The organism is Micromonospora sp. NPDC053740, from assembly GCF_040677775.1.
GTDB classification, from domain to species: domain Bacteria; phylum Actinomycetota; class Actinomycetes; order Mycobacteriales; family Micromonosporaceae; genus Micromonospora; species Micromonospora alfalfae.
The window spans coordinates 1-40,875 of sequence record NZ_JBFASO010000019.1 but is presented as its reverse complement, the minus strand read 5'-3'; the positions used below and the strand labels follow the sequence as shown (position 1 = coordinate 40,875).

At 70.6% G+C, this 40,875-nt stretch carries 35 protein-coding genes; 25 read left to right on the top strand and 10 right to left on the bottom strand.

Annotated elements, in window-relative coordinates:
- Positions 1–191: 191 nt before the first annotated feature.
- Both AB0K35_RS33805 and AB0K35_RS33800 read right to left on the bottom strand, forming a co-directional pair.
- The gene (locus AB0K35_RS33805; RefSeq protein WP_238672203.1) at positions 192–845 is read right to left on the bottom strand and encodes an MBL fold metallo-hydrolase; all 654 of its coding nucleotides are present in this window, start codon (positions 843–845) and stop codon (positions 192–194) included.
- 7 nt (positions 846–852) lie between these two features.
- Positions 853–1,569 (bottom strand): maleylpyruvate isomerase family mycothiol-dependent enzyme, encoded by a 717-nt coding sequence (locus tag AB0K35_RS33800; protein WP_363890634.1) that lies wholly within the window; start codon positions 1,567–1,569, stop codon positions 853–855.
- A gap of 178 nt (positions 1,570–1,747) precedes the next feature.
- Here AB0K35_RS33800 and rsgA point away from each other — a divergent pair, with 178 nt between their 5' ends.
- From rsgA to AB0K35_RS33775, 5 genes are all read left to right on the top strand, one after another.
- A complete protein-coding gene (gene rsgA / locus AB0K35_RS33795; protein ID WP_363890632.1) occupies positions 1,748–2,818 on the top strand; it encodes a ribosome small subunit-dependent GTPase A in 1,071 nt (356 codons plus the stop codon).
- A gap of 253 nt (positions 2,819–3,071) precedes the next feature.
- Entirely contained in the window at positions 3,072–6,017 is a 2,946-nt protein-coding gene (gene uvrA / locus AB0K35_RS33790; RefSeq protein ID WP_363890629.1) for an excinuclease ABC subunit UvrA, read from the top strand.
- Between the two features lie 161 nt (positions 6,018–6,178).
- A complete protein-coding gene (locus AB0K35_RS33785) occupies positions 6,179–6,664 on the top strand; it encodes a Rieske (2Fe-2S) protein (RefSeq protein ID WP_238672200.1) in 486 nt (161 codons plus the stop codon).
- 183 nt (positions 6,665–6,847) lie between these two features.
- Entirely contained in the window at positions 6,848–8,836 is a 1,989-nt protein-coding gene (uvrC, locus tag AB0K35_RS33780) for an excinuclease ABC subunit UvrC (protein WP_238672199.1), read from the top strand.
- A gap of 1,072 nt (positions 8,837–9,908) precedes the next feature.
- Positions 9,909–10,571, top strand: a complete 663-nt coding sequence (locus tag AB0K35_RS33775) for a C39 family peptidase (protein ID WP_363890625.1) — start codon at positions 9,909–9,911, stop codon at positions 10,569–10,571.
- A 72-nt stretch (positions 10,572–10,643) separates the two neighbouring features.
- Here the strand turns inward: AB0K35_RS33775 and recQ are convergent, their stop codons facing one another.
- Positions 10,644–12,488, bottom strand: a complete 1,845-nt coding sequence (recQ, locus tag AB0K35_RS33770) for a DNA helicase RecQ (RefSeq protein ID WP_238668357.1) — start codon at positions 12,486–12,488, stop codon at positions 10,644–10,646.
- A 364-nt stretch (positions 12,489–12,852) separates the two neighbouring features.
- On the opposite strand from recQ, the gene rapZ reads away from it, so the two are divergent.
- The 8 genes from rapZ to AB0K35_RS33730 all read left to right on the top strand — a co-directional run bounded on the left by rapZ (position 12,853) and on the right by AB0K35_RS33730 (position 19,950).
- Positions 12,853–13,755: an RNase adapter RapZ gene (gene rapZ / locus AB0K35_RS33765; RefSeq protein ID WP_363890638.1), complete on the top strand. Its 903-nt coding sequence runs from the start codon at positions 12,853–12,855 to the stop codon at positions 13,753–13,755.
- The gene (locus AB0K35_RS33760) at positions 13,752–14,816 is read left to right on the top strand and encodes a 2-phospho-L-lactate transferase CofD family protein (RefSeq protein ID WP_238668358.1); all 1,065 of its coding nucleotides are present in this window, start codon (positions 13,752–13,754) and stop codon (positions 14,814–14,816) included. Before rapZ ends, AB0K35_RS33760 begins: the two co-directional genes overlap by 4 nt.
- A 54-nt stretch (positions 14,817–14,870) precedes the next feature.
- Positions 14,871–15,851, top strand: coding sequence for a DNA-binding protein WhiA (gene whiA, locus AB0K35_RS33755; RefSeq protein WP_030491583.1), 981 nt, complete (start codon positions 14,871–14,873; stop codon positions 15,849–15,851).
- Between the two features lie 267 nt (positions 15,852–16,118).
- Positions 16,119–17,123, top strand: coding sequence for a type I glyceraldehyde-3-phosphate dehydrogenase (gap, locus tag AB0K35_RS33750; RefSeq protein WP_088988543.1), 1,005 nt, complete (start codon positions 16,119–16,121; stop codon positions 17,121–17,123).
- Positions 17,120–18,319, top strand: a complete 1,200-nt coding sequence (locus AB0K35_RS33745) for a phosphoglycerate kinase (RefSeq protein WP_238668359.1) — start codon at positions 17,120–17,122, stop codon at positions 18,317–18,319. Before gap ends, AB0K35_RS33745 begins: the two co-directional genes overlap by 4 nt.
- On the top strand, positions 18,320–19,111 hold the full coding sequence (gene tpiA, locus AB0K35_RS33740; RefSeq protein WP_238668360.1) for a triose-phosphate isomerase: 792 nt from the start codon (positions 18,320–18,322) through the stop codon (positions 19,109–19,111).
- A 96-nt stretch (positions 19,112–19,207) separates the two neighbouring features.
- Complete coding sequence (gene secG / locus AB0K35_RS33735) at positions 19,208–19,468, top strand: preprotein translocase subunit SecG (protein WP_238668369.1); 261 nt, start codon at positions 19,208–19,210, stop codon at positions 19,466–19,468.
- 140 nt (positions 19,469–19,608) lie between these two features.
- Positions 19,609–19,950: an RNA polymerase-binding protein RbpA gene (locus AB0K35_RS33730; protein WP_124853953.1), complete on the top strand. Its 342-nt coding sequence runs from the start codon at positions 19,609–19,611 to the stop codon at positions 19,948–19,950.
- Positions 19,951–19,967: 17 nt separating this feature from the next.
- Here AB0K35_RS33730 and pgl read toward each other — a convergent pair whose 3' ends face one another.
- The 6 genes from pgl to tkt form a co-directional block, all read right to left on the bottom strand.
- On the bottom strand, positions 19,968–20,738 hold the full coding sequence (gene pgl / locus AB0K35_RS33725; protein ID WP_363890620.1) for a 6-phosphogluconolactonase: 771 nt from the start codon (positions 20,736–20,738) through the stop codon (positions 19,968–19,970).
- Between the two features lie 144 nt (positions 20,739–20,882).
- Positions 20,883–21,899: a glucose-6-phosphate dehydrogenase assembly protein OpcA gene (locus tag AB0K35_RS33720; protein WP_238668362.1), complete on the bottom strand. Its 1,017-nt coding sequence runs from the start codon at positions 21,897–21,899 to the stop codon at positions 20,883–20,885.
- A complete protein-coding gene (gene zwf / locus AB0K35_RS33715; RefSeq protein ID WP_238668363.1) occupies positions 21,896–23,449 on the bottom strand; it encodes a glucose-6-phosphate dehydrogenase in 1,554 nt (517 codons plus the stop codon). The genes AB0K35_RS33720 and zwf overlap by 4 nt, the downstream gene beginning before the upstream one ends.
- A 2-nt stretch (positions 23,450–23,451) precedes the next feature.
- On the bottom strand, positions 23,452–25,101 hold the full coding sequence (locus AB0K35_RS33710; RefSeq protein ID WP_363890618.1) for a glucose-6-phosphate isomerase: 1,650 nt from the start codon (positions 25,099–25,101) through the stop codon (positions 23,452–23,454).
- A gap of 67 nt (positions 25,102–25,168) precedes the next feature.
- Positions 25,169–26,344, bottom strand: a complete 1,176-nt coding sequence (gene tal, locus AB0K35_RS33705) for a transaldolase (protein ID WP_238668365.1) — start codon at positions 26,342–26,344, stop codon at positions 25,169–25,171.
- A gap of 15 nt (positions 26,345–26,359) precedes the next feature.
- Entirely contained in the window at positions 26,360–28,498 is a 2,139-nt protein-coding gene (tkt, locus tag AB0K35_RS33700) for a transketolase (RefSeq protein ID WP_363890616.1), read from the bottom strand.
- 266 nt (positions 28,499–28,764) lie between these two features.
- Here tkt and AB0K35_RS33695 point away from each other — a divergent pair, with 266 nt between their 5' ends.
- The 3 genes from AB0K35_RS33695 to AB0K35_RS33685 all read left to right on the top strand — a co-directional run bounded on the left by AB0K35_RS33695 (position 28,765) and on the right by AB0K35_RS33685 (position 31,395).
- Positions 28,765–29,718, top strand: a complete 954-nt coding sequence (locus AB0K35_RS33695; protein ID WP_238668367.1) for a heme o synthase — start codon at positions 28,765–28,767, stop codon at positions 29,716–29,718.
- Between the two features lie 407 nt (positions 29,719–30,125).
- Positions 30,126–30,461, top strand: coding sequence for a hypothetical protein (locus AB0K35_RS33690; RefSeq protein ID WP_210784996.1), 336 nt, complete (start codon positions 30,126–30,128; stop codon positions 30,459–30,461).
- A 13-nt stretch (positions 30,462–30,474) separates the two neighbouring features.
- Complete coding sequence (locus AB0K35_RS33685; protein WP_238668368.1) at positions 30,475–31,395, top strand: hypothetical protein; 921 nt, start codon at positions 30,475–30,477, stop codon at positions 31,393–31,395.
- A gap of 568 nt (positions 31,396–31,963) precedes the next feature.
- Here the strand turns inward: AB0K35_RS33685 and AB0K35_RS33680 are convergent.
- Positions 31,964–32,929 carry a COX15/CtaA family protein gene (locus AB0K35_RS33680; RefSeq protein WP_363890612.1) on the bottom strand — a complete coding sequence of 322 codons (966 nt, stop codon included), beginning with the start codon at positions 32,927–32,929 and terminating at the stop codon, positions 31,964–31,966.
- A 176-nt stretch (positions 32,930–33,105) separates the two neighbouring features.
- On the opposite strand from AB0K35_RS33680, the gene AB0K35_RS33675 reads away from it, so the two are divergent.
- The 9 genes from AB0K35_RS33675 to AB0K35_RS33635 all read left to right on the top strand — a co-directional run bounded on the left by AB0K35_RS33675 (position 33,106) and on the right by AB0K35_RS33635 (position 40,753).
- Positions 33,106–33,828 (top strand): HTH domain-containing protein, encoded by a 723-nt coding sequence (locus AB0K35_RS33675; RefSeq protein WP_238672059.1) that lies wholly within the window; start codon positions 33,106–33,108, stop codon positions 33,826–33,828.
- The gene (gene sufB, locus AB0K35_RS33670; protein WP_091403689.1) at positions 33,825–35,255 is read left to right on the top strand and encodes a Fe-S cluster assembly protein SufB; all 1,431 of its coding nucleotides are present in this window, start codon (positions 33,825–33,827) and stop codon (positions 35,253–35,255) included. The genes AB0K35_RS33675 and sufB overlap by 4 nt, the downstream gene beginning before the upstream one ends.
- Before the next feature lie 87 nt (positions 35,256–35,342).
- A complete protein-coding gene (gene sufD / locus AB0K35_RS33665) occupies positions 35,343–36,488 on the top strand; it encodes a Fe-S cluster assembly protein SufD (RefSeq protein WP_238672057.1) in 1,146 nt (381 codons plus the stop codon).
- The gene (locus AB0K35_RS33660) at positions 36,488–36,814 is read left to right on the top strand and encodes a non-heme iron oxygenase ferredoxin subunit (protein ID WP_091403693.1); all 327 of its coding nucleotides are present in this window, start codon (positions 36,488–36,490) and stop codon (positions 36,812–36,814) included. The genes sufD and AB0K35_RS33660 overlap by 1 nt, the downstream gene beginning before the upstream one ends.
- On the top strand, positions 36,814–37,587 hold the full coding sequence (gene sufC, locus AB0K35_RS33655; protein ID WP_112677399.1) for a Fe-S cluster assembly ATPase SufC: 774 nt from the start codon (positions 36,814–36,816) through the stop codon (positions 37,585–37,587). The genes AB0K35_RS33660 and sufC overlap by 1 nt, the downstream gene beginning before the upstream one ends.
- A gap of 20 nt (positions 37,588–37,607) precedes the next feature.
- Positions 37,608–38,912: a cysteine desulfurase gene (locus AB0K35_RS33650; protein WP_238672056.1), complete on the top strand. Its 1,305-nt coding sequence runs from the start codon at positions 37,608–37,610 to the stop codon at positions 38,910–38,912.
- Positions 38,912–39,385, top strand: coding sequence for a Fe-S cluster assembly sulfur transfer protein SufU (gene sufU, locus AB0K35_RS33645; RefSeq protein ID WP_091403700.1), 474 nt, complete (start codon positions 38,912–38,914; stop codon positions 39,383–39,385). Before AB0K35_RS33650 ends, sufU begins: the two co-directional genes overlap by 1 nt.
- Positions 39,386–39,461: 76 nt before the next feature.
- Positions 39,462–39,956: a metal-sulfur cluster assembly factor gene (locus tag AB0K35_RS33640; protein WP_238672055.1), complete on the top strand. Its 495-nt coding sequence runs from the start codon at positions 39,462–39,464 to the stop codon at positions 39,954–39,956.
- A gap of 197 nt (positions 39,957–40,153) precedes the next feature.
- A complete protein-coding gene (locus AB0K35_RS33635) occupies positions 40,154–40,753 on the top strand; it encodes a TIGR03086 family metal-binding protein (protein WP_238672054.1) in 600 nt (199 codons plus the stop codon).
- Positions 40,754–40,875 lie beyond the last annotated feature (122 nt).

Sequence of the window (40,875 nt, the reverse complement as noted above, 5' to 3'; positions counted from 1 at the left end):
GGGGGGGGGGGGGGGGCGGCCCGCCGCCCCCCCCCCCCGCCCCCCGGGGCCCCCCGCTCCCCCCCCCCCCCGGGGGGCCCGCCCCCCCCGCCCCCGTCGTGGTTCCGATCCGTGCGGGGGTGCCGCCTACGCCGCCGGGTTTTGATCTTGGTGGTTCCTGGTCGACGTTGGGTCCTCTGTTTGGGGTGGGGTTACCAGCCTCTGGCTTTCCACTGGGGGAGGGCGGGGCGCTCGGCGCCCAGGGTGCTGTCCTTGCCGTGGCCCGGGTAGAACCAGGTGTCGTCCGGGAGTTGGTCGAACAGCTTGTGCTCGACGTCGGCGATCAGCGCCGCGAAGCGCTCCGGGTCCTTGTCGGTGTTGCCCACCCCACCCGGGAAGAGGCTGTCGCCGGTGAAGAGGTGCGGGGTTCCGGACGGGTCGCGGTAGAGCAGCGCGATCGAACCCGGGGTGTGCCCCTTGATGTGGATGACCTCCAGCGCGCAGTCGCCGATCGCCACCGTGTCGCCGTCGGCCAGCCGCTCCGCCTCGATCGGCAACCCCGACGCGTCATCGGCGTGCACCAACGCCCGGGCGCCGGTCTTGGCGACGACCTCCTCCAGCGCGACCCAGTGATCCATGTGCTGGTGGGTCGTCACCACAGCGGTGAGCCCACCGTCACCGATCAGTTCGAGCAGCCGCGGCGCCTCGTTGGCGGCGTCGATCAGCACCTGATCACCGGTGCCCGTGCAGCGCAGCAGGTAGGCGTTGTTGTCCATCGGACCCACCGACAGCTTGCTGATGGTCAGCCCGTCCAGCTCCCGGACCGCCGGTGCGCCGCCGTGCGTGACGTCTCCGCTGTATGTCATGACGTTTCTATATCCATTCCGGTGGAGTAGGCAGGGGACCGTCAGGGGTGACGGAGAGCGGGGAGCCGTCGGCGCGGCCGATCAGCCAGGCGGCGAGGTCGGGGGCGGGGCCGGCGACGATCGGGGCGTCCACGCGCTCCCCGATCACCACCTCATGCTCGCTGCCGTCGAGGCGCAGCACCATCGAGGGCGGTGTCGGCCCCATGGCGTGATGACTGGCCGCCTCCCGCAGCAGACGGTGGGCGAACGTCTCCGACCAGTCCGCGGCCCGGTAGTCGGCGGCCAGATCGAGGTGGTGCACCTCGATCTCCCGCAGCCGACCCCAAACCAGCAGCGCCGCCGGCCAGGGGCCCTTACGCGCCTGCACAGTCGCCGCCCAGGCATCGGCCGGCATCGCCGCGACCGCCTCGGAGAACAGGTCCGCCGTGCGTCGCAGGTCGTCCAGGTGCGCGGCCGGTTCCCGACTCGAACCGGCTTCGATGTCCGCGTTGCGGGCGTCCAGCGAGGCGTACATCGGCAGCGCCGCCCCCGTGCGGGCCGCGGTGAGCAGGTTGACGAAGCCGTCGGCGTTGCGCGCCACATGCGCCAGCACGTGGCCACGCGTCCAGCCCGGCAGCAGCGACGCGCCGGCCAGGTCCGCGGCGTCGAAAGAAGCGGCGGTACGCAGTAGTCGGCTGGTGGCCGCGTCCACCTCGCCCATCAGCAACAGCGGATCCGTTGTCACCCGTCGACCCTAGCGGTCCGCCGTCGCGCCGTCGCCGGGGAAATCGCTTTCGGCGCGTCGACGCGCGACCTACCGTCAGCGGCAGACGCGGCACCGGGACATCGGACGGAGGTGGTGATCATGCCGGACGTGGCACGCGTGTTCCGCCATCACCAGCTTCGACACCGATGAGGATGCCATGACGATCGATCTGACCGCCCTCGGCTGGGACGCCGAGCGGACGGCGTACGCCGCGCGCCGCGGTGAGCACCAGCCGGGTCGGGTGGCCCGGGTGGACCGGGGGGTCTGCACAGTGCTCACCGCAGTCGGCCCGGTCCGGGCCAGCCTGGGTGGGGCGGTGCTGACCGTCGCCGCACGGGACCCGTCCGCGCTGCCCTGCGCAGGGGACTGGGTGCTGCTCACCCACTGGCCGGACCGCCGCGTGACCGTGGAGGCGGTGCTGCCGCGACGGGGCGCGCTGATCCGGCGTACCGCCGGCAAGGACGCCAGCGGTCAGGTGCTGGCCGCCAACCTCGACGCCGCCGCCGTGGTGGAGCCGGTGCACCCCGAGCCGGACGTGGGCCGGATCGAGCGGCTGCTCTCCCTGGCCCACGAGTCCGGCGCCCGGCCGCTTGTCGTACTGACCAAGGCGGATCTCGCGGCCGACCCGGCCGCGCTGGCCCGCCAGTTGGCCGCGGTCGCCCCCGGGGTGCCGGTGCTGCCGGTCAGCGCCGAACGAGGCCTCGGGCTGGAACCGCTGCGCGCCGAGGTGACGCCCGGCTGCACGCTCGGCCTGCTCGGTCCGTCCGGTGCGGGCAAGTCGAGCCTGGTCAACGCCCTCGTCGGGGCGGTGATGATGCCCACCCAGTCGATCCGGCGGGTGGACGGCAAGGGTCGGCACACCACCACCTGGCGGGCCCTCGTACCCATCCCGGGTGGCGGTGCGGTGATCGACACGCCCGGTGTCCGGGCGGTCGGCCTGCTGGACGGCGCGGCCGGCCTCGACCGGGCGTTCGCCGACATCGCCGGGCTGGCCGAAGGCTGCCGGTACGCCGACTGCGGCCACGACGGCGAGCCGTCCTGCGCGGTCCGGGAGGCGCTGCACACCGGCGAGCTCTCCACCCGTCGGTGGGAGAGCTGGCGGCGGCTGCAGGGTGAGGTGGCCCACGAGAGCCGACGACGGGAGGCCCGGGTGGCGGCGGAGCGACGCGGAGGGTGGCGTTCGGCCCGGCGTCGGGCCGCGCGTCCGCCGGCGCCCGGCGGCTACTGACCGGGCGCCCGCCGGCGCACGGCCGACGTGGCTTGCGGGCGCACTGTCGACATGGCCCGCCGGCGCACGGCAGACAGGGCTTGCGGGCGGGGCGGCCGACCGGGCTGAGCTGGGGGAATGTGCGGGCGGGGGAAACTGTCATACCTCGGGGCTAGAGTTGCCGAGGCGTGTTTTCCGCGCCCGCACGACCGCTCAAGACCACCCAGAGCGGGACGAATCCTTCGCTTCATCTTCTCCCGGGAGTACACGCACTGTGGCCGACCGACTGATCATCCGTGGCGCGCGCGAGCACAACCTGCGTGACGTCAGTCTCGACCTGCCCCGGGACGCACTCATCGTGTTCACCGGGCTGTCCGGGTCGGGCAAGTCGAGCCTGGCCTTCGACACGATCTTCGCCGAGGGGCAGCGCCGCTACGTCGAGTCGCTCTCGTCGTACGCCCGGCAGTTCCTCGGCCAGATGGACAAGCCAGACGTCGACTTCATCGAGGGCCTGAGCCCGGCCGTCTCGATCGACCAGAAATCCACCTCGCGCAACCCGCGCTCGACCGTCGGCACCATCACCGAGGTCTACGACTACCTGCGTCTGCTCTACGCCCGCATCGGTGAGCCGCACTGCCCGGTCTGTGGTGAGCGCATCTCCCGGCAGAGCCCGCAGCAGATCGTCGACCGGGTCCTGGCCATGGTCGAGGGCACCAAGTTCATGGTGCTCGCCCCAGTGATCCGTGGCCGCAAGGGCGAATATGTGGACCTCTTCGCCGAGCTCCAGGCCAAGGGCTACGCCCGGGCCCGGGTCGACGGCGTGGTGCACCCGCTGACCGAGCCGCCGAAGCTCAAGAAGCAGGAGAAGCACACCATCGAGGTGGTGATCGACCGGCTCACCGTCAAGCCGAGCGCCAAGCAGCGGCTCACCGACTCGGTCGAGGCCGCCCTGGGCCTGTCCAGCGGCCTGGTTCTGCTCGACTTCGTCGACCTTCCCGAGGACGACCCGGACCGCGAGCGCCGCTACTCCGAACACCTGGCCTGCCCCAACGACCACCCACTGGCCATCGAGGATCTCGAGCCTCGGGTCTTCTCCTTCAACGCCCCCTACGGCGCCTGCCCGGAGTGCACCGGCCTGGGCACCAAGAAGGAGGTCGACCCGGAGCTGCTGGTCCCCGACCCGGAGCGCAGCCTGCGTGAGGGCGCCATCCAACCCTGGTCCACCGGGCACAACCTGGAATACTTCCTGCGCCTGCTGGAGGCGCTCGGCGAGGCCCAGCACTTCGACATCGACACCCCGTGGCGGGCGTTGCCGGCGCGGGCGCAGAAGACGATCCTGCACGGCTCCGACGACCAGGTGCACGTGCGCTACCGCAACAAGTACGGCCGTGAGCGCTCCTACTACACCGGCTTCGAGGGCGTGGTGCAGTGGATCGAGCGCCGGCACTCCGACACCGAGTCCGAGTGGTCCCGCGACAAGTACGAGGGCTACATGCGCGACGTGCCGTGCGCGGCGTGCGGCGGTGCTCGGCTCAAGCCCGAGGTGCTCGCGGTCACGCTGGCCGGCAAGAGCATCGCCGAGGTCTGCAACCTGTCCGTGGGGGAGTGCGCCGACCTGCTCGCCGGCATCGAGCTGACCGACCGGCAGAAAATGATCGCCGAGCGCGTCCTCAAGGAGATCAACGCCCGGCTGCGGTTCCTGCTCGACGTCGGCCTGGACTACCTCTCCCTGGACCGCCCGGCCGGCACGCTCTCCGGCGGTGAGGCACAGCGCATCCGGCTGGCCACCCAGATCGGCTCCGGCCTGGTGGGCGTGCTCTACGTGCTCGACGAGCCGTCGATCGGGCTGCACCAGCGCGACAACCACCGGCTGATCGAGACCTTGATCCGGCTGCGCGGGCTCGGCAACACGCTGATCGTGGTGGAGCACGACGAGGACACCATCCGCACCGCCGACTGGATCGTCGACATCGGGCCCGGCGCGGGTGAGCACGGCGGCAAGATCGTGCACAGCGGCTCGGTGCCGGCGCTGCTGAAGAACAAGGAGTCGATCACCGGGGCGTACCTGTCCGGTCGGCGGTCGATCCCCACGCCGACGGGCCGCCGCCCGCAGGACCCGGCCCGCGAGCTGGTGGTGCACGGCGCGCGCGAGCACAACCTGCGCAACCTGACCGTCTCGTTCCCGCTGGGCCAGCTGATCGCTGTCACCGGGGTCAGCGGCTCGGGCAAGTCGACGCTGGTCAACGACATCCTGTACGCGGTGCTGGCCAACCAGATCAACGGCGCCCGCCTGGTGCCCGGCCGGCACACCCGGGTCTCCGGGCTGGAGCACGTGGACAAGGTCGTCGGCGTGGACCAGTCGCCGATCGGCCGGACACCGCGCTCCAACCCGGCCACCTACACCGGCGTCTGGGACCACGTCCGCAAGCTCTTCGCCGAGACCACCGAGGCGAAGGTGCGCGGATACGGCCCGGGGCGGTTCTCCTTCAACGTCAAGGGCGGGCGCTGCGAGGCGTGCTCGGGTGACGGCACCATCAAGATCGAGATGAACTTCCTCCCCGACGTGTACGTCCCATGCGAGGTCTGCAAGGGCGCCCGGTACAACCGGGAGACCCTTGAGGTGCACTACAAGGGCAAGACCGTCTCGGACGTGCTGGAGATGCCGATCGAGGAGGCCGCCGAGTTCTTCTCCGCCATCCCGGCCATCCACCGGCACCTGAAGACCCTGGTCGACGTCGGCCTGGGCTACGTCCGCCTCGGTCAGCCCGCGCCGACCCTCTCCGGCGGTGAGGCGCAGCGGGTCAAGCTCGCCTCCGAGCTGCAGAAGCGCTCCACCGGGCGGACGGTCTACGTGCTCGACGAGCCGACCACCGGTCTGCACTTCGAGGACATCCGCAAGCTGCTGATGGTGCTGGAAGGGCTGGTCGACAAGGGCAACACGGTGATCACGATCGAGCACAACCTCGACGTGATCAAGACCGCGGACTGGCTGATCGACATGGGTCCCGAGGGTGGCCACCGGGGCGGCACCGTGCTCGCCACCGGCACCCCCGAGGAGGTCGCCGAGGTGGCCGAGAGCCACACCGGCGAGTTCCTGCGCCAGGTGCTCAAGCTCGACGGCAAGGCCAAGGGTGCGGCTGCCGCCACCACCCGGGCCGCCAAGGCCAACGGCGTGACCAAGGCGCGGGCCAGCCGTAAGGTGCCGGCCGCCGCACGCTGATCCTTCTGTGCGTGTTCGCGGGGCGGGGCGGGTCGGTTGACGACCCGCCCCGCCCCATTTGCCGGGTCGGACGAGTACCGAGATGAACCATCCGGCACAGTTGCCCGTGTGGAGAAGTGTGGCCGGCTATCGACCGGCAGCGGGCTAGAGAGAGGCGAGGCATGAGTGACGATCAGGCGCTGACCGGTCCGGGTACGCAGACACGTCGTACCCTGCTCACCGGCGTCGGGGCGGTCGGCGCGGCCGTCGTCCTGGCTGCCTGCGGCAGCGACGACGGCGGCAGCGGCAGCGGCGCACCCACCAGTGGTGGCCCCGCAGTGCCCAGCACCGGTGACGCCGGCGGCGGCGACCGGCAGAACGCCCAGTCGTTGGCCACCACCGCCGACATCCCGGTCGGAGGGGGCAAGGTCCTCGCCGCCGAAGGTGTGGTCATCACCCAGCCCACGGCCGGTCAGTTCAAGGGCTTCAGCCCGATCTGTACGCACCAGAACTGCCCGGTGACCAACGTCGACGGCGGCACCATCAACTGCACCTGCCACGGCAGCAAGTTCTCGATCGAGGACGGCTCGGTGAAGGCCGGCCCGGCCACCAAGCCGCTGCCACCCAAGGACATCAAGGTCACCGGCGACCAGATCTCGCTGGCCTGATCCGAAGCGGAGCCGGCGGGCTGGCCCGGCCGCACGCTGAGCGGCCGGTCGGCCCGACGTCGCAGGATCGACTCACGTCTCGGAAGTCGGTGTGTCAGCGGTGTGCCGACACCCCGGCTTCCGGGGCGCCGAGTGGATCACGCCTGCGGTGGGCTGTCGGTGCTGCGGACTAGGCTTGTCGGCGTGGCTGACCCCTCGACCTACCGCCCCGCACCCGGCACCATCCCGGAGCTACCGGGGGTCTACCGCTTTCGCGACGGCACCGGCCGAGTGATCTACGTCGGCAAGGCGCGCAATCTGCGCAGCCGACTCAACTCCTACTTCGGCGACGTCTGGAACCTGCACGAGCGCACCCGGCAGATGGTCACTACCGCCGAGTCGGTGGACTGGATCACCGTCGGCACCGAGGTCGAGGCGCTCCAGCAGGAGTTCACCTGGATCAAGCAGTACGACCCCCGGTTCAACGTCCGCTACCGCGACGACAAGTCGTACCCCTATCTCGCCGTCACCCTCGACGAGGAGTACCCCCGGCTCCAGGTGATGCGCGGCGCCAAGCGCAAGGGCGTGCGTTACTTCGGTCCCTATTCGCATGCCTGGGCCATCCGGGAGACCCTCGACCTGCTGCTGCGGGTCTTCCCCGCGCGGACGTGCTCCGCCGGGGTGTTCAAGCGGGCCGGCCAGGTCGGTCGTCCCTGCCTGCTGGGCTACATCGGCAAGTGCTCGGCGCCGTGCGTCGGCACCGTCTCCGCCGACGAACACCGGGCCATCGTCGACGGGTTCTGCGACTTCATGGCCGGGCGCACCGACACCATGGTCCGCAAGATCGAACGTGAGATGACCGAGGCGAGCGAGCAGCTGGAGTTCGAGCGGGCCGCCCGGCTGCGCGACGACGTGGCCGCGCTGCGCCGGGCCATGGAGAAGCAGACAGTGGTGCTCGGCGACGGCACCGACGCGGACGTCGTCGCGTTCGCCGACGACCCGCTCGAGGCGGCTGTGCAGGTCTTCCACGTCCGCGACGGCAGGGTCCGTGGCCAGCGCGGTTGGGTGGTGGAGAAGACCGAGGACCTGACCACCGGGGACCTGGTGCACCACTTCTGCACCCAGGTGTACGGCGGCGAGCACGGCGAAGCCGACGTGCCTCGGGAACTGCTGGTCCCCGAGCTGCCCGCGGACGCCGACGCGCTGGCCGAGTGGCTCTCCAACCACCGGGGCAGTCGGGTGTCGCTGCGGGTGCCGCAGCGTGGCGACAAACGCTCACTGATGGAGACGGTGGAGCGCAACGCCAAGGACGCGCTGGCCCGGCACAAGCTCAAGCGCTCCGGCGACCTGACCACCCGGGGCAAGGCACTGGACGAGATCAGCGAGGCGCTGGGCATGGGCACCTCGCCGCTGCGCATCGAGTGTTTCGACATCTCCCAGATCCAGGGCACCGACGTGGTCGCCAGCATGGTGGTCTTCGAGGACGGGTTGCCCCGCAAGAGCGAGTACCGGCGGTTCATCGTCCGGGGCGCCACCGACGACCTCTCCGCGATGTCAGAGGTGCTCCGCCGCCGCTTCGCCCGCTACCTCGACGCGAGAGCCGAGACGGGCGAGGTGGGCGTGGAGTCGGCCGACGACACGGCCGCCCCACAGGACGCGGCCGAGCCCCAGGTCGGCGTCCTGATCGATCCGACCACCGGCCGGCCACGAAAATTCGCGTACCCGCCGCAACTGGTGGTCGTCGACGGCGGCGCCCCACAGGTCGCGGCCGCCGCGCAGGCCCTCGCCGACCTGGGCATCGACGACGTGGCCCTGTGCGGGCTGGCCAAGCGGCTGGAGGAGGTGTGGCTTCCGGACGACGAGTTCCCGGTCATCCTTCCGCGCACCTCGGAAGGGCTCTACCTGCTGCAACGGGTGCGTGACGAGGCCCACCGGTTCGCCATCACCTTCCACCGGCAGCGCCGCTCCAAGCGGATGACCGAGTCGGCGCTGGACCACGTACCCGGCCTGGGCGAGGTGCGTCGCAAGGCGCTGCTGCGGCACTTCGGCTCGCTCAAGCGACTGTCGGCCGCAACGGTTGAAGAGATCACCGAGGTGCCTGGTGTGGGTCGGCGCACCGCCGAGGCGATCCTGGCCGCCCTGGACACGGACACGAAGGCCGGCGACGGCGCCGAGGCGAAGCCGAGCACCTGAGCACTGTCGCCGGCTGCCTGCCCGGCTGCCTGCCTGCCCGGCTGCCTGCCTGCCCGGCCGCCCGGCCGGCAGGAGGCGGCCCTCAGCTCACGTTGGCTGTCCTCGCTCGCCCCTTGATGGGCGGTCGCGCCCCGCATGATCGTGCTCGTTCCTGGATGTAGTGGCCTCATTGCGTGGGGAGGGGCCTGTTTCCTGGATCGAGCACGATCTAGCGGGCCGCCGGGTTCCGTAGGATGCGCTTCCCCCTGGTCGGTCAGTCCGCCCGACGCTCCGCCCCGCGCCTCCGCCCGGGCAGTGTCTCGTCTGGCGGCGTTTTGGTCGGGCGGCGTTTGGTCGGGCGGCGTCTCGTCTGGCCGCGTCTCGTCTAGCCCCGTCTGGTTTGGCGGCGTTTGGTTTGGCCGCGTTTCGTCCGGCCCCGTCGTCCGGCGCTGTCCCGCCGCGTCGGGCCGGTTAGGGCGGGCGTACGGCACAGAACGGCTTGATCCACTCGCGTTTCATGAAGTCGGGGCATCCCCGGCAGCCGGACACCGCGTTTTCCGTGAACCCGAGTGGATCACGTCGTGTGGCCGCCGTGTCGGGGTTCGCCGGGCCGACAGGGTCGGTGGTTTGTCGGGTTTGACCGTTGGTGTCGGGTGGTCGGGGGCACCCCCGTGGCGGAATCGTGGGCCGGGCCGGGTCGTTATACCTGGCAGACCACCGCAACAGTCCGGGTCATGGTGCGCCGACCCCGCCGGGCCCTCCCGTCGGAGACAGCCTGCCGGGAACACTCCGCAGGCCGGCCCGGTTACATCCCCCGCACAGCCGAGCACCACAACCGCCGGGCATGGCAGCCGCCGGGAACACCCGCCAGGCCGCCCCGGTTGCATCCCCGCACGGCCGAGCACCACAACGGCCGCCCCCCGCAGGTAGGCCAACCCCCGCGGGAAGCGGAATGACCCGCCACCGCGAACGGTTACACCCTGTCCCGACGCCGACCCCTCGTTGCGGGTCGCCGGGCAAGAACTTTCCCCGCACCACCACCCACCCCCCGAGGTGGTGCGGGCACACCCCCGATGCAGAGGAGCACGCCATCATGCGTACCGATCTGATCCGTAAGACCACTCTGACCGCCGCCGGCCTCGCCTTCACCGCAGGCACCATCGCCGGCCCCGTCACCACCGCCTTCGCCGCACCCACCACCAAGCCGGCCACCCAAACCCAGACCGACCGCAAGGCCGGCCACGGCGAGCGGGAGTTGGGCGTGCGCTACGAAGCCCAGCCGAACTTCTACTACTGCGGCCCCGCCGCCACCCGTAACGCCCTGAGTGTGCAGGGTAAGAACATCAACGTCGACGACATGGCCAAGGAAATGGGCACCACCGAGGCCGGCACCAACTCCATCAACGACATCACCCCCGTCCTGAACAAGGAAACCGGTAAGAACGACGCCTACCGGTCGGTGGAGATCAGCACCCCCGACGCCGACGCCAAGCAGACCGACACCCTGCGCGCCGACATCGTCCGCACCGTCGACGACGGTAGGGCCGTGGTCGCCAACATCGCCGGCACCAGCACCGACACCAACGGCGTGAGCCACTCCTACGAGGGCGGGCACTACATCAGCGTCGTCGGCTACCACGACAACGGCACCACCGTCACCATCGCCGACTCCGCCGACCCCAACCAAGCCGCCTACCAGATCAGCGTCGAACACCTCGCCGACTGGATCGCCACCCGCGGCTACGCCACCAGCTGACACCCACACACCCACACACCCACACACGCCGAAGGGCCGGACCCCCACAGGGTCCGGCCCTTCGGCATGACCTCAGTCGGTGGCGAGGACGGCCAGGATGTGCTCGCCGTACTTGGCGAGTTTGTTCTCGCCGACCCCGCTGACCCGGGCCAGGTCAGCCAGCGTGCTGGGCGCGTCGCTGGCGATCTGTCGCAGCGTGGCGTCGTGGAAGATGACGTACGCCGGGACGCCCTGCTCCTTGGCGGTGGTCGCGCGCCAGGCCCGCAAGCGCTCGAACAGCGACGCGGCGGCCGGGGTCAGCTCGGCCACGACTGTGGACGCGCCGCGCGGCTTCGATGAGCGGCTCGATGCCGGTTTCTCCGGCTCGCGGCGCATGGTGACCGTACGGCGGCGAGCGAGGACGTCGGCGCTCGCCTCGGTCAGCGCCAGCGTGCCGTAGTCGCCCTCCACGGCGAGGAGCCCTTCGGCGAGCAGTTGCCGGACGACGCCCCGCCACTCGGCCTCGCTGTGCTCGGAGCCGATGCCGAAGACGGTCAGCGAGTCGTGACCGTACTGGCTGATCTTGTCGGTCTGCTTGCCGAGCAGGATGTCGATGCAGTGCCCGGCGCCGAAGCGCTGGTTGCGTTCGCGGTCGAGGCGGAAGACGGCGGAGAGCAACTTCTGGGCGGCGACGGTGCCGTCCCAGGACTCCGGTGGGGTGAGGCAGGTGTCGCAGTTGCCGCAGGCGGCCGTCGTCGTTTCGCCGAAGTATTCGAGCAGTTGGACCCGCCGGCAGCGCACCGTCTCGCAGAGGGCGAGCATCGCGTCCAGGTGCGCGGCCAGGTTGCGGCGGTGGGCGAGGTCCCCGTCGGATGTTTCGATCATCTTGCGTTGCTGGACCACGTCCTGAAGGCCGTACGCCAGCCAGGCGGTGGACGGCAGGCCGTCCCGGCCGGCGCGGCCGGTCTCCTGGTAGTAGCCCTCGACGGACTTGGGCAGGTCGAGGTGGGCGACGAACCGCACGTCGGGCTTGTCGATGCCCATGCCGAAGGCGATGGTGGCCACCATGACCAGGCCGTCTTCCCGCAGGAAGCGCTGCTGGTTGCGAGCGCGGGTGCCGGCGTCCAGCCCCGCGTGGTACGGCAGCGCGGCGACCCCGTTGGCGGTGAGGAACTCCGCCGTCTTGTCGACGGAGGCACGGGACAGGCAGTAGACGATGCCGGCGTCGCCGGGGTGCTCGTCGCGCAGCAGGGTCAGCAACTGTTTGCGGGGTTCGCGCTTGGGCACGATCCGGTACTGGATGTTGGGCCTGTCGAAACTGGCAACGAAGTGCCGGGCGTCGTCGAGTTTGAGCCGGGTCGCGATCTCGGTGCGGGTGGCGCTGGTCGCGGTGGCGGTCAGGGCGATGCGGGGTACCTGCGGCCAGCGTTCGTGCAGCATCGACAGGGCGAGGTAGTCGGGGCGGAAGTCGTGCCCCCACTGGGACACGCAGTGCGCCTCGTCGATCGCGAACAGGGAGATGCGGCCCCGGTCGAGCAGGGCGAGGGTGGATCGGACGCCGAGCGCCTCCGGGGCCAGGTAGAGCAGGTCCAGTTCGCCGGCGACGAAGGCGGCCTCGACCCGTCGCCGGGCGTCGAGGGTCTGGGTGGAGTTGAGGAACCCGGCGCGTACGCCGACCGCGGTGAGGGCGTCCACCTGGTCCTGCATGAGCGCGATCAGTGGGGACACGACGACGGCGACCCCGTCGCGGACCAGGGCCGGGATCTGGTAGCACAGGGACTTGCCGCCACCGGTGGGCATCAACACCAGCGCGTCGCCGCCGGCGACCACATGGTCGATCACGTCCTGCTGGAAGCCACGGAACGCGTCGTAGCCGAAGACCCGGCCCAGCACGTCCAGGGCGTCGGAGGCGGTACGCAGGTCGGTGGGAGAAGCCATCCGGGGAGTCTACGAGCCGACGCCGACAGCGCCCGTCCGGCGCACCCGGGTCGGGTGGGCCGGACGGGCGAGCGGTCAGCCGGGCTGGCTGGACCTGTGGGCCAGGCCGCGCGGCGGGGCCTTCATCCCGACCACGATGTCGACGATCTCGGCGTAGCGGGCCTTGTTGCCCATGCGGAAGGCGGTGGCCGCCGCGTCGGGAGGGCGACAGTCGAAATGGTCAGCGGCCGCCGTCCGGCCACGGGTGCCGGGCCGCGACCGGGTGGCGGGATAGAGTCGCTGATTGACCAATCGCGGCCGAGGGCGGCCGCGGCGCCACGGCTTGGGGGTACGGGTGAGCGAGGCGCGCGCAGCCGGTGACCGGATCGACGGCCCGGATGCTGATGACGAGCAGGTGGCGGCTGAGTCGGAGACCACCCTGGTGGTGGTCACCGGCCTTTCCGGGGGTGGCCGCAGCACTGTGGCCCGGGCGTTGGAGAACGTCGGCTACTACGTCGTGGACAACCTGCCGCAGGCCCTGATGTTGGACATGGCCGAGTTGGCGTTCAAGGCGGGCGGCGCCGCCCGTCGTACCGCCATGGTGCTGGACGTGCGTTCACGGGCCTTCTCCACGGACCTGGCCGGGGCGATCCGGGAGCTCAAGGAGCGCGGATTCTCGCCCCGGGTGGTCTTCGTCGACGCCGACGACGAGGTGCTGATCAGGCGGTTCGAGAGCGTTCGGCGTTCGCATCCGTTGCAGGGTGACGGGCGGCTGGCCGACGGCATCGCCGTGGAGCGCGGCCTGCTGGAGGAGGCCCGTGACCAGGCCGACGTGATCATCGACACCAGCCACCTGAACGTCAACCAGCTCCGGCGCCGCATCGAGGAGCTGTTCGGCGGCGAGGACGCCCGCCGGCTGCGGGTGACTGTGTTGTCGTTCGGCTTCAAGTACGGCCTGCCACCGGACGCTGATTTCGTGTTGGACGCCCGCTTCCTGCCCAATCCGTACTGGGTGCCGGACCTGCGTGAGCACACCGGGCGGGAGGAGGCGGTGAGCGCGTACGTGCTGGGTCAGGAGGGCGCGGACGCCTTCGTCGCCTCGTACGCCGACCTGGTCAACGCCACCACGACCGGCTTCGAGCGGGAGGGCAAGCGGTACCTCACGGTCGCCGTGGGCTGCACCGGCGGCAAGCACCGCAGCGTGGCCATCGCCGAGGAGTTGGCCAGCCGACTGCGTCACTCCGGGTTGGCGGCGAACGCCCAGCACCGCGACCTGGGGCGGGAATGACGGCCCGGCGGGTGGTGGCGTTCGGCGGCGGGCACGGCCTGTCCGCCTCGTTGCGTGCGCTGCGCCACTGCGCTCCCGAACTCGACCTCGACATCACAGCGGTGGTCACGGTGGGTGACGACGGTGGCTCCAGTGGTCGGCTGCGGGCCGAGCGGGGTGGCCTACCGCCGGGAGACCTGCGTCAGGCGCTGGTGGCGTTGGCCGGGGACCACCCGGCGACCCGGCGCAGCGCCGGGCTGTTCCAGCACCGCTTCGCCGCCGTACCGGTGGGCGTACCCGGAACTGGCGGGACCGGCCCGGGGCCGGCGGCGAGCGGCCCGGACCGGGACGGCACAGCCCCGCGTGGCACCGACGGGGCGTCGGCCGGCACCGACGGTCTGACCGGGCACGCGGTGGGCAATTTGATGCTCTGCGGCCTCATGGAGCTGCTCGGCGACCCGGTGGCCGCGCTGGAGCACGCCGGGGCGATGCTCGGCGCGGTGGGCCGGGTGTTGCCGATGTCCCGCCAACCGGTCGGCATCGAGGCGCGGGTACGCGGTGCCGACCCGGCCGACCCGGACGAGGTGCGCACTGTCAGTGGCCAGCACCAGGTGGCCGTAACCACCGGGCGGGTCGAGTCGTTGCGTCTCACGCCGAGCGCCCCACCGGCGTGCGCCGAGGCCATCGAGGCGATCCGGGCCGCCGATTGGTTGATCTTCGGACCGGGCAGTTGGTACACGAGTGTGCTTCCGCACCTGCTGGTGCCGCAGTTGGCCGACGCTATCGTGTCCACCTCGGCCCGGCGGCTGGTGACGCTGAACCTCGCCGCGGAGAAGGAGACCCTCGGGCTCTCCGTCGCCGATCATCTCGCGGCGCTGCACTGGTACCTGCCCGAACTCAAGGTGGATCTTGTGCTCGCCGATGCCAAGGCGGTGGGTGACCCCGAACCGGTCGAACGTGCGGCAGAATCGCTGGGTGCCCGCCTGGTCCTCGCCCCCGTCGCCGTTGTCGACGGGACTCCCCGCCATGATCCGGCTGCCCTGGGCGCCGCGCTGGTGCCTGTCCTGGGTGCCGATCGTTAGACACGTACGTAATCTCCGGCGACACGCCGGAACAGGTCCGTGAGGGGACGCACAATGGCGATGACGGCCGCGGTCAAGGACGAGCTGAGTCGGGTCGACGTGCCCAAACCCTGCTGTCGGCGGGCGGAGATGGCCGCGCTGCTGCGCTTCGCTGGCGGGCTGCACATCGTCTCCGGCCGCGTTGTGGTGGAGGCTGAACTGGACACCGGGGCGGTGGCCCGGCGGCTGCGGCGGGAGATCGCCGAGGTCTACGGCTACCCCAGCGAGATCCACGTGCTGGCCTCCGGTGGGCTGCGCAAGGGCAGCCACTTCATCGTGCGGGTGGTCAAGGACGGCGAGGCCCTGGCGCGGCAGACCGGCCTGCTCGACGTGCGGGGTCGCCCGGTGCGTGGGCTGCCCCCGCACGTGGTGGCGGCCAACGTCTGCTGCGCGGTCTCCGCGTGGCGGGGCGCGTTCATGGCGCACGGCTCGCTCACCGAGCCGGGCCGCTCCAGCGCGTTGGAGATCACCTGCCCGGGGCCGGAGTCGGCGTTGGCGCTGGTCGGCGCAGCCCGCCGCATCGGCATCACCGCGAAGAACCGCGAGGTACGCGGGGTGGACCGGGTGGTCGTCAAGGACGGTGACGCGATCGCCGCGCTGCTCACCCGGATCGGCGCGCACTCCAGCGTGCTGGCCTGGGAGGAGCGCCGGGTACGCCGCGAGGTGCGGGCCACCGCCAACCGGCTCGCCAACTTCGACGACGCCAACCTGCGCCGCTCGGCGCGGGCCGCGGTCGCCGCCGCCGCCCGGGTCACCCGTGCGCTGGAGATCCTCGCCGAAGAGGCGCCCAACCACCTGACCGACGCCGGTCGGCTGCGTCTGGAGCACCGGCAGGCGTCGCTGGAGGAGTTGGGGGCCCTTGCCGACCCCCCGCTGACCAAGGACGCCATCGCGGGGCGGATCCGCCGGCTCCTGGCGCTGGCCGACAAGCGAGCCCGCGACCTTGGCATCCCGGATACCGAAGCGGCAGTCACGCCCGACATGCTCGTGGTCTGATAGGACGGTGGGGCCGCACGGTGCGCCCGGGAGCACGACCCGGCGCAGCGTGGTCTCGCACGCTCGGATAAGGTCGCTGAGTACGGCAAGGGGGCCGACACCCGGCACTTCTCGTCGTGCCCACCGCCTCGGGCGGTCAGGTCCTCAGACCGCGCGGCGGGGTGGCCGAGATGAACCGTCGACGGCCGGCTCCAACGGTCGGCGCACACCATTCCCGCCGGCCCGTTGTCTGAAGCCGGCGGACCAGAACGCGAGGAGATGGGACCTGTGACCATCCGGGTTGGCATCAACGGCTTTGGCCGAATCGGCCGTAACTTCTTCCGGGCAGTGCTGGCGTCCGACGCCGACATCGAGGTCGTGGCGGTGAACGACCTGACCGACAACGGCACGCTCGCCCACCTGCTCAAGTACGACAGCATCCTCGGTCGCCTGCCGTACGAGGTCAAGGCCACCGCCGACGAGATCACCGTCGGTGGCAAGACCATCAAGGCGTACGCCGAGAAGGACCCGTCGAAGCTGCCGTGGGGCGAGGTCGGCGCCGACGTCGTCATCGAGTCGACCGGCTTCTTCACCGACGCCACCAAGGCCAAGGCGCACGTCGACGGCGGGGCCAAGAAGGTCATCATCTCCGCCCCGGCGAAGAACGAGGACGTCACCGTCGTCATGGGTGTCAACCACGACACCTACGACCCGGCGAAGCACACCATCATCTCCAACGCCTCGTGCACCACCAACTGCCTCGCCCCGATGGCGAAGGTCCTGCACGACACGTTCGGCATCCAGCACGGTCTGATGACGACGATCCACGCGTACACCCAGGACCAGAACCTCCAGGACGCGCCGCACTCGGACCTGCGTCGTGCCCGGGCCGCCGCGCTGAACATCGTGCCGACCTCGACCGGTGCCGCCAAGGCGATCGGCCTGGTCCTGCCGGACCTCAAGGGCAAGCTCGACGGGTACGCCCTGCGGGTGCCGATCCCGACCGGCTCGGTCACCGACCTCACCGTCAACGTGGGTCGCGAGACCACCGTGGACGAGGTCAACGCCGCGCTGAAGGCCGCCGCGGACGGCCCGCTCAAGGGCATCCTGGTCTACAACGAGGACCCGATCGTCTCCACCGACATCGTGACCGACCCGGCGTCGTGCATCTTCGACGCGCCGCTGACCAAGGTCGTCGGCAACCAGGTCAAGGTCGTCGGCTGGTACGACAACGAGTGGGGCTACTCCAACCGGCTGGTCGACCTCGTCAAGCTGGTCGGTTCGTCGCTGTGAGCATCCGGACCCTCGACGACCTGCTCGCCGAGGGGGTGTCGGGTCGGCGCGTGCTGGTGCGCGCCGACCTGAACGTCCCGCTCGACAAGCAGACCGGTGCCATCACTGATGACGGCCGGATCCGCGCGGTGCTGCCGACTCTCGGCGCGCTGGTCGAGGCCGGCGCGAAGGTGGTCGTCTGTTCGCACCTGGGCCGCCCGAAGGGCGCTCCGGACCCGCAGTTCAGCCTGGGCCCGGTCGCCGGGCGGCTCGGTGAGCTGCTCGGCGCGCCGGTGCACTTCGCCACCGACACCGTGGGTGAGTCGGCCCGCTCCACCGTCGCGGACCTGGCCGACGGCCAGGTCGCCCTTCTGGAGAACCTGCGTTTCAACGCCGGTGAGACCAGCAAGGACGAAGCGGAGCGGGGCGCCTTCGCCGATCAGCTCGCCGCGTTCGGCGATGCGTACGTGGACGACGCGTTCGGCGCCGTGCACCGCAAGCACGCCAGCGTCTTCGACGTGCCGGCCCGGTTGCCGCACGTCGCGGGCCGGCTGGTGCTGCGTGAGGTCGAGGTGCTCTCCAAGCTCACCGCTGACCCTGAGCGCCCGTACGTGGTGGTGCTCGGTGGGTCGAAGGTGTCCGACAAGCTCGCCGTGATCGAGGCTCTGCTGCCCACTGTCGACCGGCTGCTCATCGGTGGCGGGATGTGCTTCACCTTCCTCAAGGCCCAGGGCCTGGAGGTGGGCACCTCGCTGCTGGAGAAGGACATGGTCGACACCTGCCGCAACCTGCTGGAGCGGTCCGGCGGCAAGATCATGCTGCCGGTCGACGTGGTGGTCGCGGACGCGTTCGCTCCGGACGCGGCGCACGACACGGTGCGGGTCGACGGCATCCCGAGCCACCGGCTCGGCCTGGACGTCGGCCCGGAGACGGTGGCGGGCTTCAGCGCCGCGCTGTCCCAGGCGAAGACGATCTTCTGGAACGGCCCGATGGGCGTGTTCGAGATGCCGGCCTTCGCGGCGGGCACCCGGGGGATCGCCGAGGCGATCACCAAGGCCGACGCGTTCAGCGTCGTCGGCGGCGGTGACTCCGCTGCGGCCGTCCGTGCCCTGGGGCTGGACGAGTCGTCCTTCGGGCACATCTCCACCGGTGGTGGCGCCTCCCTGGAATACCTCGAGGGCAAGACCCTCCCCGGCATCGCGGCCCTGGAGAACTGAATGTCGAGCACCACCCGCCGGCCGCTGATGGCCGGCAACTGGAAGATGAACCTCAACCACCTCGAGGCCAACCTGCTGGTGCAGAAGCTGGCGGCGAGCCTCACCGAAAAGCAGCTCACCGCCGTCGAGACGGTCGTGCTGCCACCCTTCACCGACCTGCGCACCGTGCAGACCGCGGTGGACGGGGACAAGCTGCTGATCGGCTACGGCGGGCAGGACCTCTCCCCGCACGCGTCCGGCGCGTACACCGGGGACATCTCCGGGCCGATGCTGGCCAAGCTCGGCTGCACCTACGTGGTGGTCGGGCACTCCGAGCGGCGGGCCTACCACAACGAGGACGACGCGCTGGTCAACGCCAAGGTCAAGGCGGCGTTGACGCACGGCCTGACGCCGATCCTCTGCGTGGGGGAGGGGCTGGACATTCGCGAGCAGGGCACCCACGTTGCGCACTGCTCCGACCAGCTCGACGGGGGCCTCGCCGGGCTCACCCCCGAGCAGGTGCGGCAGGTCGTGATCGCGTACGAGCCGGTCTGGGCGATCGGCACGGGCAAGACCGCGACCCCGGACGACGCCCAGGAGGTCTGCGGGGCGGTCCGTCAGCGGCTGGCGGAACGCTTCGACCAGGAGACCGCCGACCAGGTTCGGGTCCTCTACGGCGGCTCGGTCAAGGCGTCCAACGTCGCCTCGATCATGGCCCAAACGGACGTGGACGGGGGCCTGGTAGGGGGCGCCAGCCTGGACGCCGAGGAATTCGCTCAGATCTGCCGGTTCCCGGAGCACCTCGCCCGCTGATCGCTCGGTATCCTTGACACCGCCCGTCCGCCGGTCGGTGCCGCCGTGCCCGATCAGACCGGGCGAGGATCGCTACGAGAGGAACTGACCCCAGCCATGCCGATCTGGTTCGCATACACGTTGATCGTGTTGCTGGTCATCACGAGCATTCTGCTCACCCTGCTGATCCTGCTGCACCGTGGCAAGGGTGGCGGTCTGTCGAGCATGTTCGGCGGTGGCGTCAGCTCCAGCCTCGCTGGCTCTTCGGTCGCGGAGAAAAACCTGGACCGCTACACCGTTCTGGTGAGCGTCGTCTGGTTCGCCGCCATCGTCGGCCTCGGGCTCTGGCTGCGCCTCCAAATGAACAGCGGCACCTGAGCAGGCTCAGCAAGTCGTACAATCTGCGCGCGGTTCGTCACTCGACGGGCCGCGCGCAGGCTTTTCTCCGCTGCACCGCGTCGCCCGCCGCTCCACCCCCGAAGACGGCGGGTCCCCTCCGACGACAGGAGCGAGCAGCCGTGCCGAATGGCAACGTTATCCGGGGAGCCCGGGTCGGGTCCGCACCGATGCGCCCGGACGAGCGGCACCAACCCGCCCCCCGACAGGACGTCACCTACTGGTGCCGTAACGACCACCGGGTCGACATCAGGATCGCCGCGGACGTCGAACCGCCACCCCTGTGGGACTGCCCCCGCTGTGGCCTACCCGCCGGCCGAGACGCCCAGAACCCCCCGGGTCGGGTCCGCGCCGAACCGTACAAAAGCCACCTGGCGTACGTGAAGGAGCGGCGCACCGCCGAGGAGGGGGAGGCCCTGCTCGCCGAGGCGCTCGCCGCACTACGCCGTCGACGCGGCGAGTAGCGGGCTCCTCCCCGCGCTCAGCGCAGACTGCGCAGGCGGACGGGCACGTCGGCAGCGGCAGCCCGGTCCAGCAGCCAGCGGGTGCGGTTCACGCCGTGCACGCCGGCCGCCGGCAACTGCACCGGCCCGGCGCCGGCCAACGCCATACCCACAGCGCGAGCCTTGTCGGCGCCGGCGGCCACCAGCCAGACCTCCTCGGCGGTGTTGATCGCCGACAGGGTGAGGGTGGTCCGCGTCGGCGGCGGCTTGGGGCTGCCCCGCACCGCGCTGACCGGGCGGGTCTCGTAGCCCACCGGGTGCTCGGGGAAGACCGAGGCCACGTGGCCGTCCTCGCCGACGCCCAGCATCAGCACGTCGAAGTGCGGCACTGTGGCGTGCCCGGGCCGGGCGGCGCGGGCCAGTTCCTCCGCGTACGCCGCAGCGGCCGCCTCGGGGTCGTTGCCGGCCGGGCCGTCCGAGGCCGGCATCGCGTGCACCCGGGCCGGATCCAGCGGCACCACGTCCAGCAGGACGGCGCGGGCCTGCGTCTCGTTGCGGTCCGGATCACCGGCGGGCAGGAACCGTTCGTCACCCCACCACACGTCGACCCGGGACCAGTCGACAGCGTCGCGGGCCGGCAGCGTCGCCACCGCCCGGTACACGGCCGCGGCGACCCGACCTCCGGTGAGCACCACCGAGGCTTCGCCCCGGTCGGCCTGGGCGTCGAGCAGCTTCACCAGCAACCGGGCCGCCACTGCCTGCGCCAGCAGGTCGGCGTCGGCGTGCACGGCGACACTCGCCTCACTCATGGTTGCGCCTTCGTTTCCCGACCGCGAGGCGGTCGCTGTCGTCCCCGGGCCGGTGTGCCCGAGGTGGTAGGGGCAGGAACCCCTGACATTGCGGGGCAGGGCCGGTGCGTACCGGCCCTGCCCGACGTTGTGCCCCGGCTGGGCTCAGCCCTCGCCGCTCGTGCCGGCGTGCGCGGTGACCCCGGCCTCGGCGCGCTGCGCGGTGGCCGGATCCTTCCAGACGTGGACCCGCTGCGGGGGGCGCTGCTCCAGCCCTCGCAGCCCGACCGTCGCGCCCAGCGCCTCCGCGTACACCTGGTCGGCGTCCAGCCGGCGCAGCTCCTCGGCCAGCTCGTCGCCGAGCGGGCGGCGCACCAGCGGCAGGGCCCTGTCGTCCTGGCCCGTCCGCCGGAACACGGCCATGCTGTCCTCGCGGGTCAACGTCAGCTGGTCGCCGTTGGCGCAGCTGAGCTGCACCTCCCGCATCCGAGGGAACTCGTTGCTGTCCACCCGGCGTGGGGTGATGCCGAGCCGGCTGGACAGCCAACCGGCCATCAGCGCCGCCGTCGGGTCGGTGGGAGGCGCGACGATGGTCGCCTCGGTGACCTGGGCGTTGGTGGTGTCGAACGCCCCGGCGACCAGGGTGCGCCACGGGGTGATCCGGGTCCACGCCAGGTCGGTGTCGCCCGGGGCGTAGTCCCGGGCACGCTGCCGCAGCGCCTCCACCGGGTCGGCGGCCTGCGCGGAGTCGGTGATCCTCCGGTCGGCCACCACCCCGAGGAAGTCGGTGGCGATCTCCGCCGGTGGCTCGCCGTGCCACCAGGTCACCACCGGCACGTCGGGAACGAGCAGCGGCATCACCACCGACTCGGCGTGCAGGGACAACCGGCCGTACATCCGGGTGACCACGGCCTCGCAGGGGCCGAGCCGGCCACCGACCACGATCTCCGCGTCCAGTCGGTTGCGGTCCCGCTCGATCTCCGAGCGGACCACCACCACGAGGCGACACGGGTGCGCGGCGGCCGCGATCGTCGCCGCAGCCTCCGCCTCCCGGACCCGCTTCTCGTCCACGACCACGATGAGGGTGAGCGCCATGCCGCTGGCCACCCCGCCGGCGCTGCGCCGCTCGGCGGCGAGCGCCTTGACCACCTCGTTGCCGGTGGTGTCCCACAACCCGATCATGCTCTCCTCCAGGCGCGGCCCTCGCGGGCCAGCATCTCGTCGGAGGCCCTGGGGCCCCACTCGCCGGCCCGGTACGGCTCCGGTGTGGTGCCCTCCCAGGCGTGCTCCAGGGGGTCGATCACCTGCCAGCTCTGCTCGACCTCGGCCGCGTCCGGGAACAGGGTGCGGTCGCCGATCAGCACGTCCAGCACCAGACGCTCGTACGCCTCGGGGCTGGACTCGGTGAACGCCTCGCCGTACTGGAAGTCCATCGCGATGTCGCGGACCTCCATCGTCGTGCCCGGCACCTTCGAGCCGAACTTGAGCACCACGCCCTCGTCCGGCTGCACCCGGATGACCAACTGGTTGTTGCCCAGCGACTCCATGTCGGCGTCGTTGAACGGCAGGTGCGGCGCCTTCTTGAACATGATGGCGACCTCGGTGACCCGTCGGGGCAGCCGCTTGCCGGCCCGGATGTAGAACGGCACCTCCGCCCAGCGGCGGTTCTGGATGCCCAACCGCACCGCCACGTACGTCTCAGTGGTGGAGTCGGCGGGGACGTCCCGCTCGTCCAGGTAACCGACAGCGCGCTCGCCGCCGACCCAGCCCGGCAGGTACTGACCGCGCACGGTGTCCCGTGCGACGTCCTTGGGCAGGGTGATGGCCTTGAGCACCTTCAGCTTCTCGGCCCGGATCTCGTCGGCGTCGAAGCTTGTCGGCTCCTCCATCGCCACCAGGGCGAGGAGTTGGAGTAGGTGGTTCTGGAGCACGTCGCGGGCGGTGCCGACGGTGTCGTAGAAGCCGGCGCGGGTGCCGATGCCGACGTCCTCCGCCATGGTGATCTGCACCGAGTCGACGTACTTGGAGTTCCACAGCGGCTCGAACAGGTTGTTGGCGAACCGCAGGGCGAGGATGTTCTGAACGGTCTCCTTGCCCAGGTAGTGGTCGATCCGGAAGACGTCCTGCCTGGTGAACACGTCGTCGACGAGGTCGTTGAGCGCCTTCGCCGAGGGCAGGTCGTTGCCGAACGGCTTCTCCACCACGACCCGGCGCCAACCGCCGGACTTGTCGTTGTCGGCCATTCCGGTTCGAGCCAGCTGCTTGAGCACGACGGGGAACGCCGCCGGCGGGATGGAGAAGTAGAACGCCGCGTTGCCGGTGATGCCGTGGGTCTGACGCAGATCGTCAAGCGTCGAGGCGAGGGTGTCGAAGGCGTCGTCGTCGTCGAACGACCCGCCGACGAACTTGATGTTGCCGGCCAGCCGCGCCCACACCTCGTCCCGCCACGGGGTACGGGCGTGCTTGCGGGCAGCCTCGCAGGCCAACGTCTCGAAGTCGCCGTCACCCCAGTCGCGGCGCGCGAAACCGAGCACCACGAAGCCCGGCGGCAACAGCCCCCGGTTGGCCAGGTCGTAGACCGCGGGGAGCAGCTTCTTGCGGGCCAGGTCGCCGGTCACCCCGAAGATCACCAGAGCGCAGGGCTCCGGGATCCGGGGCAACCGGCGGTCCTGCGGGTCGCGCAGCGGGTTCACCGAACCGCCTCCTCGCTCCGCTTCAGTCACGTCGTCCATCCTCACGCCCGCAGATCACCGGCCGCGTCCAGTAGTTGGGCGACACCGGTGGCACGGTCGGTCAGGTGCAGTCGCAGCACCGGCCGCTCCCGACCAGCGAGAGCCTGCCGGTCACCGGCGGCCTGCGCCGCCTGCAACTCACCGAAGGTGTACGGCTTGCCCGGCACCGCCAGGTCCTCGGCGACCGCGCCGGTCACCTGGAGGTAGCTGCCCACCTGCGGGCCGCCCTTGTGGTACTGGCCCGTCGAGTGCAGGAATCGCGGACCCCAGCCGAAGGTCACCGGCCGGCCGCCCGCCTGCGCCAGCAGCGACCGCAGCCGGGCCGCGTCGGCGTCGGCGAACCGGTCCAGGTACGCCATCACCGCGAGGTAACCGTCGTCGCCCAGCCCGTCGAGCAGCCAGCGCAGCACACCCGCCAGGTCTCCGGGGGCGCCCTGCGGGGCGTACACCTCGATCGCGCCCTCGGTGAACGACGGCGTCTCCGCCGGCAGGCCCGAGGCCAGGATCTTGTTGGTGTTCTCCTTGGACTCGGTGACGTTCGGCTGGTTGAACGGGTCGATGCCGAGCACGACACCGGCAACCGCTGTGGCGTACTCCCAGGCCAGGAACTGCGCGCCCAGCGGGCCGTTGACGGCCACGTCCGGGTTCGCCCCGCCGCCCGGCATGTCACCGGGGGCCAGCGCGCCGCCGTAGCTGACGGTCAGCACGTCCGCACCGGTGGCGCCGGGGCTCTGCGGAGACTCGACGACCACCGGGAGGATGCCCACCCCGGCCTTGCCTGTCGACTCGGCGATCAGCTGCTCGGCCCAGTCGCCGAGCCCGTCGATGCCGGTGCCGTCGGAGACCAGGGCGACCTTGTCCCGGGCGAGGGTGGCCGCGGCGCCCAGGGCGGCGCCCAGCGCCAGCGCCGGGTTGTTCTGGTCCGCGCCGAGCGACGTGGCCAGCGCGTCGGCCTGGTCGAGCAGTTCAGCGACCTCGACCCCGGCCAACGCCGATGGCACCAGACCGAACGCGGTGAGCGCCGAGTACCGGCCGCCGACGTTCGGGTCGGCGAGCACCGTGAACGCACCCATCTCGGCCGCGGTGGCCTCCAGCGGCGAACCCGGGTCGGTGACGATGACGAAGTGCCGGCCGGCCTCCGCCTCGGTCATCCCGGCGTCCAGGAACGCCTGCCAGTACGCGCGCCGGTGGCTGTCGGTCTCCACAGTCGACCCGGACTTGCTGGCCACCACCACGACCGTGCGCTCCAGCCGGTCACCGAGCGCCGCCCGGACCTGGCCCGGGTCGGTGGTGTCCAGCACTGTCAACGGGCGGCCCAGCGTCCGGGTGATCACCTCGGGCGCCAGCGACGAGCCGCCCATGCCGGCGAGCACCACGTGATCCAGGTCGGCCAGTTCCGCGGTCAGCTCGGCCAACTGGACGAGCAGCTCGCGGCTGCGCCGGTGGGTGTCCACCCAGCCCAGCCGGACCTTCGCCTCGGCCTCGGCGTCCGGACCCCACAGGCTCGCGTCCTTGCCCGCCAGCTTGCCCGGGACGCCGGCCTTGACCAGCGCGTCCCGGGTCGAGGCGGGCGCGGCCTTGTCGACCGCGTCCGCGCCGTAGACGGAAAGCCCGGCGGCTGCCTCCACCGGCCCACTAAGCAGGTCGCTCATGCCGTCACTCCGCTTCGCTGCGTGCCGTCATGAGGCACCTTCGCGCTGGGCTTGATGATTCGCTCGCTCATGCGCCACCGGCCTTCTCGGCGGACTTGGCGTTGCCCTTGGCTGCCTTGTTCGGCGCGCCCTTGCCCTTGGCAGCCGCCTCCAGGGACTTGCGGACCCCGTCGAGCAGCTCCTGCCAGCTCGCCTCGAACTTCTCCACACCCTCGCGCTCCAGGGTGGCGATCACGTCGGCCATGTCCACCCCGACCGACTCCAGGTCGGCGAAGACCTTCCGGGCCGCGTCGTAGGCGCCGGTGACGGTGTCGCCGCGGGTCTCGCCATGATCGGCGTACGCGTGGATGACCGACTCCGGCATGGTGTTGACGGTGCCGGGGGCGATCAGCTCCTCGACGTAGATGACGTCCCGGTAGTCCGGGTTCTTCGTCGAGGTGGACGCCCACAGCGGCCGCTGCGGGTGCGCGCCGGCGGCGGCGAGCGCCTTCCAGCGGTCGGAGGAGAACACCTCGCTGTAGCGCTCGTACGCCAGCTGCGCGTTGGCGACGGCGGCCTTGCCCTTGAGGGCCTTCGCCTGGTCGGAGCCGACCTTCTCCAGCCGCTTGTCGACCTCGGAGTCGACCCGGGAGACGAAGAACGACGCCACCGAGCCGATCTTGGACAGGTCGTGGCCGTTCGCCTTGGCCCGCTCCAGGCCGGCGAGGAACGCCTCCATGACCGCCGAGTAGCGGTCCAGACCGAAGATCAGCGTCACGTTGACGCTGATCCCCTCGGCGAGGGTGTCGGTGATCGCCGACAGGCCCTCCTCGGTGGCCGGGATCTTGATGAAGAGGTTGGGCCGGTCGACCAGCCACCACAGCGCCTTGGCCTCGGCGACGGTCTTGTCCGCGTCGTGCGCGCTGCGCGGGTCCACCTCGATCGAGACCCGGCCGTCGACACCGTCGCTGCCGTCGTACGAGGGGCGCATCACGTCGCACGCCCACCGCACGTCGTACGTGGTGAGCATGCGCACCGACTCCTCGACCTCGACGCCACGGGTGGCGAGGTCGTGCAGCTGCCAGTTGTACTCGTCGGCGTCGCTCAGCGCCTTTGCGAAGATCGTCGGGTTGGTGGTGACGCCCGCCACGTGCTTCTCGCGGCGGAGCTGGTCCAGCCCGCCGGAGCTCAAACGCACCCGGGAAAGATCGTCGAGCCAGACCGCCACGCCCGCGGCGGTGAGCTCATTCAGCTTGTCCGTCATGCCGTCCACGCTCCCTCAGTTGCCGGTCGTGAAACCGGTGATGTCGCCCACCCGGGCCAGCGAGGCGTGTGCTGCCGCCACGATCCGGTCGGGGGTGAACCCGAACTGCTCGAAGAGCACGGTGTGCGGGGCGCTCGCTCCGTAGTGCTCCAGGCTCACGCTCTCGCCCAGGTCACCGACGATGCCGCGCCAGGACATCGCGATGCCCGCCTCCACGCTCACCCTTGCCTTTACCCCGCGCGGGAGCACCGACTCCCGGTACGCCTCGTCCTGCTCGTAGAACCACTCCTGGCAGGGCATCGAGACGACCCGGGTCGGGGTGCCGTCGGCCTCCAGCCGCTCCCGGGCGGTCAGGCAGAGCTGCACCTCGGAACCGGTGCCGACGATGATCACCTGAGGCTTGCCGTTGGACGCCTCGGCCAGCACGTAGCCGCCCTTGGCCACACCCTCCGCGCCGCCCAGGACGTCGCGGTCCATGGTCGGCAGCGGCTGACGGCTCAGCGCCAGCGCGGTGGGCCGGTCGGTGTGCTCCAGCGCCTGCCGCCAGGCCCAGGCGGTCTCGTTGGCGTCCGCCGGACGGACCACGTCCAGGCCCGGGATGGCGCGCAGCGCGGTCAGGTGCTCCACCGGCTGGTGGGTCGGGCCGTCCTCGCCGAGGCCGATCGAGTCGTGCGTCCAGACGTAGGTCACCGGCAGCTTCATCAGCGCGGCCAGCCGCACCGACGGACGCATGTAGTCGCTGAAGACCAGGAACGTGCCGCCGTACGGGCGGGTGCCACCGTGCAGGGCGATGCCGTTGAGGATCGCGCCCATGGCGTGCTCACGGATGCCGAAGTGCAGCGTGCGGCCGTACTCGTGACCGGGGAAGTCCTTGGTGGCGTGCGCGGCCGGGATGAACGACGGCTCGCCCTTCATCGTGGTGTTGTTGCTCTCGGCCAGGTCGGCCGAGCCGCCCCACAGCTCCGGGAGCACCGGCGCGAGCGCCTCCAGCACCTTGCCGGAGGCGGCCCGGGTGGCCACCCCCTTGGCGTCCGCGGGGAAGACCGGCAACGCGTCGGTCCAGCCGTCCGGCAGTACGTGACCAGCCAACCGCTCGTAGAGCGCGGTGCGCTCCGGGTTGGCCTTCTTCCAGGCGTCGAACGCGGTGGTCCACTCCTGCTGGGCGTCGGAGCCGCGGCCCATCACCGTGCGGGCGTGGCTGAGCACCTCCTCGTCGACCTGGAAGGTCTGCTCCGGGTCGAAGTCGAGGATCCGCTTGGTGGCCTTCACCTCGTCGGCGCCGAGCGCCGAACCGTGGATCTTGCCGGTGTTCTGCTTGTTGGGCGCGGGCCAGCCGATGATGGTGCGCAGCGCGATGAAGGAGGGGCGGGCGGTCTCCGCCCGGGCAGCCACCAGCGCCGCGTACAGCGCCTCGGCGTCCTCGTGGTAGTCACCCTGGTCGGCGTCGCCGCTGCGCCAGTCGACGGTCTGCACGTGCCAGCCGTACGCCTCGTAGCGGGCTGCCACGTCCTCGCTCTTGGCGATCCGGGTGTCGTCCTCGATGGAGATCTCGTTGTCGTCGTAGATCACCGTGAGGTTGCCGAGCTGCTGGTGCCCGGCGAGGGCGCTGGCCTCGTGGCTGATGCCCTCCTCGATGTCACCGTCGGAGACGATGCACCAGATGTCGTGGTCGAAGACGGACGCGCCCAGCTCGGCCTCGGGGTCGAACAGGCCGCGCTCGCGGCGGGCCGCCATGGCCATGCCGACCGCGTTGCCCAGACCCTGCCCGAGCGGGCCGGTGGTGGTCTCCACGCCCGGCGTGTGCCCGTGCTCGGGGTGCCCCGGCGTCTGCGAGCCCCACTGCCGCAGCGACTTGAGGTCGTCCAGGCTCAGCGGGTAACCGGAGAGGAACAGCTGGATGTAGAGCGTCAGGCTGGAGTGCCCGGCGGAGAGCACGAAGCGGTCGCGGCCCGGCCAGTTCGGGTCGGCCGGGTTGTGCCGCATGACGCGGTTGAAGAGGAGGTACGCCGCGGGCGCGAGGCTCATCGCGGTGCCCGGGTGACCGTTGCCGGATTTCTCTACGGCGTCCATGGCCAGCACGCGGACGGTGTCTACGGCCCGGCGATCGAGGTCGGACCAGTTCAGTGCGGGGTGCTCGGGTCGTTTAACAGCCACGATGGTTGTGCTCCTCGGCAGATGGGCGGAACCCTCACCGATGACCTTATCGAGCGTCCCTAAACGTGCGCCCGGGGATCTGCGCATGGTGTGCGCTACGTGACCATCCGGATGCTCGGTTCAACCCGGTGGTGTGACGGCCCGCACCGTTGTCGGGTCGGCCGGGCAGCCAAAACGACGACGCGTAGTGTGTGGGGCGGTATGCGGACCCGACTGGTCCCGACCGATCCGATCTCCCCGTGCCCGATGCCGGAAGGTGGCAATCCGTGAGCATGATCACCGAGCGCCCCGCGAGCAACCCGGCCGGGCCCCACCCGGCGCGGGCGGCCGAGGGCCCGGTGGCCCGGCGGGACGTACGCGCGGTCCTCTCGGCGTACGTGACGCTCACCAAGCCGCGGATCGTCGAGTTGCTGCTGGTCACCACCATCCCGGCGATGATGCTCGCCGAGGGCGGGCTGCCGTCGCTGTGGCTGATGGCCATCGTGCTGATCGGTGGCTCGCTCGCCGCTGGCGCGGCCAGCGTCCTGAACTGCTACATCGACCGCGACATCGACCAGCTGATGCGGCGTACCAAGCGTCGGCCGCTGCCGGCGCACACCGTGTCACCGCGAAGCGCGCTGATCTTCGGTCTGGTGCTGGCGGCGGTGTCGGTGGCCCTGATGGCCGCGTTCACCAACCTGCTGGCCGCCGGGCTGACCCTCGCCGCGATCGCCTACTACGACCTCGTCTACACCCTGTGGCTCAAGCGTTCCACCCCGACGAACACCTTCTGGGGCGGCGCGTGCGGGGCGGCGCCGGTGCTGATCGGGTGGGCTGCCGTGACCGGCTCGCTGGCGCCGGCCGCCTGGGGGCTCTTCGCGGTGGTCTTCTTCTGGCAGATGCCGCACTTCTACCCGCTCGCCATGAAGTACAAGGACGACTACGCCCGGGCCGGCATCCCGATGCTGCCGGTGGTGGCCTCGATCCGCCGGGTGAACGCCGAAATCCTGATCTTCGCGTGGCTCACGGTGCTCACCTCCCTGGCCGTCTGGCCGCTGGGGCTCAGCGCGATCTACGGTGTTCCGACCCTGGTGGTGGGTGCCATCTTCGTGGTCGAGGCACACCGGCTCTGCCGGCGCGCCACGCGCGGGGAGGCGGTCAAGCCGATGCGACTGTTCCACTGGTCGACGACGTACCTGACGATCGTCTTCGTGGCTGTCGCGCTCGACGCGCTGATCTGACCCGTCCCGTACGGCCCGGCTCTGCCCTTCGCGTCCACGGCAATGGCTTTCGCCTGTTGGCGTCCTTGCGCGCTGCGGCTCGGCTCGGCTCCTCGACCCTCGCGCCGTCCGACAGTTGTCGCGCCGCGGCTTGGCCGACGGCGAATGTCGCCGATGATCTGCTGACTAATCATGGACGTGGATGAGTTGTCCAGGTTTAACGTCACATCAGAGTAACTTTCAGCATGAGTCGGATCGGCTCAACCTGGGGCGGTTCGGGCCCGATTTCTCGACGTGCTTTGAGCGCAAAAGTCGGTAAATAATCGGACAGCAAACCTGTGCTCATCCTTAAACCTGTAGGTAATTGGCATCACAAAAGGTTCATGGTTCTCGCGCGACGGGGTGGAACTCTGCTTAGGCTTCGCGTCATGGCAGATGGTTCCGATACGACGCTGACGGCCGAGCAGACCGCCGACGAGCAGGCGCCCCAAGGCCTGGTCGCGGGCCTCAAGGCGTTCGCGGCCGGACACGGCGGCGCGAAGGCGGTTATCGAGTACGTCGGCAAGCGTGGCGCGCGGATCGTCCTGGTGGGTTCCGACGGCGAGTGGGGCGACCAGTTCGCCGACGACACCGTCACCGCCCGGGAGGCGTGCGCCAAGGCGGGAGTCACCGTCGAGAACGCCTGGGAGCGTGAACTGATGGACCAGATGCGTCCGAGCAACGACCTCTGGCGGTCGATGGCCCGGCGCACGATGGCCCGCTGAAGAGACAGCTGAATTGACCACATATCACCAGTCGACCCGGGGGGAACCCCGGGTCGCTCTCGTTACCTGCTCGGACCTGGCCGACCTCGACCCGGACGACCGGCTGGTCCTGGCCCCGCTCGCCGCCCGTGGCGTCGCCGTCCAGACCGCCATCTGGGACGACCCCGACGTCGACTGGTCGTCCTACGACCTGGTCGTGCTCCGCTCACCCTGGGACTACGCGCTACGCCGCGACGAGTTCGTGTCCTGGGCGGCCACCGTGCCGACGCTGGTAAACCCGGCAGACGTGGTCCGCTGGAACACCGACAAGCGTTACCTCGCCGAGCTGAGCGCCGCCGGGGTGCCAACCGTGCCGACGTCGTGGATCGAGCCGGGGGAGAGCTGGCAGCTGCCCGCCGAGACCGGCGAATACGTACTCAAGCCCGCGGTCAGCGCCGGCAGCCAGGACACCGGCCGGTACGACCTGGCCGACCCGCAACACCGGGACCTGGCCGCCGCACATGTTCGCCGACTCTCCGAGGCCGGCCGGGTCACCATGGTCCAGCCGTACCTGCGGGCCGTCGACACCGAGGGCGAGACGGCCCTGCTCTTCCTGGCCGGCCCCGAAGGGCTCGCGTTCAGCCACGCGATCCGCAAGGGGCCGATGCTGTCCGGGCCGGACCTTGGGCCGGACGGGCTGTACAAGGCCGAAGAGATCACCGCCCGCACCGCTCGCCCCGAGCAGTTGGCGGTGGCCGAGCAGACCCTCGCGACGGTGCCCGGCGGCACCCGACAGCTACTCTACGCCCGGGTCGACCTGATCCCCGGCCCGGACGGCGAGCCGGTCCTGGTCGAGTTGGAGCTGACCGAGCCGTCGCTCTTCATCGGGTACGCCGACGGCGCCCCCGACCGCCTCGCCAACGCGATCAGCACCCACCTGGCCCGCAACGCCTAACCACTCACACAACAAGCAATCCCCGAACGGCCGCTCGTGCCGCTCGTGTCGCCGCCGGCAAGATCGCGCAATATCTTGGTTCTAGTGGCTTCCCGGCGCTCCGTGGCCACTACATCCTGGTTCGAGTGCGATCTTGGTGGCCGTTGGCCGTTGGCCGCTAAACGCGGCTTCCGGTCTCCCCAGTCGGCGGGGTTCGTCCTCAAGATCCGCGCAATATCAGGGATATTGCTGTCTCCCGCGTGTCGGAGGCAGCGGCATCCGGGAAGTTGCGTAGATCTTGGCGCGCGGCGCGCGGCGCGCGGCGCGGGGCGCGCGGCGCGCGGCGCGGGGCGCGGGCCCGACGGCGCCGGGCCCGGGGACCCGACGGCGCCCGACGGTGCGGGGTCCGCCCGACGGTGCGGGGCGTGGGACCCGACGGCGCCCGACGGTGCGGGGTGCGCCCGACGGCGCGGGGCACCCGTCGGCGGGCGGTGCCGGCGGCCGTTCGGGGTGAGCGCTCGGGCTTTGCGGGCCAGGTGGCCGCTGATCGCGGGGCGCGGGGAACGCGGGGGCGCGGGCGGCCAGGCGGTCAGGCGCTGACTGGTACCGGGGCGGCGGCGTCGGTCGGGGTGTCCTCGCGGGCCGGCTCGACCGGACGGCGCTCCCGGGTGGACCACTGCACCGACAGGGCGGCCAGCAGTACCAGGCAGGAGCCGAGCATGTGCGCTCCGACGAGGAGCGCCGGCACGTGGGTGAAGTACTGCACGAAGCCGATCAGGCCCTGACTCAACTCCACGGCGACCAGGATGACCGCGGCGCGGGTGGCTCGCTGCGCACCGACGGCGCGGAACGCGAAGATCAGCGCCACCGACAGCCCGATCAGCAGGAAGACCCCGTCCGCGTGCACCTGCGAGATCGTCTCCGGGTCGAGCCCGTTGCGGGCGGCGCCGTGGTCGCCGGCGTGTGGGCCGCTGCCGGTGACCCAGGTGCCGATGACCAGCACGGCGACGGTGACGCCGGTGGTGATCCGGGCCAGCGCGCGCAGCGGTGCGGGCACCACGGCTGCGGTCGGGCCGTCGGGGTCGCCGATGCGTCGCCAGAGGGCGTACGCGGCGGCGATCACCACCATCGAGGCGAGGAAGTGCAGCCCGACGACCCACGGGTTGAGGTTGGTCAGCACTGTGATGCCGCCGAGCACCGCCTGGGCGGGGATGCCCAGGAAGACCGCCACGGCCAGTGCGAGGAGCCCGCGTCGGCGCGGCCGGTGGGCCAGCACGGCCAGGACGGTGGCCAGCGCGATCAGAGCCACCGCGAAGGTCAGCATGCGGTTGCCGAACTCGATCACCCCGTAGACGCCCATCTCGGGCGTGGTGACGTAGGAATCGTCGGTGCACCGGGGCCAGGTGGGGCAGCCGAGGCCCGAGGCGGTCAACCGGACGGCCCCGCCGGTGACGACGATGCCCACGTTCGCGATGATCGAGGCGAGCGCGAGGCGGCGCAGCAGGATGCCGGAGACCGGACGGACGATTCGGTTCACGGCGCAAATCCTACGCACCGTAGTGCTCAAGGTTCGTCCGACTCCGTCGGCTCGGTGGTTGGGATCACCGGGGCCCGGGTTTGCGACCCTCCGGGTAATTACGTAACGTTGGCGTTGTGAAAAACGCGGCGGCGCTCTCCGGGCACCAACCGACGGCCGTGCCGGCCCTCGGTGCGTCCGGCTCCGCGCCTGCCGTGACCACGTCGACCGGCCTCGCCGGGCCGGCGGCGGCCGAGGTCTCCACCCGGGATCGGGTCACCCAGTTGCTGCTTGAGCAGGGTGCCACCACCGCCGCGCAGCTTGGCGCGGCGCTCGGGCTCAGCCCGGCGGCAATCCGCCGGCACCTCGACGCGATGCTTGCGGATGGTGACGTGTACGCCCGCGAGCAGCCAGTGCAGGGCAGTCGCGGTCGGGGACGCCCGGCCAAGGTGTTCCTGCTGACCGAGGCCGCCCGGGTCCGTTGTGGCACACACCACTACGACAACATGGCCACCGCCGCGCTGCGCTGGATCGCCCGCAGCGGTGGTTCGGACGCGGTCGAGGCCTTCGCCACCGAGCAGGTGTCCGCTCTCGAGTCCCGTTGTCGGACGGCCATGGAGGACGCCGGCGACGACCCTCTCGCCCGAGCCGAGGCGCTCGCCGCTGCGCTCACGGGCGAGGGTTACGCTGCCAATGCGACCACGATCGCTTCCGGCGGCCAGCTCTGTCAGCACCACTGCCCGGTGGCGCACGTTGCCGCCGAGTTTCCTCAGCTGTGCGAGGCCGAGACCGCGGTCATCTCCCGTCTGGTCGGCACCCACGTGCAGCGTCTGGCCACCATCGCGCACGGCGACGGGGTGTGCACCACGCACATCCCGACCCAGCCGGGCCGCGCTCAATCCGGTAATCCCGTAACCACTGTGAGGACAGATAGATGACCGAGCAGATCGTCCAGCCCCTGACCCAGGAAGAGCAGCTCGCCGCCCTGGGCCGGTACGAGTACGGCTGGTCCGACCCGGACGCCGCCGGGGCGGTCGCCCAGCGCGGCATCAACGAGGCGGTGGTGCGGGACATCTCGGCCAAGAAGAACGAGCCGGCGTGGATGCTCGACCTGCGGCTGAAGGGCCTGCGGCTGTTCGGCCGTAAGCCGATGCCGGCCTGGGGCGCGGACCTCACCGGGATCGACTTCGACAACATCAAGTACTTCGTGCGGTCGACCGAGAAGCAGGCCACCAGCTGGGAGGACCTGCCCGAGGACATCAAGAACACCTACGACCGGCTGGGCATCCCGGAGGCGGAGAAGCAGCGGCTGGTCGCCGGTGTCGCGGCGCAGTACGAGTCCGAGGTCGTCTACCACAAGATCCGCGAGGACCTTGAGGAGCAGGGCGTCCTCTTCCTGGACACCGACACGGCGCTGCGCGAGCACGAGGACGTCTTCAAGGAGTACTTCGGCACGGTGATCCCGGTCGGCGACAACAAGTTCGCCGCCCTGAACACCTCGGTGTGGTCCGGTGGCTCGTTCATCTACGTGCCGAAGGGCGTGCAGGTGGAGATCCCGCTGCAGGCCTACTTCCGGATCAACACCGAGAACATGGGCCAGTTCGAGCGGACGCTGATCATCGTCGACGAGGGTGCGTACGTGCACTACGTCGAGGGCTGCACCGCGCCGCTCTACTCCTCCGACTCGCTGCACAGCGCGGTCGTGGAGATCATCGTCAAGAAGAACGCGCGCTGCCGCTACACGACCATCCAGAACTGGTCGAACAACGTCTACAACCTGGTCACCAAGCGCGCCGTCTGCCACGAGGGCGCGACCATGGAGTGGGTCGACGGCAACATCGGCTCCAAGGTGACCATGAAGTACCCGGCTGTCTACATGACCGGTGAGCACGCCAAGGGCGAGGTGCTCTCGGTGGCGATGGCCGGCGAGGGTCAGCACCAGGACGCGGGCGCCAAGATGGTGCACGCCGCGCCGCACACCTCCTCGACCATCGTGTCGAAGTCGATCGCCCGTGGCGGCGGCCGCACCTCGTACCGGGGTCTGGTGCAGGTGCTGGAGGGTTCGCACCACAGCCGGAGCACCGTCAAGTGCGACGCACTGCTGGTCGACACGATCTCCCGCTCGGACACCTACCCGTACGTCGACATCCGCGAGGACGACGTGTCGATGGGTCACGAGGCGACCGTCTCCAAGATCAGCGACGACCAGCTCTTCTACCTGATGAGCCGGGGCCTGAGCGAGGACGAGGCGATGGCCATGATCGTGCGCGGCTTCATCGAGCCGATCGCCAAGGAGCTCCCGATGGAGTACGCCCTGGAGCTCAACCGCTTGATCGAGCTTCAGATGGAGGGCGCGGTCGGCTGACGCCGCCGCTCCCCGTGACGGGCCGGAACCTCGGTCCGTCACACCCGGCCCAACTCGTCGTCACGGAACAGACAGACCAAGGACGAAATGACTACCCAGGCTTCCGCGCCGCCGCCCAGCACCAAGTCGCAGGCGCTGCGCTCGTACGACGTCGCCGACTTCCCGGCCCTCACCGGCCTGGAGGAGGAGTGGCGCTTCACCCCGCTCAAGCGCCTCCGCGGCCTGACCACAGAGGCGCCGGCCGCGACCGGCGCGGTCCGACACGAGTACGGTGACCTGCCCGAGGGCGTCGCCATCACCCGGATCGGCCGTGACGACGAGCGGGTCGGCAGCGTGCTGACCCCGGTCGACCGGGTCAGCGCGCTGGCCTACGGTGCCTCCGCGGACGCCCTGCTGCTGCGGGTGGCCCCCGACGTGGTGCTCGGCGAGGCGGTGCGGCTGCGGGTGGTCGGCGAGGGCGTCGAGCAGCCGGCGTTCGGTCACACCTTCGTCGAGGTGGGCCGGTTCGCCGAGGCGACAGTGGTGCTGGAGCACGTCGGGTCGGCCACTCTGGCCGACAACGTCGAGGTGGCAGTGGCCGACGGCGCGAAGCTGACGCTGGTCACTGTCGCCGACTGGGCCGACGACGCGGTCCAGGCCCAGCACCTGAAGATCAAGCTGGGCCGCGACGCCAAGGTCATCCACATCCAGGTCTCCCTGGGTGGCGACCTGGTCCGGCAGTTCACGAGCGTGGAATACACCGGGCGCGGTGGCGAGGCCGAGCTGTACGGCGTCTACTTCGCCGACTCCGGCCAGCACCTGGAGCACCGGCAGCTGGTCGACCACAGCGTCCCGGACTGCCGTAGCTACGTCGGCTACCGGGGCGCTCTGCAGGGCGAGAGCGCGCACACCGTCTGGGTGGGCGACGTGCTCATCCGGGCCGAGGCGACCGGCACCGACACGTACGAGATCAACCGGAACCTGCTGCTCACCGACGGCGCACGGGCGGACTCCGTACCCAATCTGGAGATCGAGACCGGCGAGATCTCCGGCGCCGGCCACGCCAGCGCGACCGGCCGCTTCGATGACGAGCAGTTGTTCTACCTGATGGCCCGGGGCATTCCGGAGAGTGAGGCCCGTCGGCTGGTGGTCCGTGGCTTCTTCGCCGAGCTGATCAACAAGATTCCGGTGGAGTCGCTGCGTGAGAGCCTCGGAGACGCGATCGAGGCCCGGCTGACCAAGGCAGGCGCTTGATGATCCGCATCTGCTCCACCGAGGACGTGCCGAAGGGCACCGCGATCAGCGCGGACGTCGACGGCACGCCGATCGCCCTGGTGCACGGCGAGGACGGCGGCTTCTACGCGGCGTACGACGAGTGCTCGCACGCCTCGGTCGCGCTCTCCGAGGGGGAGGTCGACGGCTGCACGCTCGAGTGTTGGCTGCACGGCTCGCGCTTCGACCTGCGCACCGGAGAGCCGACCGGCCTGCCCGCCACCGAACCCGTCCCCGTCTACCCCGTCGAAGTCCGCGACGGCGACATCTACCTCAGCCTGACGCCGAGTAATGGAGTGACCCGATAATGAGCACCCTGGAGATCCGCGACCTGAAGGTGTCGGTCAAGCTGCCCGAGGGTGAGCTCAAGCCGATCCTGGCCGGTGTCGACCTGACCGTGAAGTCGGGCGAGACCCACGCGATCATGGGCCCGAACGGTTCCGGCAAGTCCACGCTGGCGTACTCGATCGCCGGTCACCCGAAGTACGAGATCACCGGCGGCACGGTGACCCTCGACGGCGAGGACGTGCTGGCCATGACGGTCGACGAGCGCGCCCGCGCCGGCCTCTTCCTGGCCATGCAGTACCCCGTCGAGGTGCCCGGCGTCTCGGTGGCGAACTTCCTGCGGACCGCGAAGACCGCCATCGACGGCGAGGCGCCGAAGCTCCGTACCTGGGGCGGCGAGCTGCGCGGTGCGATGGAGCGCCTCCAGATGGACCCGGCGTTCGCCCAGCGCAACGTCAACGAGGGCTTCTCCGGCGGTGAGAAGAAGCGGCACGAGATCGTCCAGCTGGAGCTGCTCAAGCCGAAGATCGCGATCCTCGACGAGACCGACTCCGGTCTCGACGTGGACGCGCTGCGCGTGGTCAGCGAGGGCGTCAACCGGGTTCGCGACAACGGTGACACCGGCGTGCTGCTGATCACCCACTACACGCGGATCCTGCGCTACATCAAGCCGGACTTCGTGCACGTCTTCGTGGCCGGCCGGATCGTCGAGCAGGGCGGCCCGGAGCTGGCCGACAAGCTCGAGGCCGAGGGCTACGAGCGGTACGCCGCCGGGGCCGGCACGGCCAAGGCCTGAGCGGGAGAGGCGCTGCCGAGATGACCAGCATCGCGATCCCCTCGGGGATGCCGCAGTACGACAACGTGCCGCGTTTCGACGTGGCCCGGGTGCGCGCCGATTTCCCGATCCTGGGTCGGGAAATCAACGGGCACCCGCTGGTCTACCTCGACAGCGCCAACACCTCGCACAAACCCCGCCAGGTGCTCGACGTGCTCGACGAGCACTACGCGCGGCACAACGCCAACGTGTCGCGCTCGGTGCACACTCTGGGCACCGAGGCCACCGAGGCGTACGAGGGGGCGCGGGCGAAGATCGCCGCGTTCATCAACGCGCCGAGCACCGACGAGGTGGTGTTCACGAAGAACTCCACCGAGGCGATCAACATCGTGGCGTACGCCTTCTCGAACGCCACGCTCCGTCCGGACGCCGACAGCCGCTTCCGGCTCGGTCCCGGCGACGAGGTGGTGATCTCCGAGATGGAGCACCACTCGAACATCGTCCCGTGGCAGTTGCTCTGCGAGCGGACCGGCGCGACCCTGCGCTGGTTCCCGGTCACCGACCAGGGGCGGCTGGACGAGTCGGGCCTGGAAGATCTGGTCACCGAACGGACGAAGATCGTCTCGCTGGTGCACATGTCCAACATCCTCGGCACTGTCAACGCCACCTCCCGGATCACCGCGCGGGTCCGCGAGGTGGGCGCGCTGCTGCTGCTGGACTGCTCGCAGTCGGTGCCGCACCTGCCCATCGACGTGGTCGACCTGGACGCCGACTACATCGTCTTCACCGGCCACAAGATGTGCGGTCCGACCGGCATCGGTGTGCTCTGGGGCCGGGGTGAGCTGCTGGCGGCCATGCCGCCGGTCTTCGGCGGCGGCTCGATGATCGAGACGGTCACCATGGCCCGTTCGACGTTCGCCGCGCCGCCGGCCCGCTTCGAGGCGGGCACCCCGCCGATCGCCGAGGCGGTCGCGCTGGGTGCGGCGGTCGACTACCTGACCGGCATCGGGATGCAGGCCATCCAGTGGCACGAGAAGGAGCTCACGGCGTACGCGCTGGACGCTCTCGGCTCGGTGCCGGACCTGCGGATCTTTGGTCCGACAGTGCCGGTGGGCCGGGGCGGCACCATCTCGTTCGCGCTCGGTGACGTGCACCCGCACGACGTGGGTCAGGTGCTCGACTCGCTTGGCGTGCAGGTGCGGGTGGGTCACCACTGTGCCAAGCCGGTGTGCAGCCGGTTCGGCGTTCCGGCCATGACCAGGGCCTCGTTCTACCTCTACACCACCACCGAGGAGATCGACGCTCTGGTGGCCGGTCTGGAGCAGGTGCGGAAGGTGTTCGACTGATGCAGCTCGACCAGCTCTACCAGGAGATCATCCTGGACCATTACAAGCGCCCGCACGGGCGTGGCCTGCGCGACGCCGACGACCCGGGTGACCAGGTCGCGGAGGCGCACCACGTCAACCCCACCTGCGGTGACGAGGTCACCGTCCGGGTGGCCACCGACGGCACGGTGCTGCACGACATCTCGTACGACGGGATGGGCTGCTCGATCAGTCAGGCATCGGCGAGTGTGCTGCACGAGTTGCTGCGTGGTCGGGGCGCCGGGGAAGCATTCGAGGTGCACGAGGCGTTCGTGGAGTTGATGTCCGGACGTGGCCAGGTCACGCCGGACGAGGACGTGCTCGGTGACGGGGTTGCTTTCGCGGGTGTGGCCCGTTACCCCGCCCGGGTGAAGTGCGCGCTGCTGCCGTGGATGGCGTTCAAGGACGCCGCGGCACGCGCCGGTGTGGGCGTGAGCCCGGAGGTGAAGGCGTGAGCGAGCGTCAGCGAGCGAGTCAGTGGTGCGACGCGATGGTGCCTCGTGGCGTCACGGAGCGAAACGGAGAGACGGCATGAGCAGCGAGAACACGGCTACTGCGGCGACGCCGGAGGCCGGTGACGCGGTCGCGGCGCAGACCGATGCGGTGACCGGCGATGTTGCCGCTTCGGCGGCTGGCAGCGATGTTGCCGCTTCGGCGGGTGCCGGCGACGCTGCCGCTTCGGCGGACGGTGCCGGCGTCAGCAAGGCGATGATCGCCGACATCGAGGAGGCGATGAAGGATGTCGTCGACCCGGAGCTCGGCATCAACGTGGTCGACCTGGGCCTGGTGTACGGCGTCCACGTCGACGACGAGAACGTCGCCACCCTGGACATGACGCTCACGTCGGCGGCCTGCCCGCTGACCGACGTCATCGAGGACCAGACCCGGCAGGCGCTGACCACCGGCCCCGGCGGCGGCCTGGTCAACGACATCCGGATCAACTGGGTGTGGCTCCCGCCGTGGGGCCCGGACAAGATCACTGACGAGGGTCGGGACCAGCTCCGCTCCCTCGGTTTCAACGTCTGACCCGAACCACTTCGTCGAGCGCGGTACCCGTCCGGGTGCCGCGCTCGATGTGTTGTACGCCGACGCGGGTTACTAGTGGAACGGATCGTTCCGGTCTGCTAGTCTGATTGCAGAACGGAGCGGAACATTCCGTTTCGCGAGTGAGCGCACAGGCTCGCTCGATGGGGTCGGCGGAGAGGGTCGGGACAATGAGTGAGATGGCAGCTGGACAGTGGCGGATCGTGCTCGACGAGGCGCACAAGGCGCTCCGGACGACCGCCGAGGGAATCCCGTCCGACGCCTGGGACCTGCCCACCCCCTGCGAGCAGTGGACTGTCACCCAGGTGCTCCAGCACGCGACCGGCGACCAGACCGCCTTCGCGGCGGCGATCGTCGGCGGGGCTGGGCCGCAGGAGGACCCGTTCGCGCCGTCCGGTCGGATCGAGGGCGACAAACTCATCGGGCTGCGCGCCGCCCTCGACGCGTCCGCCCAGGCCTGGAACCGTGTCGCCGACGACGACCCGGAGGTGCCCACGCCGCTGCCGCAGGGCAAGCTGCCGGCCGAGGTCGCTGCCGTGGCGTGCGCCCTGGATGCGGCAGTGCATGCCTGGGACATCGCGGCGGCCACCGGGCAGCCGTCCCCGCTCCGCGACGAGCTGGCCCGCCCCCTGCTGGAGGTCGCCCGGCAGATCGTCGAGCCGTTGCGAAACTACGGCGCGTACGCCCCGGCCCTCGATGCTGGTGCGGAGGCCGACGACGTCAGTGCCCTGCTCGCCTACCTCGGCCGCGACCCCCAGTGGCCCGACGTGCGGCTCTGACCGATCGGCCGACGCTCAACAAGCCCCAAGATCGCGTTAACACGCTCAAGATCGCGCTCGATCATTGAAGTAGTGGGGGGGGGGGGTTTTGGTGGGCGGTACTTAATGGTTTGTTGTGGTTG

What these genes read in the sequence shown, in the direction of transcription:
- AB0K35_RS33805 (WP_238672203.1), bottom strand. Translation starts at nt 845, where the DNA reads ATGACATACAGCGGAGACGTCACGCACGGCGGCGCACCGGCGGTCCGG.
- rsgA (WP_363890632.1), top strand. Translation starts at nt 1,748, where the DNA reads ATGACGATCGATCTGACCGCCCTCGGCTGGGACGCCGAGCGGACGGCG.
- AB0K35_RS33785 (WP_238672200.1), top strand. Translation starts at nt 6,179, where the DNA reads ATGAGTGACGATCAGGCGCTGACCGGTCCGGGTACGCAGACACGTCGT.
- AB0K35_RS33775 (WP_363890625.1), top strand. Translation starts at nt 9,909, where the DNA reads ATGCGTACCGATCTGATCCGTAAGACCACTCTGACCGCCGCCGGCCTC.
- recQ (WP_238668357.1), bottom strand. Translation starts at nt 12,488, where the DNA reads ATGGCTTCTCCCACCGACCTGCGTACCGCCTCCGACGCCCTGGACGTG.
- AB0K35_RS33760 (WP_238668358.1), top strand. Translation starts at nt 13,752, where the DNA reads ATGACGGCCCGGCGGGTGGTGGCGTTCGGCGGCGGGCACGGCCTGTCC.
- whiA (WP_030491583.1), top strand. Translation starts at nt 14,871, where the DNA reads ATGGCGATGACGGCCGCGGTCAAGGACGAGCTGAGTCGGGTCGACGTG.
- tpiA (WP_238668360.1), top strand. Translation starts at nt 18,320, where the DNA reads ATGTCGAGCACCACCCGCCGGCCGCTGATGGCCGGCAACTGGAAGATG.
- secG (WP_238668369.1), top strand. Translation starts at nt 19,208, where the DNA reads ATGCCGATCTGGTTCGCATACACGTTGATCGTGTTGCTGGTCATCACG.
- pgl (WP_363890620.1), bottom strand. Translation starts at nt 20,738, where the DNA reads ATGAGTGAGGCGAGTGTCGCCGTGCACGCCGACGCCGACCTGCTGGCG.
- AB0K35_RS33720 (WP_238668362.1), bottom strand. Translation starts at nt 21,899, where the DNA reads ATGATCGGGTTGTGGGACACCACCGGCAACGAGGTGGTCAAGGCGCTC.
- zwf (WP_238668363.1), bottom strand. Translation starts at nt 23,449, where the DNA reads ATGGACGACGTGACTGAAGCGGAGCGAGGAGGCGGTTCGGTGAACCCG.
- AB0K35_RS33710 (WP_363890618.1), bottom strand. Translation starts at nt 25,101, where the DNA reads ATGAGCGACCTGCTTAGTGGGCCGGTGGAGGCAGCCGCCGGGCTTTCC.
- tal (WP_238668365.1), bottom strand. Translation starts at nt 26,344, where the DNA reads ATGACGGACAAGCTGAATGAGCTCACCGCCGCGGGCGTGGCGGTCTGG.
- AB0K35_RS33690 (WP_210784996.1), top strand. Translation starts at nt 30,126, where the DNA reads ATGGCAGATGGTTCCGATACGACGCTGACGGCCGAGCAGACCGCCGAC.
- sufB (WP_091403689.1), top strand. Translation starts at nt 33,825, where the DNA reads ATGACCGAGCAGATCGTCCAGCCCCTGACCCAGGAAGAGCAGCTCGCC.
- sufD (WP_238672057.1), top strand. Translation starts at nt 35,343, where the DNA reads ATGACTACCCAGGCTTCCGCGCCGCCGCCCAGCACCAAGTCGCAGGCG.
- AB0K35_RS33660 (WP_091403693.1), top strand. Translation starts at nt 36,488, where the DNA reads ATGATCCGCATCTGCTCCACCGAGGACGTGCCGAAGGGCACCGCGATC.
- sufC (WP_112677399.1), top strand. Translation starts at nt 36,814, where the DNA reads ATGAGCACCCTGGAGATCCGCGACCTGAAGGTGTCGGTCAAGCTGCCC.
- AB0K35_RS33650 (WP_238672056.1), top strand. Translation starts at nt 37,608, where the DNA reads ATGACCAGCATCGCGATCCCCTCGGGGATGCCGCAGTACGACAACGTG.
- sufU (WP_091403700.1), top strand. Translation starts at nt 38,912, where the DNA reads ATGCAGCTCGACCAGCTCTACCAGGAGATCATCCTGGACCATTACAAG.
- AB0K35_RS33640 (WP_238672055.1), top strand. Translation starts at nt 39,462, where the DNA reads ATGAGCAGCGAGAACACGGCTACTGCGGCGACGCCGGAGGCCGGTGAC.
- AB0K35_RS33635 (WP_238672054.1), top strand. Translation starts at nt 40,154, where the DNA reads ATGGCAGCTGGACAGTGGCGGATCGTGCTCGACGAGGCGCACAAGGCG.